Raw genomic sequence first — 57,671 nt, forward strand, 5'->3', positions numbered from 1 at the left:
GGCTTCTCTTTATATCTTACCTTTCGGCTTGATTATCTTGTCTTGTCCCCTCCGGAATCGCTCCGTCGGTAAGCGAGATTCGCATCTCCCTTTTTGTTCAGCCTTCCGGCCCCTTTCCCATCTTCTCACTCTCCAACTTCAAGCTTCCTGCTCTCCGCTTTTTCCCTCTCTCCGTTTTGGGACTGCAAAGGTAAGAACCTTTTTGCTACTTCCAAAAATAATTTTATTTATTTTTCGGAACCCTTTTTAAAGAATTCGCTTCTTCTGATCGGGGCTGCAAAGGTAATAATCTTTCAATTATTGTCAAGGAAAATATTTTTATTTTTTTCACCTGATTTTAGCCTTTGCTTATTTCAAAAAACGCTTCCCTTTTTCGATTTGGGACTGCAAATGTAAAGAGAAAACGCCTATCGCACCAAACAAAAAATAAAGTTTTTTGTATAGATGTTGTAACTCGTTGTTTTATAGGCAGACACAACGAATATCCCGTAAGGAATACCGGCAGGAAAGATCGATCTAAACTGTAGGAATGTCTACCCATGAGCAAGCGAGAGCCACTCATCCGAGAAGAAAATTCCTAAAATCAATACTGGCCGGTAGACAATAACACCAGGGTGCAGGCCTCTAAAGTTTCTATCCCGCGCTCATTTGCCATACGTTCTAATTCCAAATTTTCTGTGCCGGGATTAAAAATGATGCGTTTGGGATGTGTCTTAAAGATATAATCGTATAACGCGGGTTGGTTTTGGGGACCTACATACAGCGTCACGGTATCGATATCGTGGTGTATGGTTTCGGGCTTTTCGATAGGCACGCCGGCAACTTCGCCATTTTTTATCCCTACATTAACTATAGTATGTCCCCTGCCTGCCAGACGGTTTGAGGCAAGGTTGGCATAACGGCTTTCATCGGGCGTAGCGCCCAGCACTAAAGTTTTTTTATTGGCCATTGCTCAGTTTATTAATTAATACAATTTGCCCGGCATGATAGATGTGATGCTCAATCAAACCAACAACCAGTGCCTCATAACTTGCTTCGTAGCCTGAATATATTCTGCGCGGGTCGTTAACAGGTGTGCACCATTTATCTTCCGGGTAGTCGTTGATCAATTGCAATAACGCTACATTGGCCAGTTTAAAGTCGCTCACCAATTGCTGCAGCGCCTGTTCGCCGGGTTGCCCCACATCCGGCCAATCGCCCGGCGCAGGTTCGGCAGCTATGTTGCCCTGCATCCGGCTGGTGACTTCCTGCGTCCACGAAAGCATGTGCATCAAAATTGCTGCAATACTGTGCGAAGCGCCGGGCAATGTTTCGTAGGCTGATTCAAAAGACAGGCCATCTATAATATGATAAACTGGCTCGCCGTACCAGGCATGCCCGTACAAGGCGGTAGTTAATTGATTATATAATCGTTCGGAATTGGTCATGATAATATTTTAAACGCAGCCGAAGCACAGTTAATCCCATCAATCGCAGCAGAAATTATGCCACCTGCATAGCCGGCACCTTCGCCGCATGGAAATAGCCCTGTAATTTGCGGATGTTGCAATGTCTCTTTATCACGCGGTACTTTAACCGGCGATGAAGTGCGCGACTCTACTCCCACCAAAATAGCCTCGTTGGTAAAATAGCCTTTCATTTTTTTACCAAATACCGGTAAAGCTTTGCGCAAGCGTTCGTTGATCCATCCGGGCAATACTTCTTTTAACTCTACACTTTTTGCGCCGGGCAGGTACGAGTTAACCGGCAGATCGGCCGAAAGGCGACCCTCAAAAAAGTCGACCATACGTTGTGCCGGAGCAACGAGCTTACCGCCGCCGGCTTCGAAGGCAACCCGTTCGACCTGGGTTTGAAAGTTCAGCATCCTGAAGGGGTCACCCACTTTGCCCGGAACATCTTCCAGGTTTACCTGTACAACCGTGCCCGAATTGGCGAAAGGGTTATTCCGTTTAGATGGGCTCCAGCCATTCACCACGATCTCGTTATGATCGGTAGCGCAGGGTGCGATGATGCCGCCCGGGCACATGCAAAACGAGAACACTCCACGATCGTCCACCTGTTCAACCAAGCTATAATACGATGGCGGTAAAAACTCACCACGGTTTTCGCAGTGATATTGTGCCTGATCGATGATCTGTTGCGGGTGCTCGATACGTACACCTAACGCAAATGGCTTAGCTTCTATTAATACCCCGCTGCTGTGAAGCATTTCGAAAACATCGCGTGCCGAGTGCCCGGTAGCCAGGATCACCGCTTTAGCTTTAATCTGTTCTCCTGCCTGCGTTTTAACACCTTCTATTTTATCGAAGTTGATGACGAGCCCGGTTACTTTGGTATCGAAGTGTATTTCGCCGCCGGCATTGCGGATGGTATCGGCAATCGCGGTAATAATTTGCGGTAATTTATTGGTACCGATATGCGGCCGGGCATCGATTAATATATCTGCAGAAGCGCCATGGGCAACAAAGGTTTTCAAAACCTCGTTCACATCGCCCCGTTTGGTTGAGCGGGTGTATAATTTTCCGTCGGAATATGTACCTGCACCGCCTTCGCCAAAGCAATAGTTCGACTCCGGGTTAACAACACCTTGTTTATTGATATCGGCCAGATCGCGACGGCGCCGTTTAACATCTTTGCCCCGCTCCAATACTATCGGTTTCAGGCCTGACTGAACGCATTGCAATGCTGCGAACAACCCGGCCGGACCCGCACCTATAATAATTACCGGTTTGGCATTGCCAACGTTTTGATAATTTACCGGGTAAACATCGGGCGAAGGGTGTTCATCAATAAACGCCCTCAGCTGCATGCGGTAAATAACTTTTCGTCCGCGGGCATCGATAGAGCGCTTGAGGACTCTGATTGCCGATAGTTTATTTAAAGGGATTTTCAATGCTGATGACGTTATCCTCTTTAAAGCGGCTTCGTCTTCATGCTCGTGCGGCAGGCAGGTAATTTCGATTTCTTTGATCATGCGGGGCCGGGTTTTTATCCCGGATGACAGCAAAGATAATAATGATTACACTGATTTAAACCCGATAATACCGATTAAGGTTATATTTGACCCGTATATGAAAGATTTAACCTGGAAAACGCTCTCTTCGACATACGAACATACCGGCCCATGGGCCACGTTGCGCCGCGACCGCTGCGAAATGCCCGACGGACGAATCAAAGACCCTTATTATGTGTTGGAATACCCCAACTGGAGTAATGCCGTAGCGATAACCGAAGAGGGCAAAGTTTTATTAGTTCGGCAATACCGCCATGCAGCCCAAATCGTTTCGCTCGAACTGCCCGGGGGCGTGATCGAAAAAGGCGAAGATCCTAAAGATGGTATCAAACGCGAGCTGCTTGAAGAGACAGGTTACCTGTTTGATGATTTTGAGCAGATAGCTATTGTTTATGCCAACCCGGCTACTGGTGATAACCATACCTACTGCTACCTGGCCAAAGGTGGTAAAAAGGTACAGGAACAAAGTTTGGATGAACACGAGGACATTATTGTTGAGCAGTACACCATTGCCGAGGTGAAGCAATTACTGACTGAAAACAAAATTGCACAGGCCCTGCATTGCACTAATTTGTTTTATGCGTTGATGAAGTTAGGTGAGTTGAAATAAACACATTTTCAATTTTAGCGTTTTATAGTTAAATTAGCTTTTGTTTATGAAGCATATAACCGATATACCACGTACAGCCATAGAAGTATTCAATATGCTTCCGGAAGGAACGCGTTGCGAGGTTATTGATAATACACTGTACATGTCGCCATCGCCAACCACTAACCACCAGGATACACTTGGTGACATTTTTTATAAGATCAAGCAACATCTTATTCATAATCAATCAGGGAAAGTTTTTATAGCTCCGCTGGATGTTTACCTGGATAATGAGCTTGACGTGGTTCAGCCGGATTTGATTTTCATTAAAGCCCTGCATCAGAATCTAATACAACAAAAGGGCATTATTGGCTCACCGGACATGATTATTGAGATACTATCTTCAAATATGGCTTATGACATGACGAAAAAATTTGAGTTATATCAACGGAATCTTATTCCAGAGTATATCATTATTAATCCTGACACAAAAGAAGTATTGCATTATTTAATTAGTAGTGGCAAATACGAACAAGTTCCATCTGAAAAGGCGAAGCTGGATTTAAAGATCCTGGATTTGCAAATTACTTTTTAAGACTGGTTCATTAAAACTAAAGGGCCCTTGCCTCGAATGAGACAGGGGCCCTTTAGTTTATAGCGGTAACGTCAATTACGACATTTTTAATTTTTTCTGGATATCGGCAACATAGCCTTTAAATTTCTTATCGGTATCGATCAGGTCTTCTACAGTCTGGCAGGCGTAGATCACGGTGGAGTGATCGCGGCCGCCGAAGAAACTGCCTATCGATTTTAATGAGCTTTTGGTGTGTGCTTTTGCAAGGTACATCGATATCTGTCGGGCCTGTACAATTTCGCGTTTGCGGGTCTGCGATTTTACCATCTCAATAGGAACCTCAAAATATTCGCAAACCAGGCTTTGGATATACTCCATCGAAATCTCCTTAGTAGAGTTTTTGATGAAGTTCTTCAGCATCTGCTTGGCCAGGTTCAGGTCGATTTCTTTACGATTAAGCGTTGATTGAGCCAATAAGGACACCATCGCACCTTCCAGCTCACGAACGTTATTGTCGATATTGTGGGCAACGTATTCAACTACCTCGTTTGGCAGTTCGATACCGTCCTGATAAATCTTGGTTTTGAGGATGGCCATGCGGGTTTCCAGGTCCGGCACCTGCAGATCGGCCGAAAGGCCCCATTTAAAACGTGATAATAAACGCTCTTCCAAACCCGCCAGATCCTTCGGTGCCTTATCTGAGGTAATGATCAGTTGCTTGCCCGATTGATGCAGATGATTGAATATATGGAAAAAGAAATCCTGTGTTTTTTCTTTACCGGCAAAGTTGTGCACGTCGTCCATAATCAGCACGTCGATGGCCTGGTAAAAATTCACAAAGTCGTTAATGTTATTATGCTTTAAAGCGTCGACAAACTGCTGGGTGAATTTTTCGCACGATACATACAATACCAGCTTATCGGGCAGGGTGCGTTTAATTTCGTTGCCGATGGCCTGAGCCAGGTGGGTTTTACCTAAACCTACCCCGCCATAGATCATTAAAGGGTTAAACGATGTGCCCCCGGGTTTAGCTGCCACGGCATAACCGGCCGAACGGGCCAGACGGTTGCAATCGCCCTCGATAAAACTATCGAAGGTATAATTACGGTTGAGTTGCGGGTCAACCTGCAGTTTCTTCAGGCCCGGTATTACAAATGGGTTCTTGATATCCTTGTTGATAGAAATAGGGACAGGCATTGATTGATTTTTACCTTCGGCCCCATTTCCGTTAGATGGCATATTGGTGGTATATGGCTTAGCCGAAGATGATTGCTCAACAACGATATTGTATTCCAGCCTTCCGTCTTCGCCCAACTGCTTTTTGATGGTTTTACGTAATAAACCTACGTAATGCTCTTCGAGCCATTCGAAAAAGAACAAACTTGGCACTTGTATGGTAAGCACGCTTCCTTCAAGACGCAAGGCTTTTATAGGCTCGAACCAGGTTTTAAAACTTTGGGCCGGGATGTTGTCCTTGATGATCTGCAAGCAGCTATTCCAAACATTTGTACAAGTTTTTTCCATTAGTAGTATTATAATTTATTGATTTACAAACTCCAGCACAAGCTTTCACTTAACCGGTTTCAGAACATCGAATATTGAAAAAATAACCTGATAAAAAAATTAAATTTTCACTTTTCGCCGTTCAATTTTTTAACATTCTCGCTGGCACATTGTTAGTTTATTTCTCACTTAAAAATGTAATTATTAATTAATTATAAGCGCAAAACTAAAAAGGGCGTACCTATCAATCCCCAACTATTGTATGCCTATTTTTGCTATCAGGCTATACCCTAATTGAGACAATTTAAATCCCCAAAAAGTTAGTTAATTATTGGCTCCCACTCCACAGTTTATCAACACTTCTCTTTATGATAAACTATCCTTCAAATTGTATTGCTCCCTTAAAAATTAAAGCTAACAAAAATATTACATCGCAGCCAAAGTTTATAAGTTTTTTTCAACTTTTTGCTCTTGACTGTGTGTTAGCAAGATACGTTATCAACAACAACGATTAGGGCTTAATGTTCGCCAAAAACATGGCGCATGGTATCGGCAATTTCGCCGAGTGTAGCATAGTTTTCCACAGCGTTTAAAATATACGGCATCAAATTTTCTTCGCTGCGGGTTGCTTCTTTAAGCTGTTGTAAAGCCAGGTCAACCGCCTGGTTGTCGCGCTCGGCTTTCAATTTTTGTAATTTGGCAGTTTGCTGCAGGCGAATGGAATCATCTACCCTGAAAACCTCGACAGATTGCTCCTGCTCCTGCACAAACTGGTTTACACCTACCAAAACCTGTTCGCCGCTCTCAATCTCCAACTGGTGCCGATAGGCAGATTTGGCAATTTCCTGCTGGATATAATCTTCCTCAATGGCTTTCACTGAGCCGCCCATTGCATCTATCTGATCAATATACAACTGTGCAGCGGCTTCCAGTTCATCCGTTAACGACTCGATAAAGTACGAACCGGCCAGCGGGTCGACCGTAGCGGTAACACCGCTTTCAAAAGCGATAATCTGCTGGGTACGCAAAGCGATCTTTGCAGCGGCCTCGGTAGGCAATGATAAAGCCTCATCATAACCGTTGGTATGGAGCGATTGCGTACCGCCTAATACCGCAGCCATTGCCTGGTTGGCTACGCGTACAATATTGTTCATAGGCTGTTGCGCCGTCAGCGTCGATCCACCGGTTTGGGTATGGAAGCGCAGTTTTTGCGCACCTGCATCGGTAGCGCCCAATTCTTTGGTGATATGCGCCCACATCCGCCGGGCAGCGCGGAACTTACAGATCTCTTCGAAAAAATTATTATGGCAGTTAAAAAAGAACGACAGCCGTTTGGCAAAGACGTTAATATCTAAACCTTTGTCCATTGCCGCTTTCAAATAGGCCTTGCCGTTGGCCAGCGTAAAGGCCAGTTCCTGTACAGCTGTCGACCCTGCTTCGCGGATATGATAGCCTGATATGGATATGGTGTTCCATTTGGGAAGCTCTTTACTGCAATACTCAAACACATCGGTAATCAGCCGCATCGACTGGCGGGGCGGGTAAATATAAGTACCGCGCGCAGCGTATTCCTTTAAAATATCGTTTTGGATGGTTCCGGATATCAGCTTCAGATCAGCTCCCTGCTTTTTAGCCAAGGCAATGTACATGGCCAGCAGTATCGGGGCGGTGGCATTGATGGTCATAGAGGTGGTTACCTTTTCCAGCTCGATGCCATCGAATAAAATTTCTATGTCTTTTAACGAGTCGATGGCTACACCAACCTTCCCTACCTCACCTTCGGCAAGTGCATGATCAGAATCATAACCTATTTGCGTAGGCAGATCGAAGGCTACCGATAAGCCCATAGTGCCCTGGCTCAATAAATAATGGTAGCGTTTGTTCGATTCTTCGGCAGTTGAGAAACCTGCATATTGCCGCATCGTCCAAGGGCGCCCACGATACATGTCCTTCTGTATACCCCGTGTGTACGGAAACTCGCCGGGCAATTCGTTCATTGGCGAAGGTACCGAGGTATAAACCTCTTTAATTTCGATTCCCGATGATGTGGTATACTTTTTTCCTGACATTTTTTGGTTGTTATAATATATCGTCCAGGTCTCTCCTCACCATCACTGCAGCTATATCGTATGGGTTTTCCTCGAGTGTGCTCAGGTGGGTCAGTATCGTCCGGCTCAGGTCGAGGCCGCTTGCATCTTCGGGCAAACCCTTAACCGCATTGGTAACAATGCTGGTGGTATCATCTTTAATACGTTTTACCACGGCCCAGGCTGATGGCGAAACATAAATTTGCTGGGTAACGTTATGCTGATATTCGTTGCGTATTTCGGCAACCACTATACTGTGCAGCTCGCTTGCCGAATATTCGTTGGCATTAAGCCGGATGAGCATATTAGCCGGGTTAACACGTTCGATAAACAAAACAACACGTTCGTATGCCTGCAGTTTTAGCGGCAGGGTTTGGTTAGTAACTGCTTTACGCAGATCCAGCAGCTGGAATTTTTCGGCGCGGTCGAGATGAGGCTTGATCAGATAATAAGTAAGCGCCACAACACACAGCCCGGCAACTGTGTATTTAATTACATCCATCAACAAAGGGTATATCATAGCTATAAATGTTAGGCCGGTGTCATTAAACTTACGGCGAGCAACAAAAATGTACATTTTGCCTTATATTTGTATATCAAATTAAAAATAACATGAGTACTGTTGTTGAAAATGCTACCGCACCCGTTTCCTTTACCGAAGGGGCGGTGAAAGAACTACATAAATTAAAGGACCAGCAGGAATTAAGCGATGATTTTGGCCTGCGTGTTGGCGTGGAAGGCGGCGGTTGTGCCGGAATGAACTATGTTTTAGGTTTCGATCAGAAAAAAGATGGCGACCAGGAATATAGCATCGAAGGCATCCGCGTGTTTATGCATAAAGCACACGGTTTATATTTAGCCGGTATGCAGGTGGATTTTCAAGATGGATTAAATGCCCGCGGTTTTACTTTCAGCAATCCTAATGCGGCAAGCACCTGTGGCTGCGGCAGTTCGTTTTCGGTATAAAGATATTTACTATATTTATAAAGCGTTTTGTTGTCCACAGAGCGCTTTTTTTATGCGTTTAACTTTTAGTAGCCAACGATGTAACAAACACACCTGTCCGATAGTCTAAAATACTAAAACTACCCGGCCCATGTCTGTACAGATGAATTATAAAGAGAATGTTGCGGTTGCCCTGCAATCTATTGGTGGCAACAGGTTACGCACATCGCTCACCGCATTGATCATCGCTATAGGCATTATGGCTTTGGTAGGTATTTTAACTGCTATCGAAGGCATCAAGCAGTACACCAATGATGCTTTTTCGAGCATGGGTGCCAACTCGTTTACTATACGTAACCGGGGTGGCGGCATCCGTATTGGCGGCGGTGGCCGCCGTAAAGTATTTCAATCCATCAGATACGAAGAAGCCGACCACTTTAAACAAGCCTTTAAATTACCTGCGCTTATCTCGGTCAATACGGTCGCATCCTACCAGGGCACGGCAAAGTACGGGGATAAAAAAACCAATCCGAATCTCACCATATTCGGAGGTGATGAAAATTATTTGGCGACAGGTGGTTATAAGCTGGCTTCGGGGCGCAGTTTTTCGCACGCCGAACTGGAATACGGCGCTAACGTGGTAATTATAGGTGATGAAATAAAAAACAAGTTATTTAAAGGCGAAAACCCGCTTGATAAGGAGTTAACCATCGGCGCCAGTAAGTTTAAAGTAATCGGCACTTTAGCCTCAAAAGGCTCGAGCGTGGGCGGCCCCGGCGATAAGATCTGCATTATCCCTGTATTTAAGGCCAAGCAGATATCCACCAATCCCAACCCTTCTTTTACGATCGGTATTATGGTAAGCGAACCGGCTGCGCTCGACGAAACCATTGGCGAAGCTACATCGCTTTTCCGTAATGTACGCCGCCTGCCCATCAACCGCGAAAACAACTTCGAAATAACCCGTAGCGACTCTATACAGCAGGAACTGGCAGGTAATTTGGCCGGTGTAACGGCAGCGGGCATTGTTGTGGGGCTTATCACCCTGATCGGCGCATCTATTGGTTTAATGAATATTATGCTGGTATCGGTTACCGAGCGCACGCGTGAAATCGGTATCCGGAAAGCTATCGGCGCAACCCCGGCAGTGATCCGCAAGCAATTCCTCATCGAATCGATCGTGATCTGTTTTATCGGCGGTGCGGGCGGTATTGTATTGGGTATGGGTATCGGCAACCTGATAGCTGTACAGATCAGCGGTACTTTCGTAGTGCCCTGGGCATGGTTGTTTATGGCCGTTGTGCTGTGTACGATAATTGGCCTGGGATCGGGCTTTTACCCGGCCAGCAAGGCTTCAAAACTCGACCCGGTTGAAGCGCTCAGGTACGAATAAGCTTAAAGCAATGCCTTATTACAAAGGTAGCCGCCGGCTAACAGCCTTTGTACATAAGGCATTTCCAGCGACCGCACAAATGCGTCGGCATGGCGGGTGGCATGCATATCGCTCGAAATAAAATCAACCAGTTGGTTATCAACCAATTCTTCGGCACATAGTTTTGTCTCGCGGCCATAATAACCGGTTAGCGATATGGTGTTCAACTGCAGCATACAGCCCCACTGTTTGAGGTTTTTATATTGGTCGAGCGTATAATAAGGGTACCTTTCGGGATGAGCCAAGATCGGTATATAGCCCATATCTTTTAATTTAATGATGGTCGGGATAAATACCGGCGGCGGGCTAACGAACGAAAACTCGAACAGGATGTAGTTCTTCCCCATGGGCAACAGTTCGTTCTTCTCAACCAGCTCCATAAAAACTTCATCGAAAAAGTACTCGGCCGAAGCTTCTACCGGGATATCGATCTGCTGTTCGGCCAGTTCGGCTTTTAAAACGGCTAAAGCACTTTTAATACTTTCGGGCGTGTTGCGGTAATAATCATTCATCACGTGCGGCGTGGCGATGATTTTTTTGATACCTGCCGACATCATGGTTTTAATCAGCTCGATAGACTCCTGCGGATTTTGCGCGCCATCGTCAATACCCGGCAGCACATGCGAATGCATGTCGACCGCGATAGCTTCAAAATTTAGTTTTGGCTGTTCGTCTCTCCGTTTTTTAAAGAGCCCGAACATATTAGCGGTTGGTGTATTGGCCTTCGTAGTATTGCTGATACTGGCCCGATGTTACGTGATCCAGCCATTCCTGGTTAGCCAGGTACCAGTCGACGGTTTTTTCGAGGCCCTGTTCAAAAGTGATGCTTGGTGTCCACCCTAACTCTTCTTTCAGCTTTGTGGCATCGATCGCATAACGCAAATCGTGCCCTGCCCTGTCGGTAACGAAGGTAATCAGTTTGGCAGATTCGCCTTCGGGGCGACCGAGTTTTTTATCCAGGATACTACACAGCAAACGGATCAGGTCGATATTCTTCCACTCGTTATGGCCGCCAATGTTGTACGTTGTACCCGATTTGGCTTTATGAAAGATCACATCGATAGCGCGGGCATGGTCTTCAACCCACAACCAGTCGCGCACGTTTTCGCCTTTACCGTAAACCGGGATAGGTTTTGATTGCTTGATGTTATGAATAGAAAGCGGTATCAGTTTTTCGGGAAAATGGTATGAGCCATAGTTATTCGAGCAGTTGGAGATGACGGCGTTCAAGCCATAGGTATCCTGGTAAGCGCGCACAAAATGGTCAGAACTTGCTTTTGATGCCGAATAGGGCGAATGCGGGTCGTAAGCGGTTTCTTCGGTAAACATGCCGGTTTCGCCCAGAGTACCGTATACCTCATCGGTTGATACATGGTAAAAACGGGTGTTTTCGTAATTACCTGCCCAGTATTTTTTGGCGGCGTTCAACAGGTTTACCGTGCCGATCACATTGGTCATCACAAACTCCAAAGGGTTGGTGATCGATCTGTCCACATGCGATTCGGCAGCCAAATGAATAACAGCATCGGGTTTTTCGTTTTTGAAGAGCTCATCGATAAAAGCTGCGTCGACAATATCGCCTTTAACAAATTTATAGTTAGAGTTATGTTCAATGTCGCGCAGGTTTTCCAGGTTACCAGCGTAAGTGAGTTTATCGAGGTTAACGATCTGATACCCGGGATAGGTTGTTACAAACCTGCGTACCACGTGCGAGCCAATAAAACCTGCCCCTCCTGTGATGATGATCTTCTTCATAAAAACGTTTTTTAGAAAGGCTTTTCAGCCAGGTATTTTTCCCAGTTCCAGGCCGAAAGCATCATATCGGCAATGCCTAATTCTGCCGTCCAGCCCAGTACTTTGGTCGATTTGGTGACATCGCCCCAAACCTGCTCCACATCGCCGGGGCGACGCGGGCCGATTTTATAGTTTAATTTTTCGCCGGTAGCTTCTTCAAAGGCATGTATTACCTCGAGCACCGAGTTACCGTTACCGGTACCTAAGTTAAACATATCATATCCAATGGCATAACCTTCGGTCGCCATCAGTTTCAAAGCAGCCACGTGTGCTTTGGCCAGATCAACTACGTGGATATAGTCGCGGATACAGCTACCGTCGGGCGTATTGTAATCGTTGCCGAAGACAGTGATCGGGCCACGTTTGCCAATAGCGCTTTGTGTGATGAAAGGCACCAGGTTTTGCGGTACGCCGATGGGCAACTCTCCAATTAAAGCCGAATCGTGGGCCCCAACCGGGTTAAAGTATCGTAAGGAAATAACCTTGCATTTACTACCCGAATGAACGGTGTCCTGCAATATTTCTTCGGCCACCTGTTTGGTATTACCATAAGGCGATTGCGCGGGTTGTACGGGCGCGTCCTCGGTTACCGGCAAATGCTCCGGCTGGCCGTAAACCGTACAACTTGATGAGAAAACAAAGTTTACAGGCTTATCGTAATAAGTCTCCAGCAGGTTTACCAGCGAATAGAAATTGTTATGATAGTATTTTAAGGGATTGGCTACCGATTCGCCAACCGCTTTATAAGCTGCAAAGTGTATTACTCCCGAAATATCGGGTTCGGCTGCAGCCAGCTCTTTAACCGCCAGTTCACTACACAAGTCTACCTGGTAAAATTTGGGTTTATAACCGATGATCTTAGCGATCTGATCCTGTATCTTGATATCCGAGTTCGACAGGTTGTCGACGATAACAGGCTCATAACCGGCGTTAACCAACTCCACTACTGTATGCGAGCCGATGTACCCTAAACCGCCGGTAACCAATATTTTTGCCATGTTTTATTTGTTGTAGTTAGTGAAATCCTTATGGTGAATTTCTTTGTCCGGTAACGATTTGAAGTATTCGTAAGTGATCTTTAACCCCTCGGCACGTGATACCTTGGGCTCCCAGCCTAAAATGGCTTTGGCCTTGGTAATATCCGGGCGGCGTTGTTTCGGATCATCTACCGGCAGGTCTTTACAAACCAGTTCCTGGTCGGTACCGGTCAGTTTAATGATCTCTTCACCAAACTCACGGATGGTGATCTCATCGGGGTTACCGATATTCATTGGCTGTACATAATCACTGAACAGCAAACGATAGATGCCTTCAATCAAATCGTCAACGTAGCAGAACGAACGTGTTTGCGAACCATCGCCAAAAACGGTAAGCGGTTCGCCGCGTAGAGCCTGGCCGATGAATGCAGGCAATACACGGCCATCATTCAGGCGCATGCGCGGTCCATATGTGTTGAATATACGTACAATACGGGTTTCCAAACCATGAAAGGTGTGGTAGGCCATCGTGATGGCTTCCTGGAAACGTTTAGCTTCATCGTACACACCACGTGGCCCAACGGGGTTAACGTTGCCCCAGTATTCTTCGGGTTGCGGGTTGACGTTAGGGTCGCCATATACTTCGGATGTCGAAGCAATCAGCATGCGGGCGCCTTTGGCACGTGCCAAACCTAACAGGTTATGGGTACCGAGCGAACCTACTTTCAAAGTTTGGATAGGTATCTTTAAATAATCGATGGGGCTGGCCGGTGATGCGAAGTGCAGTATGTAATGCAGATCGCCTGCCACGTGCACAAATTTGGAAACATCGTGATTGTAGAACTCAAAATTTTCGAGTTTAAACAGGTGTTCGATGTTACGCAAGTCGCCGGTTATCAGGTTATCCATGCCGATAACTTGGAAATCTTCTTTAATAAACCTGTCGCACAGGTGCGATCCTAAAAAGCCGGCAGCGCCGGTGATAAGTATACGTTTTCTTTCAGCCATTATTTGTTTTCAACTATTTTACGTCCGATACTGTTGTAATAGAACCCGCATTCTGCCATTTTTTGCAGATCGTACAGGTTACGTCCGTCAAAAATAACTTTGTTTTTTAATAAACCAGCAACCTGATCAAAATCCGGCGTGCGGAACAGCGACCATTCGGTAACGATCAGGAGTGCATCGGCACCATGCAGCGCGCTGTAAGCATCGGCAGCGTAGCTGATTTTCGAGCCCAGCAAGTTGCGTACGTTGTTCATCGCTTCGGGGTCGAAAGCGGTAACCGAGGCGCCGGCTTTCAATAATTCGTCGATAATATATAAAGCCGGAGCCTCGCGGATGTCGTCGGTTTCAGGCTTAAATGCCAATCCCCAAAGAGCAAATTTTTTGCCTTTTAAACTACCGCCGAAATATTTTTTAACCTTTTTGAAAAGGACCTTTTTCTGGGTTTCGTTAACATCGATAACCGAGTTTAATATCTTGAAATCGTATTTAGCTTCGTCGGCCGATTTTACCAGGGCCTGTACATCTTTCGGGAAACAGCTGCCGCCATAACCTACACCCGGGAACAGGAAGCGGCGGCCGATACGCTCGTCTGAGCCTATACCGCGGCGCACCATATCGACATCGGCTCCAACCAGTTCGCAAAGATTGGCCACCTCGTTCATAAAGGTGATTTTTGTTGCCAGGAATGAGTTGGCGGCATATTTTGTTAATTCAGACGAACGCTCGTCCATAAAAATGATCGGGTTGCCCTGGCGTACGTACGGGCCGTAAAGTTCGCCCATCAGTTTCTGTGCACGCTCGCTTTTGGTACCAACTACCACACGGTCGGGCTTCATAAAATCTTCAACCGCAACACCTTCGCGTAAAAACTCAGGGTTCGATACTACGTCAAACTCAACCGTTGTTTCGGCGCCTAAGGCGGCTCTTACTTTATCGGCAGTGCCTACCGGTACAGTTGATTTGGTTACGATAACCTTGTAATCTTTGATCAGTTTACCAATGTCTTTAGCTGCGCCCAGTACATAGCTCAAATCGGCAGCGCCATCTCCGCCGGGAGGAGTTGGCAGCGCTAAAAAGATGATCTTGGCTTCTTCAATAGCCTCGGCAAGGCTGGTGGTAAAATGCAACCTGTTTTGCGCAATGTTACGGAGGAACAGGATATCCAATCCTGGCTCGTAGATGGGCATCTTGCCATCCTGCATCATTTTTACTTTTTCGGCGTTAATATCAACGCAAATTACCTGGTTTCCGGTTTCGGCCAAACATGTGCCTGTTACCAAACCTACGTACCCTGTACCAACTACAGCTATTTTCATATTTTGATGTTCGGTTTAATTTAATTTTCATTTACCTTCGGACTGACGAAGATAATAATTCAAATCCTATAATGTTATTAATTTACAATTTATTCCTACGAATTTATTTAATTTTAATATTAATATCTTCATTTTTTAACAAAAAAGCAAAAAAATGGATAAAAGGGCGCAGCGGCGTTAGCCTCATACGCTGCGAATCGTCCTTTTGGTTTCATTTCGCCTCGCTGGGCGAGTTTGAACAGGGCAGGCCGGTGCTCGAAAAAATGCGCCAGCTGCATCCTGATCAAAAAATTGTAATAACATTCTTCTCCCCGTCGGGGTACGAGGTGCGTAAAAATACACCTTTAGCCGATTATATTTACTACCTGCCCTTAGATACGGCAAAAAATGCCCGGCATTTTATCGATAACATCAACCCAACCCTTGCTGTTTTTACCAAATACGAATATTGGTACCATTACTTTAACGAGTTGAATAAAAGGCAGATACCGCTGTATGTTATTTCGGGGATATTCCGGCCGGGGCAGGTGTTTTTTAAATGGTACGGCGGCCTGCACCGACGGATGTTAGGCTTTGTAACGCACTTTTTTGTGCAGGATAAGGAATCTCAAAACTTACTGCAGACGCTTAATATCACCAATATCACCGTTACTGGCGATACCCGGTTTGACCGTGTTTGGGAAAATTCCCAATCGCCGAAACGGATTGAAACCATCGAAAAGTTTAAAGCCGGGAAACCTGTTTTTATTGGCGGCAGCACCTGGCCGCAGGATGAAGAACTGATCACATCGCTTATTCCGAAGTATCCGGATTGGAAGTTCATTTTTGCACCACACGAGATTACCGAAGTTAAGATACAGGCATTATTAAAACTCATCCCGCAGGGTAAAGTCGTCCGTTTTTCAGAAATAAACGAAACAACCACACTCAGCAACTGTCAGGTTCTGATCATAGATAACATTGGGATGTTGTCTTCGCTGTATCAATACGGTGATATTGCCTTTATCGGCGGCGGTTTTGGGGCGGGTATTCATAATACGCTCGAAGCTGCAGCTTTCGGGTTGCCGGTGATCTTCGGGCCCCGTTATCAAAAATTTAAAGAAGCGCGTGATATTGTTGAACAGCAACTGGGTTTTTCGGTTGTGAATGCAGAAGAGCTGCAGGAAATTGCTGATATATTAATATCCGATAAGGCTTATCGCGACGAGGTTGGGATAAAGATTAAAGCTTATGTAAAAGCTAATACCGGGGCAACGGGGAAGTTTTTGGAAGAGATAGATTAGTTATTTTGTGTGATCTTTATTTGAGATATACAAAAAAACTATATTTATGAATTATAATCAGTCGAAATCATGACCCTCAAAGAAGCCGTTTTAAAAAGCTTAGAAGATATTAACGACGTAACAAATCATTTAGCCGTTCTAAACAAAATACTAGAAGAAAAGTACTATGACTTTGGCACAGCAAAAACACCTGCTCAAACTGTGTCGGCTCTCCTCGGCGACTACATAAGAAACGGCGATACACGAGTGAAGCGAATAAAACAACCCGGAGGGACGTACTCTTACTACCTTACAAAAAATGAATCAAACCTGAGTGCTGATGTTCTGAATGGAGTAGCCGAACCTTCTATACGGATAGCTAAAAATTCGGAAAAAACTAAAACATATGACGAAAGAAGCTTACATAAGCTTTTAAGTAGCTATTTAAAAAATGCAGGTACTTATTCAAAAACAATTTTTCATGAGCAATCAACTTTTGGTAAAGACAATAATCAAATTTGGACTCATCCAGATATGGTTGGGGTTCGACTATTAAATTTACAATCCAAAGCAAGTCAAACATTTATCAAGTCAATTAACCGACTTGATGCGTTGAAAATAAGCTCCTATGAAATAAAAAAAGAGATTAATAATGATGGTGATTTAAAAAAAGCATTTTTCCAAGCTGTCTCGAACTCCAGTTGGGCTAATTATGGGTATTTGGTCGCGTTCGAGTTTGGGAGTAGCTTAATGAGCGAGATTGAACGTTTAAACCAATCATTTGGAATAGGTGTAATTCAACTTAGAGCCAATCCTTATAAAAGCACGGTTTTATATCAACCAAGGTATCGAGATTTAGATTTTGCGACCATTGATAAATTGTGTCAAATAAATAAGGATTTTGAAAAATTCATTGAGCAGATTGAGAAACTTCTTACTGCAGAAGAGCGATATTACAAATCGACCGAGAAAGAATTAGACGAGTTTTGTGATAGATATTTCCTAAATGATACCGATTTCGTAGATTATTGTAATCAGCAATACATTCCTATAGATATAGAAACACTCGTTTAGTTATTATAACTTAAATATTTTAACAGCTATGCCCCTACCACCATCCGCTTTAGCGATTTGATAAACGTAGGCGAATCATTCAAACTTTCGACCAGTTGCATGTGCTCGCCGCCACCGGCTTTAAATTCCTCGTGATATTCAACCGTCACTTCGTACACCGTTTCGAGGCAATCGGCAACAAAGGCAGGGCAAAATACCAGGACACGTTTTTTACCTTCGGCAGCCAGTTTAGCTACTACCTCGCTGGTATAAGGCTGCACCCATGGGTCGCTGCCCAGCCGCGACTGAAAGCAAATAGTGTATTTTTCCTTAGGGATACCCAGCTCGGCAGCGATGAGTTTAGCCGTATGGTGCGATTGGGCCGAGTAGCAGTTTTTGTTGACATCCGTTAACGTATCGCAGCAACCGGCCGCTTTAAGGCAATGGCTGTGGGTATGATCGGCTTTGATGAGCTGCCTTTGCGGCAAACCGTGAAAACTGAATAAAATATGGTCGTACGTTTCGGGCTTGTACTTGCGGGCATTATCGGCAAACGTAGCGATCATCAGGTCGTCGTCGTGAAACGAGTTGATGAACGAAATATTGGGTTTTGTTGGCCAGGTACCGATCACCTCCATCACTTTATCGTAAACCGACCCGGTACTTGCCGAAGCATATTGCGGAAACAACGGGATAACCAGGATATCGTCGACAAGCGCTTCTTTAAATTTGTCTAAAACCGACTGAATAGAGGGGCTCTGGTAACGCATCGCCAGCTCTACCTGATAGCCGTCGCCAAGGCTTTCACGCAGCAAATCGCGCTGTAAAATGCTGTAATGCATCAAAGGCGAACCGGTTTTATCGCTCCATATCTCGCGGTACAGCTTCGCCGATTTGGGGCTGCGGAACGGAACAATAAGCCCCTTAACCAGAAAAGTACGCAAAACGGGGTTTACGTCAATCACGCGTGGGTCCATCAAAAACTCGTTGAGATACTTACGCACGTCGGCTGTCGACGGGCTGTCGGGCGTACCCAGGTTGATTAGTAAAACTCCTTTTTTGCTCATGTTTGTTAATTCGGAGTGCAAAGATAATGTTGCAGGCAATGTATTGGTAATTAAAATGTCAGTTGGGTGTTAAATAGATTGACGGTTTGGTATTTTATTGGTTTTGTAATGTGTTAGTGAGAGTGATTGTGGTAATTGACTTTAAAGCGTATATAGTATCAGATGAATGAGTTGGTGAGCTTGGTTTTAATATAATTGTTAATTACAGAAGATTTGGGCGTTCCCTGCGGGCCGGGCTATCCGTTTATACTGCGCAGGCATTAGCCACGGCCCGCCCTAAACCCCGGGCACGGCCGGTATCCACTTCTATCCATTAGGTTTGTTTTAGATTTGAAAGATATCGCAAGCCAGAGGTGAACCATGTTCTATCGTAGGTGTAGAGACCTAATTAGGGATTCGGTCCTCTGACTCTGCTATGCTCAGGGCTTTAATAGAAATTCAGGCATCAGGGCCTATTATCATGGATATAAGCGATAAGCATAACTGCGATACTCTCTAACAACTCAAAATTAAACATTATGAAGCAGTTTTCTTTTTTTACAGGTATCGATGTGTCTAAACTATGGCTGGATATTGCAGTTCTAAGCGCTACCGATGGTATCGTTTATCAGGCCAAGATCAATAATAACGCAAAAGATATCCGAATCTTTCTCAGAGAACTTAAAAAGCTCTTGAAAACCGAAATAACCCAACATCTTTTCTGCATGGAACATACCGGTAAATATGGCAACGCTTTTCTTGCTGTAGCTGCAGTTGCCGGTGCGGAAGTTTGGGTAGAACTACCTCTCCAGATCAAGAGAAGCCAGGGACTGGTCAGAGGTAAGACAGACCAGTGGGACGCAGTTCGCATTGCCAAATATGCACTCCGGTTTGCTGATAAAGCAGTCTTTTGGAAACCTGCCGATCAAACCATTCTGGACATCAAGGAGCTTCAGGTAAAAAGGAACCGGCTGGTCAAAGCACATTCACAACTTGTTCAGGAGAACAAGAACGATCCTTTGTTCAAAAAGCCTTTACTGGCCCTGAAACAAGCCATTGAAGCTATTGAACTAAAGATGGAACAGCAACTTGAACAAAATGAAGATGCCTGCCATCAATACAAATTACTAAAAACAGTACCAGGCATCGGTAAACAAACAGCGCTGGCATTGATCGCCGTTACCAATGGCTTTACCAGGTTAACCGAGAGCAGAAAGCTAAGCTGTTATGCCGGTCTTGCTCCATTTCCTTATAGTTCGGGAAGCTCTGTTAAAGGCAGAACCAAAGTCTCTAAAATGGGAGATATGAAGCTCAAGGTATTGCTAAACCTTTCAGCATGGAACGCTATTCGTTCCATCAGTGCTTTTAAAGATTATTTCAAAAGAAAGGTCGGCGAGGGTAAACATAAAATGTCCGTTATCAATGCTATTCGAAACAAACTGCTTGCACTGGCTTTAGCTGTCATTAAAAGAAACAGTCCTTTTGAAAAAAACTACACTTTTTCTTGATTATGCCATAGAAATCCCTAACGCCTCCTTCACACTCGTCCAAACTTTCGGACTTCCTGACTTTTCCGGCTTCCGGGACTACTCTCCTTTTATTTTCCACAACAGCCACCAGGGCGTACCGGGTGAATCGTGGTGTTCGTAGTGATAGCCGAAAAAATAACAACTTAAAAAGGCTGCCAGGTGGTTTTTGTGCTGACTACCCGATTGGTGTTGATTGCTATGCTCGCCCTTATGCGGTAAATAAGTGCCGAAATAAAACAGCTGTACCGTGCTTAACAGTGACGGTACCACCCAAAACAGGATAAGGTTTAGCTGTGGTATCCATATCTTCAAAACATTGAACAGGATCGCCATCAAAACTACCTGCCAGATTGCTAAATAATTGCGGATAAAGCTGATATACCAGGTTACGAAACCGCCCTGATGATAGTCGGGATCATCACCGGTATGCACATGTTTATGGTGCCGGTGGTGTTTTTTATAAAGCTTCGGGTACCAAAATGCTGCGTAAAGAAAGGTAACACTATAGCCAATACCGTTGTTGATCGTTCTATTGGAGGATATAGTGCCGTGCATAGCATCGTGAGCCGTGATGAACAAACCCGTATACAAGTGCATCTGCAACAGCACAAAAAAGTACAGCAATGGATTTGTAAAATTTACCTGCCAGTGCATTAACAGGATTGTTGAGGTTAACCAGCCCACGAGAATAATCAAAGCGATAACTATACCGGTGTTTGAGGCTGGTCTGTGCATGGTAGTAAAACGCTTTTGAAGACTTAATAGTTTTCCAGTGCGGCCTTTACCTCTTCCATCAGCCACATTGGGGTTGAGGTGGCGCCGGCAATGCCTACGGTATCACCTTCGGCAAACAAGCTGTAGTCGATCTCATCGACCGATGAAATGAAATAGGTGTTGGGATTGTATTTGCGGCAAACCTCGAACAGCACCTTTCCGTTCGATGATTTTTTGCCCGATACAAACACTATCTTATTAAACTTTACGGCAAACTCAGGCAGGTCGCGGTCGCGGTTGGATACCTGGCGGCAAATGGTATCGTTGGCCTTGATATCATAGCCCCGGTTTTGCAGTTCTTCCTTGATCTGGTAAAACTTGGCGGTACTTTTGGTAGTTTGGCTGTACAAGGTAAACCGCTGTGGCAACTCCATGGTATCCAGTTCGCTGATGTCCTGGAATACTAAAGCCCGGCCATCCGTCTGCCCTTGCAGGCCTATCACTTCGGCATGCCCGTGCTTACCGAAGATGACGATATCCTCATCCTGATCAAAAGATGTTTTAATACGGTTTTGCAGCTTTAACACTACCGGGCACGAGGCATCAATAAGCGTAATATTATTTTCGAGGGCTATTTTGTAAGTTTCGGGAGCTTCGCCATGCGCCCTGATGAGCACCTTTTCGTTATGCAGGTTAACCAGGTCGGTATGCGCTATAATGCGCAGGCCCTTTGCCTTTAAACGGTCGACCTCTTCGTCGTTATGTACAATATCGCCCAGGCAATACAGATAACCGTCTTCGTTTAAAATATCTTCGGCCATGTCTATCGCATAAACAACCCCGAAGCAAAACCCCGAATCCTGATCGATTGTTACCTTCAACTGATGCGCTCCCATACTGCAAATTTAAAGTAAAAAGCCCGAATAATATTATATCCAGTAAAGCAATAAAAAAAACAAGAATTGCGCCAGCAGCAATGCCCCGCCAACGGCATTTTGTTTTTTAAACCCGAATGCCTCAAAAACGCCCAGCATAACCGCGCCGACACCAAACCATGCTAAATAATTACCCAATGGGGCTGTCAGATATTCGCCGGGCGGTACCCAGTGCCAGTAATCATAACGGGTGGCATTGGGTTCGATAAAAACATCGAGCGTCATCATCACAAACGCGCCGATAATGATACGCGCCGATGCGCTCCGCACATTGAGGTTTTGCATTACCGTACCGGTGGCATAAGTAAGCATTAACCAGTTAACGGCAATAATTACCGGCACATTTTGCCATTTATAGCCCAGCGTTTGCCCGTAAGCGTAATGCCCGAAGAACAGGTGTTTATTTACGCCGAGCCACTCGATGGTAAAGGCCAGCAGCGATATCACGACGATAAACAACACAAACTTCGGGTCGATATCCTGGTGGCTTAAAAACACCATCGCCAGCATGAGCAGCAAATGAAAAGGCACAAATTGCAGGAAGAATGGCTGCAAGGTTTCGACCGCGAAACCCGCCAAACCAACGGCGTGGAACAGGATGATGATAAAGATCAGGATGGTTTGCTTATCGGCCCTCATACCCTGCGTCCTTTCCATACATTGGTTTTGGTAAGATATTTTTGTATCGACAGAAAGGCGATGACCGTTAAGGCGCACATTTGCAGTGGATGCAAAACTGCATTGGTTAAAACCCTTTGGCCCGACAGGAGCGAGATCATTACCCGGTTAAGCACAATCAGCCCGCACATAAACAGCACCAGGTTAAAGTTTAAAGTGGAAATAATGATCAGCGGCCCGCCGATGATGAGTAGTAAAAACACCAGCAACCCTACAACGCTATAGTTAAAAGCAGCTAAAAAATTCTTGCTGAAGCCGGCTATGCTCTCGCCAAAGCCGGTATACATGCGGCAGCTGATCATTCCGTTAGCCAGCAGCGCTTCGCCGTTAAGGCCCCGGCTCTTTACCTGCTTCATAATTTCCACATCCTCAACCACGGCTTCTTTTACCTGCCGGTGCCAGTTGTGGTGATGATAATCGGCGGCGTTAAACAACATAAACTGCCCGCTTGCTGCCGCAACCGATTTGTTTTTCGACAAAAAAACCAACTTTAAAGGCAGCAGGTTAAGCAATATAAAATGCATCAGGGGTATTACTATATTTTCGCCCAAGGTAAGCATGGTTTGGTTAGTAAACAAACTAAGCAGGCTCAAATTATTCATCTGCATGCGGTAAACAGCGCTATTGATCAAACCGTTGCTTATCTTTTCGTCGGCATCTAAAAACAACAGGTACCCGCCCCTGGCCTGCCGGGCCAGCTGGTGGCAGGCGTAGTTTTTCCCGAGCCAGTCAGGCGGCAGTTCGGCCCCTTTCATTACTTTAAAACGCGGGTCGCGCGAAGCAAAATCGCTGCATACCATAAAGGTTTCATCGGTTGAGGCATCGTCCAGGATGATCACTTCGTAATCCTGGTAATCCTGGCTGGTAATTGATCGCAGCAAGGGTAAAATATTATGCTCCTCGTTGCGTACGGGTATCAATATGGATACCAGGGCCCCGGCATGTTTGCTTACCCGGCGCAGCTTCGGATCGGATATGAAATTGAACAGCGTTACACAGAAGCGCACAATCATAAAAAAAAGCACAAAACTGATGATGTAGCTCATTGATACGGCTTATGCGGTAATACGGGTTTGTTTCTCTCTGGCCAAGCGGTAATGCTCCCGGTACGCTCCGGGTAAACCGGCAACAGCAATTTCGGTATTTTGCAGCACTTTTAAGCCGACGTTTACTGCAGGTTTTTTATGCTGAAAGTTTTCGGTAAAAGCAGCGCTAAACAGGTACTGAAAGTGGGTTGTTGCCAGCTCTGCTATTTTGGCAGCCCCTTTTTCAAATACAACATCGTTAACAAAGTTAGAGTATAGTTTGCCCTGCGGAAAAATAACCACCAGGTTATCCGGATCGGTAAGCAGCTCCGCGGCGTAGACTAACGACCCGGTTACCTGCTTTGAGCTTTTATGGATGGAGAACGCGCCCAGGTACTTAAAGAACCGCACTTCGCGCATGGTTTCTTCCAGAACCATAATCCTGAACTGTTTTTTAAAATGTATTTTGTTGAGATGGTACAACACAAAGCCGTCCCACCAGCTGTAATGGTTGGCAATAAGCAAAACAGCCTTGCCGGATTGCAGGTCTATCGGATTGAAATTTACCGAACGGAAATGACGTTTGACGATCCGGCTGATGTACCAGCTGAAGAATGGTGTAATGAGCCAGTGGCGTTGTGGTTTGATCATAAGTTAATGCTCCACATTGATCTGATCTTTTAACGCCTGCGCGTGATAATTGTTGATGTTGCTGACCAACTCCTCAAACGGCACTTCGCCCGCTGCGCCGCAATCGAACAAATGGATAAAGGCCGAAGGTTTGAGGCTCTCAAAATAGTCGATCAGCGTAGCGCAGTATACGATCTGGCATGGGCCCTTAATGTGTTTGATCAAACGCTCTATTCCCTTTTCGACACTGATATGCGTGGTATGATTGGAGACGAGTTGGCCTTGCGGGAAAACCACAACCAGGTTCTCCGGGTTGTTGAGCAGGTCGGCCGCATACCAGAGCGATTTGATCATCCCGCGGCTGCCGCGTTCGATAGAGAAACCTCCGAACAGGTTAAACAGCATACGCTTTTCGAGGTGATCGTGCTGCATCATAATGTACAGGTAACGCTTCATGGTCCAGTACGCCAGGTAATTGCCGAAAAAGCCGTCCCACCAGCTGAAATGATTGCAGAGCAATAATACCGAGTGCCCGGGTTTGGGTGTAAAAGGCGTGATCACGATACGGTTGAAAGCCTTGTTCATGCGGTAGCGCATGTATCTGGCGAACATATTGCTCAGTATCTTATTGCGGCGGGCGGGTATCATCAGGACAAATTTATCAAATAAGTATCTAAAGCGTGCGTTACCAGCCAGTGCCCCATTGGTACTTCGTGCACCTGGGCGTTCTTTATTTGGTCGAGGATGGGGACTACCGTCTTCATCGGGAACAGCATATCATCTTTACCAAAAATAAATGTGCTTTTGATGTGGTACCGGTTTATGAGCTCAACAACTTTGGGGATATCGGGTTTGAGGTGTTTAATTAAATTGATGCTGTAATATACATCGTGCCGCTTTTTCGGGGTATCGATCTCGTTATAGGCAATGGTGTACAGGCTATCGTCGATAAAATTAAAGCGCCTTACCATTTTTAACAGCATCGGCGCCAGCCATTTGCTTTTGGTAGCCGTGCGAAACAGCAGCTTGCCCATCAGTTCGTGCTGTAAAAACTTAAACACTTTATAGCCCTCCAAACCGTCGGGCGCCATTAGGATCAACTCGTCGATGAGCTCGGGGTACTCTTCAACCAGTATCAACGCCAGGTTAGCGCCGATGGAATAGGCCATGAGCGATATACGCTGACGACCGTGAATCTTAAACCATTCTTCAGCGTATTGTTTCACCAGTTCACGCGGCATGCCCGATAATATCTGCTTTTCCGACCAGCCTTCCAACTCGCTCCAGCCGTGAAAAAAATGATCGAAGCCGTAAACATGGTACAGGCTTAAAACCGACTGCTCCAATACATGGAACTGCCTGCCCGTCATCCCGTAACCGTGAAAGGCCAGCATGGGTTTATCGCCCGATCCGTATTCGTGGTAATGTACTTTGCCCAGGCCGGGTATTTGCAGGTAGCCCATAGGCGGCAATATTAAGGAATTTGCCGGAAATGACGTTAGTTAATCGTTGGTGACAACACCAACGATGGCGGGATAAGGAATTTGTATCAAACCACCGTGTCATTGCAGGGGACGAAGCAATCTCTCAGGACAATCAATCTTGCTTTGCATAATGGACCTGCCTCAGTGCGATTGCTTCGTCCCTCGCAATGACAGGATAAAGGCAATTATTGCACCCATTCACTCACAATCTTAGCCGAAAGCAGCGACAACGGTATCCCACCACCCGGGTGCACGCTGCCGCCGCAGAAGTACAGGTTCTTAATTTTTGATGAACGGTTGGCGTGCCGCAAAAATGCCGCGAGCTGCCCGTTTGAGCTGGTGCCGTACAGCGATCCCTGATAGGATGAGGTTTTGCTTTCGATGGAGCGCGGGTCGAGGATGGCTTCGGTTTCGATCAATTGCTCGATGCAGACGCCCAGCTTACGCGATAAACCGGCTAAGATGCTTTTTTTAGCTGCCGCGATAAGCGTATCCCAGTCCTGCCCGGTGTTTGCAGGCACGTTGATCATCACGAACCAGTTTTCGCAACCGGCAGGCGCATCACCGGGTTTAAGTTTTGAGCTGATGTTAAGGTACACCGTCGGGTCGGCGCTCATGGTCTGCTGCTTCCAGATGGCGCCGAACTCGGCCTCGTAATCGGCACTGAAAAAGATATTATGTAAGCCGAGCTGCTCAAACTGCTTTTTGACGCCCCAGTAAAATATCAATGCCGAGCTGCTGCGCTCCTGTTGCAAAATGCGTTTGGGGTACAGTTCGGGATGTTGTTTGAGCAGCTTATGATACGTAAACCACACATCCATGTTGCTGATTACAATATCAGCTTCAACAAATTTATCTTTTAGCTTGATGCCTTTCGCTTTCAGCTTATCCAAAACTATTTCCTCAACCGGGTAATTGTAATTGAACTTTACGCCCAAACTTTCGGCGAGTTTAACCAAACTGGTTGTGATACTGTACATCCCATCATCGGGAAAATAGGCGCCGAAATGTTGTTCGAGGTGCGGGATGACATTGAGCGTAGCGGGCGCCTGGTATGGGTTTGAACCGTTATACGTGGCATACCTGTCGGCGTACTGCACTATGCGTTTATCCGCAAAAAAACTTTGGTTTGCCTGGTGCATGGAGCGAAAAGCATCTATCTGTGATAAACGGAGTATTGATCTTACCGTATCCCAACGCAAATAAGTTTTCAGGCGGTGCAGCGAGCGTTGCAAAAATACATGATCGGTAATGTGATAAATCCTGGCGCTGTTGGCAAAGTAGTGTTTTACACTTGCCTTAGTGGTGTTTGTGCTTTGCGCGATGCTATCAGCCAGTTTATCTTCATCCGCATAAGCGGTAAAAACCGTCCCATCGGGATAAAAATAATTGCAGATGGCGTCGAGCTTTTGATAATTGAACTCGCTACGCGGGTTGCGCCCGGCCAGATCAAACAGTTCGTCGACATATTGCGGCATGGTGAACAGGCTTGGCCCGGCATCAAAACGGTAGCCTTGCTGATTAATCTCGCTTAGTTTACCGCCGGGGTAACTGTTAGCTTCAAAAACCTGCACCTCGTAGCCTTTTACCGCCAGGCGAATTGCGCTGGCTATACCGGCTATGCCAGCGCCGATGATGATGGCAACAGCCCCCTCTAAATCTCCCCCGGAAGGGGAGACTTTTGATTTGCTATCTAAGGAATGCGCTTTAAAAGCCCTCCCTTCCGGGGAGGGTTGGGAGGGGCTCATTTCCCCTCCTTCAATACCACGGCGCCCAGCGGTGGTACGGTTATTAATATCGAATCATTTTTACCGTGCCATTTTTCGGTACCGCTTTTCATGCCCTTGGGGTTGGTCAGGCCTGAGCCGTTGAACTTTTTATCGTCAGAGTTGAAGATCTCTTTCCAGGTTCCTTTTTTAGGCACGCCGATGCGGTAGCCGTGGCGGGGCACAGGTGTCATGTTCAGTACGATCACCAGGTCGTCTTTGGCATCGTTGCCTATGCGGCGGTATACCAAAACCGAGTCGTCGGCATTGCCCCCGTCTATCCATTCAAAGCCATTCCAGGTAAAGGTTTTTTCGTAAAGGGCGGGTTCGGTTTTGTAGAGCTTATTGAGTGCCTTTACCGTTTCGGATATGCCCCGGTGCGGTGCGTACTCGAGCAGGTGCCAGTCGAGCGATTTTTTGAAATCCCATTCTTCGCTCTGGCCGAATTCGCCGCCCATAAACAGCAGTTTGGTACCACTGTGGGTGTACATATAGCTGTACAGCAAACGCAGGTTAGCAAATTGCTGCCAATCGTCGCCGGGCATTTTGCGTAGCAGCGAGCGTTTGCCGTACACTACCTCATCATGCGAAAGCGGCAGCATAAAATTCTCGGTAAAGCCGTACACCGTGCTGAAGGTGATCTGGTTATGATGGTATTTGCGGTTTATCGGGTCTTCTTTAAAGTATTTCAGGGTATCGTTCATCCAGCCCATCATCCATTTCATACCAAAGCCCAGGCCGCCGGTAAAAGTCGGGCGGCTTACACCGGTGAACGAAGTCGATTCCTCGGCGATGGTTTGCACGTCGGGGTAATAGCTGTAAACGGTTTCGTTAAACTCTTTCAGTAAGGATATCGCCTCAAGGTTATGGTTACCGCCGAAAACATTAGGTTCCCACTCGCCGTGCTTGCGTGAGTAGTCGAGATATAGCATCGATGCCACGGCATCCACACGTAAGCCATCGGCATGGTAACGGTCCAGCCAGAACAAAGCGTTACTGATCAGGAAAGCTCTTACCTCGTTGCGGCCGTAGTTAAAAATGTACGATTTCCAGTCGGGGTGAAAGCCTTTACGCTCGTCGGCATGCTCGTACAGGTGCGTACCGTCAAAGTTATACAGGCCATGTGCATCGCCCGGGAAGTGCGAGGGTACCCAATCCAAAATAACGCCTATGCCGGCTTTGTGCAGTTCTTCGATCAGATACATCAAATCCTGCGGACTGCCATATCGCGTCGAAGCCGCAAAGAAACCCACGATCTGATACCCCCAGCTTGGATAGAACGGGTGCTCCATGATCGGCATAAACTCTACGTGCGTAAAGCCCATCTCTACCACGTAAGGCACCAGCTTTTTGGCGATATCGCGATAGCCCAAAAACAGGTCGGGGTCTTCGGGGCTGCGGGCCCAGCTGCCCAGGTGTATTTCGTAGACGGACCATGGCTGGTTCAGCCCATTGATTTTAAAACGCTTCTTCATCCAATCCTGGTCGGCCCATTCGTAAAAAGTATGGGTAACGATGGATGCAGTGCGTGGCGGCTCTTCCCAGCGCAGGGCAAAGGGGTCGCTCTTTTCGAGGTCGGCGCCCGACGAGGAATTAATAAAATATTTATAACGCTCGCCATCGCCGATGTTCGGGATAAAACCTTCCCAAATGCCCGAGCCGTCCCAGCGCACAAGCAGCTTATGCGAGCCTTTGTTCCAGCCGTTAAAATTACCTATGACTGATACGTACTGCGCATTCGGCGCCCATACGGCAAAATAAGTGCCCACCACACCCTTATGCTCCACCACGTGCGAACCGAACTTTTCGTAAAGCTTATAATGCTTGCCGCTTTTAAACAGGGCCACGTCGAAATCGGTAAACAAACTGTACGATTCGACGGGGTTCATCGGCTCGGTGGCCATAGTATCGATTTTAGCTTTTGAAGCAGCTTTTTTTGTGGTGGGTTTAATAGCTTTTTCGGTCGGTTTAGCCGTTTTTTTTAATTTGGTGGCTTTTACTTCTTCGTTAGGAGCAGGTTTGGGGGCAGCTTTTTTGGCCATGGCAGTAAGGTTGTATATCTATTGTACAGCGATGGCAACAAATTGTTCTCAACGCCGGGATTGTTGGCACAAGTTAGTAAATGATGATTGATTTCGGATTTTTTATTTTTAAGTAAAGCGATGGATTTTGTTGGAAGGTTGGATTGTTCAGTCTTGAGTCTTGATTCCTGACTCTTGATTCTATTTCAGGGCGTTTCCCTGCGGGCCGCGCTGTGCGCTCATACTACGCAGGCATTAGCCACAAGGCCGGTATCCCTGTCTGCCGACAGGCAGGCGCTGCCATCGCTAACGCAAAAAGCCCGGCATACTTTTAATTCCGGGCTTGATAAAAATGCTGTGCTTATCGCTTACATAAGATTTCTCCTATTGTCGAAATGACAAGGCGAGGAAAAAATCCGGTGTAATCATACAAAATCAGTGTAATCCAAACACTATTTAAATATCTGTATCATCCTGAAATTTTTGTTCGCTTTAAAGCGGTAGCGTTCCAGTTCGTCGAGGGTCACTTTAATTACGCTCTTGTTATCTACCAGCACCTTTGATGGTTTAAATGGCAGGCCGATGATCTTCATCTCGTAGTTTTCGTAACGCGGGGTGTACAAACCTTCAACCGATTGGGTGATGGTCATGCTGTTATCGTCGCCCGTGGTCACGAATTTCTTTTCGAGGTAGATGTCCTGCTCGTAGGCAAAGGTTTCGCCGTAATCTTCAAAAAAGAAGGAATTAACCTCATACGGCGCATAGTATACCTGGAACAACAATTCGTCGATCTGTTTTTCGCCAACGTACTGCATTACCGGCGATTCGGGTATTACCGATCCTGCTTTCACAAATATCGGCATCGAATCGAGCGGGGTTTCCACCACCAGTTCGGCTCCGCCCTTCAATTTTTCGTGCGTCCAGTAATGGTACCAATCGCCTTTGGGCAAATAAACCTTGCGACTTTTAATACCGGGATCCATTACCGGGCAAACCAGTATTTTATCGCCAAAGGTAAACTCATCTTGGCGGAAGTGGTTGATCTCTACATCCTGCTCCTGCATCACCAGCGGGCGCAGTATCGGGAAACCGTAGCGGTTATGCTCCCAGAACGCCGAATAGAAATACGGCATCAGGCGGTAGCGCAGCTCAATAAACTTGCGGTTGATGTTGGTATAAGGTTCGCCAAAGCTCCATGGCTCGCGCTCGCGGGTATCGCCGGCAGAGTGGGCGCGCATAAAGGGCGAAAATACGCCCAGTTGTATCCACCGGGTAAACAGCTCGCCGTCGGGCTCGCCGCTAAAGCCGCCTATGTCGGTACCTACGAAAGATACGCCCGATATCGATAAACGCTGGCACTGGATGTTGGCCAGCTTCAGGTGTTCCCACGAGGCCACGTTGTCGCCCGTCCACACGCAGGCATAGCGTTGCAGGCCCGAATAGCCTGCACGGGTTATGGTGAACGGACGTTTATTCTTCATCAGTTTGCGCAAACCCTCGTAGGTTGCGCGCACCATTTGCATACCGTAAACATTGTGCGCCTTGCGATGCGAGCCACGATGGCCATCATACTGGTGGCGCACATCATCGGGGAAAGTACCGGCACCAAAAACGGCAGGTTCGTTCATATCGTTCCAAACACCGGCTACACCCAGCTCAACCAGTTCGTCGAACAAGCCGCCCCACCATTCGCGTACCTCGGGGTTAGTAAAATCGGGGAACTGGCAGCGGCCCGGCCATACGTGGCCCTCCATAAAGTAATCATCGCAGCGGCGGCAGAAGTATTTCTTTTCCTTGCCTTCTTTAAAGACACCGTAATTATCGTCGACACGGATACCCGGATCGATGATCACTACCGTTTTAAACCCCTGGTCGGAAAGGTCGCGGATCATCTTTTTCGGATCGGGGAAATATTTGCGGTTCCAGGTAAAACAGCGGTAACCATCCATATAGTCGATGTCGAGGTAAATGGCATCGCAGGGTATTTGATTTTTGCGGAAATTGGCAGCAACCTCCCTCACTTTCGACTCGGGGTAATAGCTCCAGCGGCACTGCTGGTAGCCCAGCGCCCAAAGCGGCGGCATAGGGTGCATGCCGGTAAGCTGGTGGTAGCGTTTTACCACGTCCATCATGTGCGGGCCGTGGATGTAGTAGTACTGCAGTTCGCCGCCATCGGCCCAGAAACTTGTTTTATTTTTATCCTCGGCACCGAAATCAAAGTGTGCCTTAAAAGTATTATCGAAAAAAATACCGTGCGCTATCCCATCGTGCAAACTGATATAAAAAGGGATGCTGCGGTATAAGGGGTCCTGGTCCTTAGCGAACGAGTAGGCATCGGTGTTCCAGTTTACGAGGCGCTTGCCCACCAGGTTAAGCTCGGTAGCTTTATCGCCAAGGCCAAAAAAGCTTTCGCCGGGGTGGCAAACCTTGGTACCGTAAACGTAGTAGCCGCCAAACTGCACGTTCTCTTCCCAGTGCATGGGTTTGGCATCAACGCTGGTGATATGGTTCTCGTTATCTGAAAATGAAATGTGGAAATCCTTTTTGCGGATGTGACAGTTAACGCGATTGGTTGATACCTGGTACTCGTCCTCCGTCTCGTTCAACGAAAATACCGATACGCGGTGTGATGTTTTACTGATCGCATAGCTAAACTCTTCGAGGAAAACACCATGAGGCGCCAAACGCACACGGATGATATCGTCGGTAACGACAATGATCTCGACCTTGGCATCTGCATCCGAAAAATAAAACCTGTTGCTGTCCTGGGTTACTTTGAGCACCTGGCCCAGGTATTTTTTAACAATAGGCTTCAGGCCTACAACAGGGTTGTTTAAATGCTGGATCACCTCTTCTTCGATCACCACCTTGGCAGGTATTTCCGGGTCTTCGATCTTTTCCATAATAGTTTATACAGGGTTTGCGCTAATACAGTTCCAAAAAAAGTAAAATAATTACTAATAGGAAGCCAAAAATTAAAATTAAGCTTAATTTTCAACAGATAAACTTAAAATTTTGTATATTTTTAAAAAAGCGCTGAAATATTTTTCAAAAACTCAATAAAAAACCGCCGGTTGCGGGTATAGCGATGTGCAGGCCCTGGGTAAAAATATCAGCAGTGTAGCTTTCATTACTCAACAGATCGGTAAAAGTGGTGATGGGGTCCATCCGCAATTCGCCTTCTATATCGCGGGGGAGTTTAACTGTCAATTGCCGTTCTTCGCGGTGGAAGTTAACTAAAACCAATATCCTTTCGTTTTCGGTATAGCGCAGGTAGGCGTATATCCGCTCGTCGAAACCGCTGCCTTCGCTGAGGTTGATCAGCATCAGCTCGTAAAATTTGCCCGAAGTGATGGCCGCGCTGGTACCGGATGCGTTGAGCAGTTTGCTGTAGAATTCGCGCAGGTACTTTTGCGATTCGGACAGTTGCCCGCCATCGAATTTGCCGTTATTGAGCCATTTTTGATGTTCGGGCACGCCCCAATAGTCGAATATGGTGGTACGGCCGTTACCTTCGTTAAAACCAGGAACGCCCGCGGCGGGTTCGCCCACCTCCTGGCCCGAATAGATCATTACCGGGCCGGTCGACAGGGTTGCCGAAACGATCATACCCGGTACTGCCAGCCAGGCGTCGCCGGCAAAATGCGGCGAAGCAATACGTTCCTCGTCGTGATTTTCCAGGAAGCGCAGCATGTGCTCCGGAAAATCCTGGCTTTCGTGAAAAACACAACGGTTGATATCCCAGATGGTAGCATAAGTTTCGTTACGGATAAGGCGTTTCACCGAATCGTACAAACCAACCTTATCGTACAGGTAATCAAAATGCCCGTTAAAAATATAGTTGCGGTACTGGCCGTTGTTGTAAGCTTCACCCATAAAGATCATCCCGGGGTATTGCTTTTTCACTTCGGGGATCACCCAGCTCCAAAACTCTACGGGCACCATCTCCACCATATCGCAGCGGAAGCCATTTACGCCTTTTGCCGCCCAGAAACACAGGATGTGGTACATCTTTTTCCAGAGCACGTGCAGCGGGTCGAAGTGGGTTTGATGACCGGCGAGGTAATCCACACCGTAATTCAGCTTGATGGTTTCGAACCAGTCGGTAATGGAGGGTGTGGCGCTGAAAACATCGTTACCGGTAGCTTTGGCGGGATTCTCATCAAAATGCCCGTCTTTTAACGGACTGCTGAACCCATCGCCGCCGGGATTATACCATGCCGGGACTTTGAATGGCTGCCCGGGAAAATAATAAAAATCGTTTTTCGGATCGAAATGCTTCGAGGTATCATCATCTTCGCCGAAATCGCGCACGCCTTCGGGTTTAGCGTCGGATCTGTAGGTACGTGCCACGTGGTTCGGCACCAGGTCAATAATAACTTTCAGGCCGTTGGCATGTGTGCGTCTCACCAGGGCCTCAAATTCGGCCATGCGGTTTGGCACGTCTACCGCCAGGTCGGGCGCTATGTCGTAATAATCGTTGATGGCGTACGGCGAGCCTGCCCTGCCTTTCACCACATCCGGATCGTCGGGACGGATGCCGTATTGCGAATGATCCGTCATGGTGGCGTGTTCGATGACACCGGTGTACCAAACATGGGTAATGCCCATGGCTTTCAATTCGCGCAAAGCAATATCGGTAATATCATTAAGCTTGCCCACACCATTCTCTTCGACCGAGCCGTATGTTTTGTTGGTAGTATTGGTATTGCCGAATAAGCGGGGTAAGAGCTGGTAGATGATATGTTTGTGCATGGGATTGGTTGTAATGTCGAAAGGTTTGAATGTTTTAAAGTTGGTCGTCGGTTGTTTGACAGCTAATGCTGTTTTTCGTTTGAGGTTTGAATGCTATTGAATATCTTGATTCTTACTTCTTGGCTCCTGGTTTGCATTTCGGGCGTTCCCTGCGGGCCGCGCTTTCCGCTCATACTGCACAGGCATTAGCCACGAGGCCGGTATCCGCTGCAATCGCTAACGCGGGTATTCCGTTATTACAACGTCATTGCGAGACACGAAGCAATCTCTACACATACAGGTCCGATTTAATGCATCGATTGTCCTCCGTAGAGATTGCTTCGCTACCGCTCGCAATGACGGGTGGAGAATTTACAACTCTTCCAACCTCTCCAAAGTCATCTTATCCAAACCACTAACCACCAGGTCGGCCTCTCCCAAAACATCCGGCGAACCAATACCCACGCACTTCATGCCGCCGGCAATGGCTGCTTCAACGCCGGCGATGGCGTCTTCAAAAACCACGCATCCGGCCGGGGTTACGCCTACGGCTTCGGCGCCTTTTAAAAATACTTCGGGGTCGGGTTTGGCCTTGGATACTTTGTTGCCATCGATCACGGCGTCGAACAAATGCTCAATGCCCACCTTTTGCAGGATGATACCGGCGTTCTTACTGGCCGAACCTAAAGCCGTTTTAATACCCGCGGCACGGCAGGCTTCTAAAAACTCTTTAGCTCCGGGTAGTATCTCATCGGGCTGCATTTTCGTAATCATATCCACATACCAGGTGTTTTTGAGTGTGGCCAGTTGTTCCTGCTCCGCTTCGGTTTTGGTAATGCCGCCTATGCCTAAGATGATCTGTAACGACCGTAAACGGCTTACGCCTTTTAACAGTTCGTTGTCGTGCTCGGTAAAATCAAATCCCAGCTGGGCGGCCAGGCGTTTCCAGGCTTTATAATGGTAAACGGCGGTATCGACAATAACGCCGTCGAGATCAAATATGCATGCTTTTATTGTACTCATGTTTAGTTGCAATAAGGCAATAAATATAGGGCTTTTATGGGATTTGAGCCGGATTTTTGGTAAATTTACGTTTGGAGCGGGAAGCGCGATGCCGGAAGCCGGAAGCTTGAAAAGCGGAAAAATTTCTTACAATTTCCCCCCTGTTCTTTTACGCGTCATTGCGAGGCACGAAGACAACCGAGCGATAGCGGGCTCATGGATACCAATAAAAAACAAATTATCAATCCATAATCTCTGCATACGCAGGTCCGATTGGGTGCATCGATTGTCCTAAGTAGGGATTGCTTCGCTACCGCTCGCAACGACGAATGGAAGAAACGTCTTTCACAAATCTAAAAATACCCATAAATACCCATGTGTTTTTAACTAACTTAGGCGTATAAACCATCACCCCGATGAAATTAACCAAAGCCATCATTTCTACCCTGGTAACCCTATTGCTGATATGGGCGCTGCAAACCAAACATGGCGACTTGCCTCCGCTGGGCAAGCTGCTTAACCCGGCCACGGGCTTTTGGCAAAACGCCGAAAGCAAAAACATCACTGCCAACAGCAGTGTTAAATTGAAAGGCCTTTACGGCAAAATTGTCATCAAATACGACGAGAACCGGATACCGCATGTTTTTGCAGAGAACGACCACGACCTGTACTTTGCCCAGGGTTATGTAACCGCTGCCGACAGGCTTTGGCAGATGGATATCCAGACCCGGTCGGCATCGGGCCGCCTATCCGAAATTGTAGGCCCCAAGGCTTTGGAACTCGATCGTTACCACCGCCGCATGGGCATGGTTTACGGCGCCGAAAATACCCTGGCCGAGTGTATGAAGGATCCGCAGGTAAAAGAAGCGCTCGAAGCGTATACCGCCGGAGTTAACGCCTATATTCACAACCTGCCTGCTAAGCATTACCCTCTCGAATTTAAATTACTGGATTACGCCCCCGAGGACTTTAAACCGATCAATTGTGCGCTTGTGCTCAAACTGATGTCGGAAACGCTGGCCGGCGGATCGGACGATTTTGCCATGACCAATACGCTGAAGCTTTTCGGACCGAAGATTACCAATGAGCTTTTCCCCGATCGTGCTTTTAAAGAAGAACCTGTGATCCCCAAAGGCACCAAATGGAATTTTAAAGCATTGCCGCTCCCTCCTGCTTCGAAAGGTTTTATTGCCGACATGACCGATACCATCAAAACCAAACCACCGGTTGAGGGCATAGGCAGCAACAACTGGGTAGTAGCCGGCAGCAGGTCGGCCAATGGTTACCCCATCCTGGCCAACGACCCGCACCTGGATCTGAGCTACCCCTCCATCTGGTACCAGATACAGCTCACAGCCCCCGGAGTGAATGTGTATGGCGTCTCTATTCCGGGCACGCCGACCGTGATCATCGGTTATAATCAAAAGATTGGCTGGGGCGTTACCAATGTTGATGCCGATGTGCTCGACTGGTACCAGGTTAATTTTAAAGACCTGAGCAAGAACGAATATTGGTACGACGGCCGGTGGGTGCCCGTAAAAAAGCGCATCGAGGCAATCAAAATAAGAGGACAGGCCACCGTTTACGACACGGTATTATATACCCGGCAGGGCCCCGTGGTTTACCAGAACGCCAGTTTAAAACCCTCAAAATTAGGCGCGGCACGCATTGTGCCCGTGGGCGATGCTTTGCGCTGGATAGCGCACGACCCATCGCTGGAGTTTAAAACCTTTTACCTGCTTAACCGTGGTAAAAATTACGACGATTACCGTGAAGCTCTGAAATACTTTAGCGCGCCTGCGCAGAACTTTATCTTCGCCAGTGTTGATAAAGATATCGCGATAACCCCGAATGGCAAATTCCCGCTCAAGTACCGCGACCAGGGCAAGTTTATTTTAGATGGCAGCGACCCGGCCGACGAATGGCAAGGCTGGATACCTCCGGAGCAAAACCCTACGGTGAAGAACCCGGCACAGGGTTATTTAAGCTCGGCCAATCAGCCATCAACAGATGAAACCTATCCTTATTATATCAACTGGCGCTTTGCCTCGTACCAGCGTGCCAAGCGTATAGACGATAGGCTTGGCGCCATGCACAAAGCGACAGCAGACAGTTTGCGTGCTTTGCAGAACGACAACTACAGCATTTTTGCGCAGGATATTTTACCAACCATGATAGATGGTGTTGATGAAACCAAGCTCGACGAAAAACAAAAATCCGTTTACCGTCAAATAAAAAACTGGAACAGGGAGTATACTGCTTACAATGCCGGGCCAACCATTTTTGAAAACTGGTGGGCCAACCTGTACAAAGCCATCTGGGCGGATGATTTTGCTGTAAAAGGCGCCCTTGATGTACAGTTGAAATGGCCGAGCAACTACCGCACGGTACAACTGCTGGTTACCCAACAACAATCCAGATGGTATGACGATACCCGCACTATGGGCGTAGAAACACGCGATTACCTCATCCAGAAAACTTTTGAAGCTACCGTAGATAGTTTATATAAGCATTATGGCTCGCCGGGAAAAAGCTGGCAATGGGGCGTGGTAAAGGGTTCGCACATCTCGCACCTGGGTAAGGTTGAAGGGCTGGGATCGGGAGAGTTTGATGCGGATGGCTCGGGCGGGGTGGTAAACGCTTTGAGCGAAACACATGGCCCGTCGTGGCGGATGATCGTACAATTCGGACCAACGGTACAGGGCTACGGCGTTTTCCCCGGCGGCGAATCGGGCAACCCGGGCAGCTTTTTTTACGACAATATGTTTCGCACCTGGAAAAACGGCGAGTTGAACCCGCTCCTGTTTTTACAAAACCCCGCCGATCAGCAAAAACATATCACATCAACCTTAACCATCAACAATAAATAATATGTTATTTTTTATCATACTGATCGCCGGCCTTATCGCAAGTTTTGTATTGCCCTGGTGGGTAGTGGCCATCATTTCGTTCCTGGCGGCATTGCTTATCGCAAAAAGTTCGGCGCATGCATTCTGGTCGGCTTTCGCGGCCATTTTTATCGTTTGGGTAGCCATGGCTTTATTTAAAAGCGTACCGAATAACCATATATTGGCTACGCGCATGGCGCATGTATTCCCATTGGGCGGGCATTGGCTCATATTGTTACTGATCACAGGTATCATCGGCGGACTGGTTGCGGGTATGGCGGCCATGTCGGCACATCTGATCAGGCGGGCAGCGGGTAAGCAATAGGTATATGGAACAAGGCGAAAGAAAGGACGTCTACAAAGTCTATAATAAAATAGCCGGATGGTTCTATGAAAACCGTTACCGTGATTTAATGGAGCAGGACTATCTTGACGATCTGATCGCCCGTATCCCGGTCGGAGGTTCGGTATTAGATTTAGGTTGCGGTACAGGGAAACCGATCATGGAATATCTGCTTAGCAAAGGACTACAGGTGACAGGCGTTGACGCAAGCAGCGAAATGCTGAAGATAGCTAAGGCTAATTTTCCGGATGTCGAACTCATTTTGCAGGATATGCGGAAGCTCGATCTTAACAAAAAATTCGACGCTATTATTGCCTGGCATAGTTTTTTTCATTTGCCTGAAGACGACCAGCCGCTGATGTTCGGCATTTTTGAAAAGCATATCAATCCCAACGGCGTCCTGCTTTTTACTTCGGGGCCAAAACGCGGCGAAGCCTGGGGAATAAACGGCGGCGAAAACCTGTTCCATGCGTCGTTAGCGCCCGATGAGTATGAAAGTTTGCTGAATAAGCATCACTTCAAAGTATTGAAACATAAGGAAGAAGACCCGGATTGCGGTGGCGCAACGGTATGGATGGCGCGATACAATGATTTAACAAATATCTGACGGCCAAACAATCCGGATAGGCTATCTTTGTGCCGATGAATATCCCCGGTAAACAACAGGTATTTGGTATTGAAAGTGAAGCGCAATTCGACACGGTTGCTTTGCAGGTATTTGGCCACCAGGCAAAGCACAATGCTGTTTATGCGCAGTTTTTAGAAGGATTGGGAACGGACATCGAAGCCATCACCGGCATCGCACAGATACCTTTTTTACCGATCGAGTTCTTTAAAAGCCATGAGGTGCTAAGTTCGGATAAACCGGCCGAAGTGATATTTACCAGCAGCGGAACAACGGGGATGATCACGAGCAGGCATTTGGTTGCCGATATTGGGTGGTATACCGAGAGCTTTCGTAAGGCGTTCGGCTTATTTTACGGCAATATCGAAGGTTATACCATTTTAGCCTTGCTCCCGTCCTATTTGGAGCGCGAAGGTTCGTCGCTCATTTATATGGCTGACGACCTGATCAAACAATCGCAAAACCCGGACAGCGGCTTTTACCTGTACAACCACGAAGAGCTGTATCAGCAAATTCTCCGTCAGCAACAGCTTAAAAAACCCACTTTACTGATCGGCGTTACTTTTGCTTTGCTCGATTTTACAGAGAAATACCAGATCGATTTCCCCGAGCTGATCGTGATGGAAACCGGCGGGATGAAAGGGCGCCGTAAGGAAATGATCCGCGAAGAACTGCACGACACGCTTTGCAAAGGCTTCGGCGTAAAGCATATCCACTCGGAATATGGCATGACCGAGTTGCTCTCGCAGGCGTACTCCAAGGGCGACGGGATTTTTGAATGCCCGCCCTGGATGAAGATCGTTACCCGCGACACCAACGATCCGCTGGATAAGCTGGGCTTTGGCCGCACGGGCGGCATCAATATTATCGACCTGGCCAATATCAACTCCTGCTCATTCATCGCCACGCAGGACCTGGGCAAGGTACAGCCCAACGGCAGGTTTGAGGTGCTGGGCCGGTTCGACCACTCGGACATACGCGGCTGCAACCTGTTAATTGGTTAATTTAGAAGCGGTAAGTAACATAATATTATTATTTTTGCGATACTGATACAAATTTTAAAACAACAATGATCGAGAAATTTTTGAACGACCAGCAAGACCCTAAAGCGATAGAGAAAGTTTATTCGCGCCTGGTCGACCTGTTAACCGCAGGCGAAGAAATATTATATATAGCTGTACAAAAAAAGCCGATTGTTAACGTGCTGCCCGATTGCGTGGCGCTTACCAACAAGCGCTTACTGTTCTTTACCCCGGCAAACCTGGGCCTGTCGATGAAGTTTGTCGATTTTGTTTGGAAAGATATTGTGGATGTACAGATCAAGGAAGAGATTTTAGGCGCAGTATTCAGCTGCAAAACCACCAACGGCGCCGAAATGGGCGTGGATTATCTGCCAAAGGTTCAGGCCCGTAAACTGTACCAGATAGCCCAGGCCCGTAAGGAGGAAGAGCGCGAAGCCCGCCGCCTGCGCGAGCTGGAAGAAAAACGCGCCGAATCGGGAGCTGTGCAATTTGAAAACCCGGCTGCTTTTGCACATACAGCAGCGCCGACACCACCTCCTGTTGCCGTAACTCCGCCGCCGGTACATATCCCCGAACCTGAACCAGAGCCTGTTAAACCGCCCGTAGTTGAGGCACCGAAACCGGACGAACTGACCGAGAAGCTGCAAAAGCTAAAAAAACTGTTCGATCATGGGTTGATATCGCAGGAGGAGTACAACCGCAAGAAGATGGACTTGCTGGAGGATTTTTAAGCAGGTCTGCCCGGTAATACAAATTCATTTCGATTGAGCGAAAGAGAAATCTTCAGTAAGCGACTTGCAAAACGATGAGCCGATAGCAGAAGATTTCTCCCGCTGGTCGAAAGGACAATTTTATTTCGTTGCGTGTCTTGATTCCTGATTCTTGGCTCTTGATTCTATCACTACTTCTTCTCCGGCAACTCGATCGGGTTATTGATTACTATTTTAGATTCGGGTGCAGCCACAATATTAATGGATTTGATATCGGCCGGCGAGATACTGTTCAGCGGTGAGTCTGTACTGCGCTTTTGCCTGGCTCCGCTGCCCCGCATGGCCCTGGCAAAACCTCGCGGGTCGGCCAGCTGAGCCTGATGGAGCCGCTCCAGTTCGTCGACGCCGGCTTTGATATCTGTCGGGTCGATACTCACCATATCTGCCGACTGGCTGCGGTCCTCAAATCCCGCAAAGGAAAACACGACCTCTTTTCGGGCATCATAAGCTTCGACGATCAAGCCGGGCAAACCGTTCAGTTTCCATGGACCGTTACGGAATGGCAACTCAGGGCTAAACCAGGCAATGTAATCGCGCCCTTTGAAATGCGCCGTAGCCTTTTGGCAACGCTGGCCGGCAAAACTCATGGTATCGCCGGTAATTTTCCAGTTGATTGCCGGCATCGGTTCTTCGGTAACGTAGTAGTTGATGATCTTTTTTTCGGTGTAGAGTTTTTTATCGGCCAGATATTGGTAGTATTCGTCGGTAGTGGTTGCTGGCGTGCCGTGCAACGTAAGATCGACAGCATGCGGGTTAGCTGATGCCTTTACCTGGCTTGCGACCTCGTTAGCCACGGCCTGTTCATTCAGTTGCTTATCGAGACTGCGGTAAACACTGGCGTTTTTGCCTAACAGTAACACAAATTTTTCGGTGTAAAGCTTCGCTCCATTTGTAGTGTCGGCTTTGTGGGTAAAATTGTAATGCACCAGCCAGATACCTTTATCGGGTGTTTGGGCATTTACAAAAGCGCTGATTATAAGCGCAACAGATAGCAGCAGTGATTTTTTCAGCCTCATTATTCACAATTGGGTTTAAAAAGCAACGCTCAAAACTAAACATTTAGTTTTGAGCGTTCGCAATATTTATTGTAATTTATTTGAGACTGACTTCAGGTTACTCCGCGATGATCAGGAAGTAGTTCCTCCTGCCCTTTTGGGCTATCAGGAATTTGCCGTTGATCAGTTGGTTATCATTGAATGTATCGTCAGGAGAGTTAATCTTAGCTCTGTTGACAGACACGCCACCGCCCTGGATCATCTTTTTAGCCTCTCCTTTCGACGGGAACACAGCGGCTTTCGCAGCAAGCAGATCAACAATGTTCAGGCCTTCTTTCAATTCAGCTAAGCTGATATTATAATTAGGTACGCCTTCGAACAGCCCGATCACTTCCTTATCGCTTAGTTCGCTCAAAAATTCGATGCCGGTATTTCCGAATAAAAACTCGGTCGATTTGATCGCCTTTTCATAAGCAGCTTCACCATGCACACGGATGGTGATATCTTTAGCCAAAGCTTTTTGCAATACACGCAGATGTGGCGCGGTGAAATGTTCAGCTTCCAGTTGCGCTATTACTTCTTTATCGAACAGGGTAAATATGCGGATATAGCTTTTGGCGTCCTCATCGCTGGCATTGAGCCAGAACTGGTAAAACTGGTATGGCGATGTTTTTTCGGCATCCAGCCAGATATTGCCACCTTCGGTTTTGCCAAATTTGCTGCCATCTGCCTTTTTGATCAGCTGGGTGGTCAAAGCGTAAGCTTCACCAGCATCCTTACGGCGGATGAGCTCGGTGCCGGTAACGATATTACCCCATTGGTCGGAGCCGCCCATTTGCAGGGCGCAGTTATGGTGTTTCCACAGGTAGTAAAAATCGTAACCCTGCACCAATTGGTAGCTGAATTCGGTAAAGCTCATACCGGTATCGCCGCTGATGCGGTTCTTTACCGAATCTTTGGCCATCATATAGTTCACAGTAATGTGCTTGCCTACGTCGCGGATAAAATCGAGGAACGAGAAATCCTTAAACCAATCGTAATTGTTCACCATCTGCGCACTGTTGCCGCCGCAGTCAAAATCCAGGAATTTTTCCAACTGGCTTTTTATCCCGTTAAGATTATGCTGTAAAACATCTTCGGACAGTAAATTACGCTCGGCCGATTTACCTGATGGGTCGCCTACCATACCGGTAGCGCCGCCAACCAGGGCAAAAGGTTTATGGCCCGCGCGCTGAAAGTGGATCAGTGTCATGATCTGCGCCAGGCTGCCTACGTGCAGCGAATCGGCTGTAGGGTCGAAACCGATATAGCCAGACACCATGCCTTTGTTCAGCAGGTCCTCGGTTCCGGGCATAATATCGTGCAGCATACCCCGCCAGCGTAGTTCTTCAACAAAATTCATATCTTAAAAATATCAGGCTGCAAATATAGAAGAATCAAACAAAAACCCGGTCGCGAACATTTCTTCGTTATGCATGTGGTAAAAATGCTGCTCCCCCGGGGCCTCCTTCAGAGCGATTTCCTGTTTCTTCATCAGTAATTCATAAAATCTCCGTATCTTACCCCTAACTCAAAAGTACTGAGGAACACTGCCTATGAATTTTTTATCGCATTTTTATTTCGACAGGCACAATACCGATTCGTACCATGTTACCGGCACCGTACTGCCCGATCTGCTCAAAAATGCCGACAAAACCGCCAATATTCATCCCGAAAAAATAGAGCGGCACGAGCATCCGTACGTTAACTCGTTATTGGATGGCTGGAAGCGGCATTTAGAGGTCGACAGGCATTTCCACTCATCGGATTTTTTTATCCATCATTCGCATCAGTTAAAAGATACCTTAAAACCTGCTACCGAAGGCTCACCTGTAAAGCCTTTCTTTTTGGGGCATATCGCGTTGGAGCTGATACTGGATAACCTGCTCATCACAACACAAAAAATAAATGTCGACGCTTTTTATGCCCACCTCGAAAACACCAAGCAGGAGCACCTGCACAGTTTTTGGGCGGTGAGCAAATTGCATAACCCTGATGTTTTTTTCAAATTCTGGGCCGATTTTAAACGCCACCGTTATTTAAATACTTACGCCGAAGCAGCCCAGGTGGCCTATGCTCTGAAGCGGATTTGCATGCGGGTATGGAAGGACCCGTTTACCCCCGAACAGGAAGCTATGCTGACTGAAGCTGTTTTAGATTATCGCGCCATGCTCCTGCCTTATTTTATGGGAATATTTGATGAAATTGAGAGTTATCTGCTCTGATTTTGCTGATGGTTTTGTCTTGCATGTTTACCTGGCAGCGCTTTCTGCGGCTTGGTTTTGCTGTTTTTTTAACAAAACCGCTTAAAAATCAACAAATAACATTTAAAAATATTTTTAAGTACCAAAAATATATCCGTACCTTTGCAGTCCCAATTGGATTGGGAAAAGGAGACAAATTATTTAATGGCAAAAAAACAAGAAGCAGAAAAAGAACTAAAGGCTAAAGAGGCCGAATTGGGCGCGATAACCGCGATCCCTAAAGAAAAAGAAAGCATTGAATCAGAAGCTGATTCATTGTCGATCGAAGACATCAAAAAATCAACCGTTACCTCGGCAGTTACCCCTGGCGATTTCGATTGGGATGCTGATGACAAAAAATTTGGTAACTACAGTGACTCTGACCGTGAACAGTTAGAAAAAATGTACGATGGTACGTTCAGTTCTATCAACAAAGGCGAGATCATCAGCGGTGTTGTAGTTAACATCAACAACAAAGACGTGGTATTGAACATCGGCTTTAAATCTGATGGTCTGGTATCGCTTTCTGAGTTCCGCGACACGCCTGACCTGAAGGTTGGCGACAGCGTTGACGTGTTTGTTGAATCGCAGGAAGATGCTAACGGCCAGTTGGTACTTTCGCGCAAACGCGCTAAAACCCAAAAATCATGGGAGCGTATTAACAGTGCTTTAGATAACGATGAGATCATCACCGGTTTTGTAAAGAGCCGTACAAAAGGTGGTTTAATTGTAGATATAATGGGCGTAGAAGCCTTTTTACCTGGTTCGCAGATCGATATCAAACCTATCCGCGATTACGATGTGTACGTAGGTAAAACAATGGAGTTTAAAGTTGTTAAGATCAACCACGAGTTTAAAAACGTAGTGGTATCGCACAAAGTGCTGATCGAAGACGATCTGGAAAACCAAAAAACCGAAATCGTTGCCAAACTTGAAAAAGGCCAGGTGTTGGAAGGTACCGTTAAAAACATTACCGACTTTGGTGTATTCATCGATTTGGGTGGCGTTGACGGCTTACTGCACATTACCGACATTAGCTGGGGCCGCATAGAGCATCCGAAAGAAGTATTGGCGCTGGATCAGAAGATCAACGTTGTTGTTCTGGATTTCGACGACGAGAAAAAACGTATCGCCCTGGGCTTAAAACAATTAACACCTCATCCTTGGCAGTCGCTTGACGAAAACATCCAGGTTGGTTCGAAAGTAAAAGGCCGTATCGTAACTGTTGCTGATTACGGTGCTTTCTTAGAGATCATCCCGGGTGTTGAAGGCCTGATCCACGTATCAGAAATGTCGTGGTCGCAAAACCTGCGCAGCCCTCAGGAGTTCCTGAAAGTTGGCGACGAAGTTGAAGCACAGGTATTGACACTTGACCGCGACGACCGCAAGATGAGCTTAGGTATTAAACAATTAACGCCTGACCCATGGCAACATGCCGCCGAGAAATATGCAATCGGTACTAAACACGTTGCTACAGTTAAAAACATGACCAACTTTGGCGTGTTTGTTGAACTGGAAGACGGCATCGATGGTTTGATCCACATCAGCGACCTGTCATGGAGCAAAAAAGTAAATCACCCTAACGAATTCACTAAAGTTGGTGAGAAATTAGACGTGGTTGTTTTAGAACTCGACGTTGATAATCGCAAATTAAGCTTAGGCCACAAACAACTGGAAGAAAACCCCTGGGATACTTTCGAAACTATCTTCACTATCGACTCGATACACGAAGGTACCGTATTGAAAGTTACTGATAAAGGCGCCATTGTTGCTTTACCTTACGGTGTTGAAGGCTTTGTGCCAACCAAACACATGGTTAAAGAAGACGGCAAGAGCTTAAAAGCTGATGATACCGGCGAATTCAAGATCATTGAATTTAACAAGGAAAACAAACGTATTGTGATCTCTCACGCCCGCATCTGGGAAGAAGCCCGTGCCGAAGCAAGGGTACAAGAGTTTGAAAGCCGCAAAAAAGAAGCAAAAGTTGCCTCTAACGCTGTGAAAAAAGTGAAAGATTCGGTTGAGAAATCAACTTTGGGCGATCTGAGCGTTTTAGCACAATTGAAAGAGCAAATGGAAGGCGCAGAGAGCAAAGCTCGTAAAGCACCGGCCGCTCCGAAAAAAGCTGAGGAAGCAGAAGAAGCAGAATAAGCTTTAAATAATTTAAATCTCCCTAAAGCCCCGTCGGTAACGATGGGGCTTTTTTGTGGGTCAAGAAGCTGTACGGGATTAATGTCGGTGGGAACACCGACATAGGGAGACGTAAGTGAAGGTGTTGTAGTATGGAATCTCAAAACTCATATCCATCGTCGGTGTCCCCACCGACGATTTCAAGATAATACCCAACGATATTTACTATCTTGAACACTATGGAATTAGGCGTTATATATTTCTACACAGCAACGATACTGCACTGGCAAAAACTATTAGAAACTGAAAAATATAAACAGATCATCATTGAAAGTATAATTTATCTTATTCGTCATAGCAAAATAAAGGTTTACGGGTTCGTCATCATGCCTAATCATATTCATTTGCTATTCGAGAATACAGATATGAATGGTAAAGAAATGCCTTATGTAAGTTTGATGAAATATACTGCTCATCAATTTCTTCAACAATTAAGAAAAAATGATCCGGAACTTCTAAATAATTTCAAGGTTGACCGCAATACCCGAGTACATCAATTTTGGCAAAGAAATGCCTTGCCGGTAGCAATGTACGATAGAAAGATCTTCGAACAAAAACTGGATTACATCCATCTAAATCCATTACAAGAACATTGGCAATTGGCGACCGATCCAAACGATTATCGTTATTCATCCTGCTCATTTTACGAAAAAGAAGATATACACTTTAATTGGCTAAGTCATTACAGGGATACTCTTTGATAATGACTTTGATGATGGTTCAAATATCAGCGTTTCATATTAATGTCGGTTAGGACACCGACATTGGCGACAATTTCAATTTCCCTAAAGCCCCGTTGTTTCCGACGGGCTTTTTTGTGGCTAAACATTTGCAAAACCTGCAAATTTTGCGTATTTTGTAAGTTACTAAAGCGCGAGGCTCAGGTGTTAATGATTACCAATTTGGCCACACATGGCATACCCATGAATACCCATGTGATACCGATGTGTTTATGGGTACGAAATTAGCCAAAAGCGCCTTCGGAGTAAATTCAGGAGGTTTTTATGAAAAACTTGTCAAAAATACCGAAGAATACCTATGTGTTCCGTTTGCTCAAAGCCGAAAGCATAAAGCCAAGAGAAGCATTATCGATCAATTATCAGTCCTTAAAACTTTTCAACCTTAAAACTTTCCAACCTTCAACTAAATTATCTACTTTTGCCCAAACCTACCCAAACGATGCTTAATCCAACATTGCTCGACGGTCAGAAATTCCAGATCACCATCCAACGCTTGTGTCGGCAATTGATAGAAAACCATAACGATTTTTCAAATTCGGTCATCATCGGTATACAACCGCGGGGAATTTTCCTGGCTAAACGCATAGCCGAAGAATTGCGCAAGATTCTTCCGGGTAAAACAATTTTACAGGGCGACCTGGATATTACCTTTTACCGTGACGATTTCCGCCGGCGCGAATCACCATTGGTGCCTAATTCAACTCATATCGACTTTATCATTGAAGGTAAAAAGGTGATCCTGATGGACGATGTATTGTGGACAGGTCGTACCATCCGTTCGGCCATGGATGCCATGCTGGCGTTCGGCCGGCCCGAAAAGGTTGAGCTGCTGGTGTTGGTCGACAGGCGTTACTCTCGCCATCTGCCCGTAGCGGCTGATTATATCGGCATAGCAGTGGATTCCATAGCATCGCAAAAGGTAGTGGTTAGCTGGAAAGAAACGGATGGGGAGGATAAGGTGGTTTTGCTATCTGACGGGAAGTAAATAATATAACCAAGCGTCATTGCGAGCGGTAGCGAAGCAATCTCTATTTAGGACGATCGATATAGCAAATCGGACCTGTATAGCATAGAGATTGCTTCGTACCCCGCAATGACGCGCTGAGATAAGTTTCGAAATATAAATTATGGATACGTTAAGTACACGCCATCTCTTAGGAATAAAAGATCTGAACAAAAAAGATATCGAGCTGATATTTGAAACGGCCGATACTTTTAAGGATGTGCTGAACCGCCCGATCAAAAAAGTGCCTTCGCTGCGGGATGTGACCATAGCCAATATCTTTTTCGAAAACTCGACGCGCACGCGCCTCTCGTTCGAGCTGGCAGAGAAGCGCCTTTCGGCAGATATCGTCAACTTCGCAGCCTCATCATCATCGGTAAGCAAAGGCGAAACGCTGATCGACACCGTGAACAATATCCTGGCCATGAAAGTGGATATGGTGGTGATGCGTCATCCTTATGCGGGCGCAGGCGTGTTTTTGTCAAAGCATGTCAAAGCACAGATCGTCAACGCCGGCGATGGCGCACACGAGCACCCTACCCAGGCCCTGCTCGATGCTTTTTCCATCCGCGAAAAATATGGTGAGGTAGCCGGTAAGAAGATCGTTATCGTGGGCGATATCCTGCACTCGCGGGTAGCGCTATCCAACATCCTTTGCCTGAAACAATTAGGAGCCGAAGTAATGGTTTGCGGGCCGACGACGCTTATTCCCAAATATATCGGTTCGTTAGGCGTTAAGGTTGAGCATAACCTCATCAAAGCCCTTAACTGGTGCGATGTAGCCAATATGCTGCGCATACAACTGGAGCGCCAGGATATCAAATACTTCCCTTCGCTGCGCGAGTATACGATGCTTTATGGCCTCAATAAACAAATATTGGATTCGCTCGACAAGGAGATCACCGTAATGCACCCCGGCCCTATCAACCGCGGCGTGGAGATCACCAGCGATGTGGCCGACAGTAAGCAATCCATCATCCTCGACCAGGTGGAAAACGGCGTGGCCGTGCGCATGGCAGTGCTTTACCTGCTGGCCGGGCAAACGCAGTAAGCGTAGCTATCTTTCCTGCCCGGCAGCCAGCTTGTTTATTTCAGATATCGTGTTTATATTGAGGTATCTTATCATTCTCTAAATGAACAAATTTGTACTATACTTTAAACACAGGCCCGCGCGTTTATTGGGTCTGGTGATATTGCTGTTTATCAGCTCAAATTTTGCCAGTTTAGATCTATTTGCACTCGCTGTATTTATTTTTTACACTGTAGCAGAGTACCAGCAGCACAAATCTTACCGGAACTTTTTAGACAAGCAAGGGCTAACCGCCCAAGAATATACTGATAAGAAATTTATTGAAAACTGGACCGATACCAGGCAAGCTGGTTTAACCAGGTATTGCTTTTTTGATGGAGGCATTATCATCGGCTCCATTTTATCCATCTTTATTGGGGCGGCATTTTTTAAATCGGGTTTGTTGGGTGATATAACCAAAGACCTTAGCGGCATGATGGAACTGATCTGGAAAAGTTTCGTGCTGGGTTTTATGATTGCGGCTATATACTACTGGTTAAGATGGCCCTATAGAGAAAGACGTTTTACCAAATTAACCGGTAACTACCCGTCTATATAAGTTATGAAACTCCGAACTTTACTTGTCGTATCAATACTGTTTGTGCTGGCTTCATGCAAACGCAACGAATACCAACAAAAGATATTGGGTGATTGGAAGCTGGTTTCGTTGAACATAAAAGATAGCGGCCGTGTGAGAGTTCTTCAAGACTCGAACATCAGACCTTACCTGTACAATTCAGGCGGGTATGCCTTTCTTCAGGATAATGTATGTGAAAACAGGTCTGGCTATGTAAATTTTCAAAAAGAGAAGCAGTACCTGGGAACAAGAACCAAATACAAACTCGACGGCGACAGTGTTTCAATATTCAATCCGGCGAATAACAGCTGGCAAGGTTTCAGGATCCTCAATATCGATCATGATACAATGTATATTAAAAAAGCCCCGTGGCCAAACGATACGGAATATATATCATCTAAATATGTAAAACGGCACTCAAAACCCGATCATCAATTCGAATTTGACGAGGTAATTATTTCGGATAATGGCGGATGGAGCCCGGGGCGCAACATACTGATACGCAAGGATGGAACTGTAATTTATCATAAGTACTCAAGCAAATCTATGGGGATCTATAAATCAAAAATAAGCATAGATCAATTCAGCGAAATTCAAAGGGCGTTTTCAATGGCTGATGTTTTAAATCTAAAAAATGAGTACCACGACAACAGTGCCGATACGCCTAACTCAAGTATCACCTTTATCAAGGATGGTAAGATCATAAAAACAATAAATGACCACGATGGCTCGGCACCGTTTGATCTGATTTGGGCCTATAAGCCTTTAGAGTATCTATACCAGGATATTAAGTTGGATCTTATTGAAAAAAACGCTGAAAAACCGATTTTTGCAAGTTTCGGTTTTCAGCATGGCAACCAATACGGAAATATGGGAATGGCGAATGAATTCTATCTGTTAAGCTTAATTTGGAACGCTAAACAAACTAAACAATCATTTGTCAAAAGATTTGACATAAGATCAGTACCTTATTACGCATACCGGGCATCAAAAATGGAAACCGATGGACGATTTTATAAAGTATTTTGGAAACAAGGCGGTTCAACCACTTATGATATAGGGTTTAACTTTATCGATGTCAATAAAAAGTTCATAGAGTTTGAGACCTGGAATCCGAAATCCTATCAATAAATTACTGCATCGCCGATAACGGCAATTTATTGATGATCCCGTCCACAACTTCGGGCAGGTCCCTTAACGATTGCTTCTGGCTATCCATTTCGCCTACGGCATAACCACGCCAAACCACGTGGCGGGTGTTACGGTCAATCAGGTCAATCATCACGGTGCCTTGTTTGTAGGGCACGCGTTCAATCTCGCTGCCTACGTATACCGGGTAGGGGCCGGCGTAGCGATAATAAATGTTACCCCAGCGCGAGACACGCGGATAAAAACCGCCGCCTACATACGTATACTGCGGATCATCGTAATAACGCACACGATCTTTAAACATAATGGCATAGCGCACCAGCAGATCAGGCCGGCGCGAATTGAGCACCAAACCTTTCTTTTGTAGCTGGGCCGTTGCCTCATCGCGGATGCTTTGGTCGGCCAGGTCGTTATAACCGGCATTGGTTGTGGTATCTACCGGCGGTAACCAGGCAAAAAAGTGATATTTACTCAAATTAGCATTCTTGCCTCCAATCGAATAATAAGTATAGTTTGAACAGGCCTGCCAGAGCAACATCCCAACAACAGCCAGGCCCAGGATTATAATCTTTTTCATGGCTTAACTCTCTTAATAGTTTATAATTTATCTAACAGTTAAAATACAATCTGGTTTTTTAAAACTATGGTCAAATCCGGTTTCCGATTTGTTGGAATTTTAATTTAAACCTTCTATCCGAAACATTAGTCAATAGATAAAATAATAAACTCAAATAAAATTTCGTTTAACTATCAGTTTATTTAATCATACATCTATTATGAATATCTATTCGAAAACGAAACGCTCTGGCTTAGTGAAACTGCTGATGCTTTTTGTCGTAGCGGCTATAGGGTTTACATCGTGCACCAAATACCACGACGGGTATTATTACGACCCGGGTCCGGTAGCCCAATTGAACGTGGTGAATGCATCTCCTACTTCTGCCAGTTACAACTTTGCTTTAGGCAATAACTTTGTAAACGGCAGCCCGCTATTGTTTGGGCAGCGCAGCGGTTATATCAACGCCTATTCGGGCAAACGGTTGTTCTCGTTAACATCAGGGGGTACTACTAATGTGATAACTACCGATACGCTTAACCTGGCTGTAAACGGGTACTATTCGTTATTTATTACGGGCGCTACCGGCACGCCTACCTTTTTCTTTACGCAGGACGATCTTTCGGCACCGCTTTTGGGCAAGGCTAAAGTCAGGTTTATCCAGTTAAGCCCTGATGGCGGCCCGTTTGATCTTTCTATACAAAACGGCGCTACCTTATTTACAAACCAGGCTTATCAAACAGCCTCTGCGTTTACTAATATCGACCCGGGGACCTATACTTTCCAGCTAAAAGCCGATCAGACAGGGGCGATAACCACACTCCCAGCCGAAACCATCAGCGCGGGCCGCATTTATACCGTTTGGGTTAAAGGACTAGTTGACGGGTCGGGCGATTACGCAATAAGTGGAAAAGTGAATGTGAATAATTGATATTGTGATTGACTGACCCGATGGCAGGGCGACTCGTTATTTGATGTTGTCCTGCCTTTTTTTGGTCTTCTCCAATTCGTCGGTCAACTCCGGATCAATATCCTTTTCGTCCTTCATGTTGCGCCATATCAAAAAAAAGATGATGGCCACAGCAATAATAATGACGATAATCGTTTCGGGCGTATTCAGGCTCATTGGTTTGCGGATCTGTCGTTGAGATCAAATCCAACAAAACAACCATCGAGGGCAATAATAGTTTTACCCTTATCTAAACTTAAACCACGTTTAACTTTTGCTTAACTTTTCTTGTTGAAACAGGTGTGCATAAACAACAACTGGTACTTAATGGAATTTGACCAGTAAGGCCAGTTGTGCGCCCCGGGCCTGATGATGAAATCGTGGGGTATTTTTTGAGCCAGCAACTTATCGTGAAACTCACAGTTCACCTTGTAAAAAAAGTCGTCGCTGCCGCAATCGATGATCAGGGCCAGTTTACCGGGCGTAAGCAGGCCGATCATGTTGGTAACCGTATTTTTATCCCATACTTCTTTATTATCCTCGTAAGCGCCTAATTTTTCGGCTATCTTCCAGTTCTTCGGGAACGGTCTGAAATCTACACCGCCGCTGGTACTGCCTGCTGCGCCAAATACATCCTGGTGCTTAAATGCCAGGTACAAAGCGCCATGGCCGCCCATGCTCAAACCGGTTATCCCGCGGCCCGAACGGTCTTTAATAGTTTTATAATGCGAATCGATCCAGTTTACCAATTCGGTAGCCACATAGGTTTCGTAACGCCAGTTCTTGTCCACCGGGCTGTCGAAATACCAACTGGTTACGTTGCCATCGGCGCATACGATCATCATCTGGTACTGGTCGGCCAGATCCTTGATCTCGGGCACGTTATTTACCCAGTTATTGTAACTGCCACCGGCGCCGTGCAGCAAGTAAACTACGGGCATACTTTTCAGCTTGTTGTAGGCATCGGGGCGGATCACTACCGCTTTGATCTGCTTGTTCATGGCAGCGCTGTAGGTAGATACCGTGTCAACAGTAGCAGCAAAAGTTACATCGCGTACAAACGCGACCAGAAAAAACAGTACGATAGTTCTCAGATGTTTCATTTACGGTTTTTATGCGTCCCCATGTACAGGAGCGTATTGATGATCAGTTTGTCCTCGTATTCGTTCTCAAGCGTGTGCGAAAGATCTTTATTGGTATGATGCTCGTAATCGATATCATTATGCCCCATGTTCATATACAGCATCTTGTAATTTGTATTCGTCCAGGCAACGGGGTAATACCCGCTGTGCCATATCTCGCTTTGTTTTGGCCCTGTACCTAAAGGGAAACTTGCAGGATCGATTGAGAGCAGTATTTTGATGTTAGGATTATTACGCAGGTCTTTTTCCCACCGGTACCATTCATTGGGCGCCGATTTGAATGTTTCAGGCAAGCCTTTTACATAAGGTACTGAGGCATTCTCAACTTTCAATATAGCCGGGGTCGGCCGCCAGGTATTGCTCCCGTACTGGCCCGAACCTAAGAACTCGTTGTGGTACCAGTCCCAGTTCTGCTCGTAGCCCGACGGTGTTAATGCAAAAGCCGAAAAGTGGAAGCCTATCCATCCGCCGCCGTTCTCCATATATTTTTTAAAAGCTTCGCGTTGCTCGGGTGCCTCGGGGCGGGTATCTAAAAACAACACGACCTGGTAATGCGACAGGTATTCGGCGTTCAGATTGCTCCACACGTTGGTCGAATCGTAGGTAAAATTGTACTTCTTCGCCATCTCGGGGAACCATTTATTGGCCTCGTGCACAAAGCTGATGTGCGCCTGGTCGCTTTTAGCTGTATAGAACGCGATCACACGAAATTTAGGTTTGCCTTGTGCTCTTACTCCGCCACCTAAAAATAGCAGGGCAAGCATGGCAAACGCGGTTGCGGTTAGTTTTTTTATCATCGGTTATTGGGTTGGCAGGGTGTATAAAACTAAATATTCTTTTCCGATTTCAAAATTGAACCGCACAACAAAACCTATTCTGTTTAATTCAGCTACATTTGTTTAACAAACAATAATTATGATGAGCAATCCCGATATCAAAATACGCGCCATCGTTACCGGCAGCACAGGTATGGTTGGCGAAGGGGTTTTACAGGAATGCCTGCAACACCCACAGGTTGAAGCCGTTTTAGTGATCAACCGCAAGCCCTGCGGCGTAAGTCATCCAAAGCTTAAGGAAATTATCCATGCCGATTTTTTCGACATCTCTCCTGTCGCTTCACAATTAATCGGTTACAACGCCTGCTTTTTTTGCCTCGGTGTTTCGTCCATCGGGATGAAAGAGCCCGAATATTATAAGCTTACCTATACACTTACCATGCATATCGCACAAACATTAAGCAGTCTCAACCCGGGCATGACGTTTTGTTATGTATCCGGCGGCAGTACCGACAGTACCGAAAAAGGTAAGATGATGTGGGCAAGGGTAAAAGGTAAAACCGAGAACGACCTGGCAAAGCTCCCTTTTAAACAGGAGTACAATTTTCGCCCGGGTATGATGAAACCCGCCAAAGGAGCCAAAAATGTATTAAGGTATTATAAATACTTTAGCTGGCTGTACCCGTTGTTCAGGGCTTTAGGAATGGCCAGCACGATTGCCGAATTAGGCCGGGCCATGATCAATTCGGTATTATATGGTTATAAAACCCGGATACTGGAGATCAAAGATATTATCACTTTGGCTGGTGAAAACTAATCAGCACCCGCAGGAAGAATTAGGTACCATTGTTTTCTGCCCCGTTGTGCCGTCGATATAATAGCAATTGCCATTGCTGTCTTTAAACAACTGCTCGGTTACGTTTTGGTATTGATACGTGCCACAGGGCTGGTCTTTATTAACTTTAGTACAGGCGGTTACGGCTAAAAGCGCGATTGCGGGTATAAAAAAGAGTAATTTTGTCATCATATGAGGAATAATCCTGGTTAAAACATAGCTACGAAGATTAACAAATTTTATTGTGCATAGGCTATAAATTATTAGCTTTATTTATCATGAACCGAATCGACCGTATTACCGCCATATTGATACAACTTCAGTCAAAACGGGTTGTAAAAGCGCAGGATATCGCTTCGCGGTTCGACATCAGCTTACGTACCGTTTACCGCGATGTTAAAACGCTCGAGGAAGCCGGCATACCAATCATGGGCGAAGCCGGTATAGGCTATTCTATTATGGATGGTTACCGCTTGCCGCCGGTAATGTTTACGAAGGAAGAAGCTACAGCATTTTTAACAGCCGAAAAATTTATGGATAAGCTTACCGATACCCTTACCGGTGAAAGCTATAAATCGGCCATGTATAAAATCAGGGCGGTTTTAAAAGCAGCCGAAAAAGACTTTTTAGAGCAACTGGATACCAGCATCGAGGTATTGAAGAGTAAAAAGGTACTTAGCCGCAATATAGATATCAGCCCTATCCAAAACATCCTGATCAAAGGCATTTCGGAGCGTAAGGTTTTATCGATACAATACTTCGCCAATCATAGCCAGGAAAGGACCAAACGCTCCGTCGAACCTATCGGTATTTTTTACCTCGATAACTTTTGGCACCTGATCGCCTGGTGCCGGCTGCGGAACGACTATCGCGATTTTCGGCTCGACCGGATATCCGATCTGGCTGTTACCGATATCGTTTTTAAGCAGGAACACCCGACCTTAAAAGAATATCTGAATAAGGTCACTGTGGAGAAGAGCCTGCAAACGGTGATTATCCGCGTCGATAAAAAGGCGTTGCCTTTTGTAAGCGAGCAGAAATACTACAGTGGCTTTATTTCAGAACGTGTGGTTGACGATAAGATGGAGATGACGTTTTTAACGGCCTCGATAGAAGGTTTTGCGCGATGGTATATGATGTTTGCCGATTATGCCGAAATTGTGAGTAACGATCACCTCATCTATAAGATCGAAACCATCCTCACCAAGGTAAATATGCAGTTTGAGAAGAATGCGGCAATGAATTAACTTTATTTCACTGGCTATGCTTTTTCTTTTGATAATGTTCAGTCGGTGTTTCGGTATTATTGTATTTATCTCGTTTAGTCAAATACTTTAGTCGTAAAACAACTAAAGCCAGTATTACGAAAATTGTCAAACCAAAATATGGCGACATATTTTCATACGTCCTCGTAGGCCTTCCATAGTATCCTTTTGACGGATTAAGATCAATATTTTCCTGGGGCATAATAAACTAAAAATACACTTTTTAGTTCGCAACTTTACCTTTTTCCAATCTCAAAACCGAATTCATACCATCCGGTGCTGCAAAACGTAACTCTATCAATATGGTATTGACCGGGCTGCAGCAAGAATGATGCTATGAACTAAGGTTTAAACCACGTCCGGTAACGGGTGCCCGAAGCACGGTTTCTTGCTAACCACCTTAAACGGAAAATAATCATTGCAAAAACAAGCACAATACCCACACCTACATAAGGAGAGACGTGCTCGTATGTAGGTATCGGAGATGGCTGATAATAACCAGCATATTGATCCATATCACTAAGTTAATACTATTCCACACGTTTTCCTTTATCTAACCTTAAAATTAAATTTACACTATCCGGTATCTCATGCTGGTAATGCGTAACATAAATCAGCGTGGTGTTACCTAAAATGCAAATCGCATCGACAACATGTTTAAAATGCAACTGCTGATGCGCATCCAATCCCTGGCAGGGTTCGTCAAATATCAGCAGCGGCGGGTTTTTAACCAGTGCGCGCGCCAGCAGTACCAGGCGTTGTTTGCTTGCAGATATGCTTTTTAACGGTTTACGTGCATCGGCTTCCAGTTCGAGCAGCTTCATCCAGCGCAAGGCAATCTCCGCTTTCGCGGATTGGCTCGGCCTGAACAGGCCCAAAGTGTCGTAAAAACCCGATTCGATTACCTGCAGGCAGCTGTTTTCGGTGGGGAAATACTGGTGCAGCTCGGGAGAAACGAAGCCTATTTTGTTTTTGATGTCCCATATACTTTCGCCGCTGCCGCGCTTACGGTCGAACAGCACGATATCATTGGCATAGGCCTGCGGGTTATCGCCGTTGATCAAACTTAGCAGTGTTGATTTACCGGCGCCGTTCGGTCCGAGCAAGGCCCAGTGCTCGCCTTGTTTGATGGTCCAGTCAACCTTATCCAGCACCTGGTTTTCGCCATACCTGATGCTCACCTGCTCCATCTTCACGATATGATCGAAGCTTTGGGCAGGCGTTGCCGAAAGCAGGTGCTGAAGTTCATCTGTATTAATTTTTGCCGTTTCGGCGATGTTTACCATTTCGGGCTTAAAATCGGCCTTAGGTAAACGATCAATAATTTTTCCCTGGTGCAGAATGGCTACGTTCGTAATGGTTCGTGGTATTTCGGCCG

Annotated in this window: 55 protein-coding genes (1 of these 55 running past the window's edge); 23 read left to right on the forward strand and 32 right to left on the reverse strand. The window is 46.2% G+C overall.

Going from position 1 to position 57,671, the window contains the following annotated elements; genetic code table 11:
• Positions 1-583 precede the first annotated feature (583 nt).
• Genes BEL04_RS14720 through BEL04_RS14730 form a run of 3 tightly spaced genes read right to left on the reverse strand, consistent with a single transcriptional unit; the run spans position 584 to position 2,974 of the window.
• Positions 584-949, reverse strand: a complete 366-nt coding sequence (locus tag BEL04_RS14720) for a CoA-binding protein (RefSeq protein ID WP_066005324.1) — start codon at positions 947-949, stop codon at positions 584-586.
• Complete coding sequence (locus tag BEL04_RS14725) at positions 939-1,427, reverse strand: DinB family protein (protein WP_066005327.1); 489 nt, start codon at positions 1,425-1,427, stop codon at positions 939-941. Before BEL04_RS14725 ends, BEL04_RS14720 begins: the two co-directional genes overlap by 11 nt.
• Positions 1,424-2,974 (reverse strand): NAD(P)/FAD-dependent oxidoreductase, encoded by a 1,551-nt coding sequence (locus tag BEL04_RS14730; RefSeq protein ID WP_066005329.1) that lies wholly within the window; start codon positions 2,972-2,974, stop codon positions 1,424-1,426. Before BEL04_RS14730 ends, BEL04_RS14725 begins: the two co-directional genes overlap by 4 nt.
• 97 nt (positions 2,975-3,071) lie before the next feature.
• Between BEL04_RS14730 and BEL04_RS14735 the strand changes: the two genes are divergently transcribed.
• Both BEL04_RS14735 and BEL04_RS14740 read left to right on the forward strand, forming a co-directional pair.
• Complete coding sequence (locus BEL04_RS14735; protein WP_066006228.1) at positions 3,072-3,623, forward strand: NUDIX hydrolase; 552 nt, start codon at positions 3,072-3,074, stop codon at positions 3,621-3,623.
• A 46-nt stretch (positions 3,624-3,669) separates the two neighbouring features.
• A complete protein-coding gene (locus BEL04_RS14740) occupies positions 3,670-4,197 on the forward strand; it encodes a Uma2 family endonuclease (protein ID WP_083227950.1) in 528 nt (175 codons plus the stop codon).
• A gap of 75 nt (positions 4,198-4,272) precedes the next feature.
• Here BEL04_RS14740 and dnaA read toward each other — a convergent pair whose 3' ends face one another.
• The 3 genes from dnaA to BEL04_RS14755 all read right to left on the reverse strand — a co-directional run bounded on the left by dnaA (position 4,273) and on the right by BEL04_RS14755 (position 8,286).
• A complete protein-coding gene (gene dnaA / locus BEL04_RS14745; protein WP_066005331.1) occupies positions 4,273-5,700 on the reverse strand; it encodes a chromosomal replication initiator protein DnaA in 1,428 nt (475 codons plus the stop codon).
• 497 nt (positions 5,701-6,197) lie between these two features.
• Positions 6,198-7,748, reverse strand: a complete 1,551-nt coding sequence (locus BEL04_RS14750; RefSeq protein ID WP_066005334.1) for a methylmalonyl-CoA mutase — start codon at positions 7,746-7,748, stop codon at positions 6,198-6,200.
• Positions 7,749-7,758: 10 nt separating this feature from the next.
• Complete coding sequence (locus BEL04_RS14755) at positions 7,759-8,286, reverse strand: hypothetical protein (RefSeq protein ID WP_066006230.1); 528 nt, start codon at positions 8,284-8,286, stop codon at positions 7,759-7,761.
• Between the two features lie 92 nt (positions 8,287-8,378).
• Between BEL04_RS14755 and BEL04_RS14760 the strand changes: the two genes are divergently transcribed.
• The gene (locus BEL04_RS14760) at positions 8,379-8,732 is read left to right on the forward strand and encodes an iron-sulfur cluster assembly accessory protein (RefSeq protein WP_066005336.1); all 354 of its coding nucleotides are present in this window, start codon (positions 8,379-8,381) and stop codon (positions 8,730-8,732) included.
• A gap of 130 nt (positions 8,733-8,862) precedes the next feature.
• Positions 8,863-10,104 (forward strand): ABC transporter permease, encoded by a 1,242-nt coding sequence (locus tag BEL04_RS14765; protein WP_066005339.1) that lies wholly within the window; start codon positions 8,863-8,865, stop codon positions 10,102-10,104.
• 2 nt (positions 10,105-10,106) lie between these two features.
• Here the strand turns inward: BEL04_RS14765 and BEL04_RS14770 are convergent, their stop codons facing one another.
• Genes BEL04_RS14770 through BEL04_RS14790 form a run of 5 tightly spaced genes read right to left on the reverse strand, consistent with a single transcriptional unit; the run spans position 10,107 to position 15,238 of the window.
• Positions 10,107-10,844 carry a tyrosine-protein phosphatase gene (locus BEL04_RS14770; protein ID WP_066005342.1) on the reverse strand — a complete coding sequence of 246 codons (738 nt, stop codon included), beginning with the start codon at positions 10,842-10,844 and terminating at the stop codon, positions 10,107-10,109.
• A gap of 1 nt (position 10,845) precedes the next feature.
• Positions 10,846-11,898: a dTDP-glucose 4,6-dehydratase gene (gene rfbB, locus BEL04_RS14775; RefSeq protein ID WP_066005346.1), complete on the reverse strand. Its 1,053-nt coding sequence runs from the start codon at positions 11,896-11,898 to the stop codon at positions 10,846-10,848.
• 11 nt (positions 11,899-11,909) lie between these two features.
• Positions 11,910-12,935: a UDP-glucose 4-epimerase GalE gene (gene galE / locus BEL04_RS14780; protein ID WP_066005349.1), complete on the reverse strand. Its 1,026-nt coding sequence runs from the start codon at positions 12,933-12,935 to the stop codon at positions 11,910-11,912.
• Positions 12,936-12,938: 3 nt separating this feature from the next.
• Complete coding sequence (locus BEL04_RS14785) at positions 12,939-13,922, reverse strand: UDP-glucuronic acid decarboxylase family protein (protein ID WP_066005352.1); 984 nt, start codon at positions 13,920-13,922, stop codon at positions 12,939-12,941.
• Positions 13,922-15,238, reverse strand: coding sequence for a UDP-glucose/GDP-mannose dehydrogenase family protein (locus BEL04_RS14790; RefSeq protein WP_066005356.1), 1,317 nt, complete (start codon positions 15,236-15,238; stop codon positions 13,922-13,924). The genes BEL04_RS14785 and BEL04_RS14790 overlap by 1 nt, the downstream gene beginning before the upstream one ends.
• Before the next feature lie 71 nt (positions 15,239-15,309).
• On the opposite strand from BEL04_RS14790, the gene BEL04_RS14795 reads away from it, so the two are divergent.
• Positions 15,310-16,521 carry a 3-deoxy-D-manno-octulosonic acid transferase gene (locus tag BEL04_RS14795; RefSeq protein WP_066005357.1) on the forward strand — a complete coding sequence of 404 codons (1,212 nt, stop codon included), beginning with the start codon at positions 15,310-15,312 and terminating at the stop codon, positions 16,519-16,521.
• A 69-nt stretch (positions 16,522-16,590) separates the two neighbouring features.
• Positions 16,591-17,574: a hypothetical protein gene (locus BEL04_RS14800; protein ID WP_066005359.1), complete on the forward strand. Its 984-nt coding sequence runs from the start codon at positions 16,591-16,593 to the stop codon at positions 17,572-17,574.
• Between the two features lie 26 nt (positions 17,575-17,600).
• Here the strand turns inward: BEL04_RS14800 and hemH are convergent, their stop codons facing one another.
• Entirely contained in the window at positions 17,601-18,620 is a 1,020-nt protein-coding gene (gene hemH, locus BEL04_RS14805; RefSeq protein WP_066005361.1) for a ferrochelatase, read from the reverse strand.
• A 518-nt stretch (positions 18,621-19,138) separates the two neighbouring features.
• Between hemH and BEL04_RS14810 the strand changes: the two genes are divergently transcribed.
• Positions 19,139-20,107 carry a transposase gene (locus BEL04_RS14810; protein WP_066005364.1) on the forward strand — a complete coding sequence of 323 codons (969 nt, stop codon included), beginning with the start codon at positions 19,139-19,141 and terminating at the stop codon, positions 20,105-20,107.
• A 78-nt stretch (positions 20,108-20,185) separates the two neighbouring features.
• Here BEL04_RS14810 and BEL04_RS14815 read toward each other — a convergent pair whose 3' ends face one another.
• From BEL04_RS14815 to pgmB, 12 genes are all read right to left on the reverse strand, one after another.
• Positions 20,186-20,863, reverse strand: a complete 678-nt coding sequence (locus tag BEL04_RS14815; protein WP_066005366.1) for a fatty acid desaturase — start codon at positions 20,861-20,863, stop codon at positions 20,186-20,188.
• A gap of 23 nt (positions 20,864-20,886) precedes the next feature.
• The gene (locus tag BEL04_RS14820; RefSeq protein WP_066005369.1) at positions 20,887-21,738 is read right to left on the reverse strand and encodes a 4-hydroxy-3-methylbut-2-enyl diphosphate reductase; all 852 of its coding nucleotides are present in this window, start codon (positions 21,736-21,738) and stop codon (positions 20,887-20,889) included.
• 33 nt (positions 21,739-21,771) lie between these two features.
• Positions 21,772-22,434 carry a carotenoid biosynthesis protein gene (locus tag BEL04_RS14825; protein ID WP_083227951.1) on the reverse strand — a complete coding sequence of 221 codons (663 nt, stop codon included), beginning with the start codon at positions 22,432-22,434 and terminating at the stop codon, positions 21,772-21,774.
• Positions 22,413-23,501, reverse strand: a complete 1,089-nt coding sequence (locus BEL04_RS14830; protein ID WP_066005374.1) for a glycosyltransferase family 2 protein — start codon at positions 23,499-23,501, stop codon at positions 22,413-22,415. Before BEL04_RS14830 ends, BEL04_RS14825 begins: the two co-directional genes overlap by 22 nt.
• Before the next feature lie 9 nt (positions 23,502-23,510).
• Entirely contained in the window at positions 23,511-24,131 is a 621-nt protein-coding gene (locus BEL04_RS14835) for a lysophospholipid acyltransferase family protein (RefSeq protein WP_066005376.1), read from the reverse strand.
• 3 nt (positions 24,132-24,134) lie between these two features.
• The gene (locus BEL04_RS14840; protein ID WP_066005378.1) at positions 24,135-24,758 is read right to left on the reverse strand and encodes a lysophospholipid acyltransferase family protein; all 624 of its coding nucleotides are present in this window, start codon (positions 24,756-24,758) and stop codon (positions 24,135-24,137) included.
• Positions 24,758-25,573, reverse strand: coding sequence for an alpha/beta fold hydrolase (locus BEL04_RS14845; RefSeq protein ID WP_066005379.1), 816 nt, complete (start codon positions 25,571-25,573; stop codon positions 24,758-24,760). The genes BEL04_RS14840 and BEL04_RS14845 overlap by 1 nt, the downstream gene beginning before the upstream one ends.
• Before the next feature lie 206 nt (positions 25,574-25,779).
• The gene (gene crtD, locus BEL04_RS14850) at positions 25,780-27,342 is read right to left on the reverse strand and encodes a 1-hydroxycarotenoid 3,4-desaturase CrtD (protein WP_083227952.1); all 1,563 of its coding nucleotides are present in this window, start codon (positions 27,340-27,342) and stop codon (positions 25,780-25,782) included.
• The gene (glgB, locus tag BEL04_RS14855) at positions 27,339-29,264 is read right to left on the reverse strand and encodes a 1,4-alpha-glucan branching protein GlgB (protein ID WP_371327590.1); all 1,926 of its coding nucleotides are present in this window, start codon (positions 29,262-29,264) and stop codon (positions 27,339-27,341) included. Before glgB ends, crtD begins: the two co-directional genes overlap by 4 nt.
• 569 nt (positions 29,265-29,833) lie before the next feature.
• Positions 29,834-32,284 (reverse strand): glycoside hydrolase family 31 protein, encoded by a 2,451-nt coding sequence (locus BEL04_RS14860; protein WP_066005385.1) that lies wholly within the window; start codon positions 32,282-32,284, stop codon positions 29,834-29,836.
• Positions 32,285-32,429: 145 nt separating this feature from the next.
• Positions 32,430-34,136, reverse strand: coding sequence for an alpha-amylase family glycosyl hydrolase (locus tag BEL04_RS14865; RefSeq protein WP_066005386.1), 1,707 nt, complete (start codon positions 34,134-34,136; stop codon positions 32,430-32,432).
• A gap of 351 nt (positions 34,137-34,487) precedes the next feature.
• On the reverse strand, positions 34,488-35,138 hold the full coding sequence (gene pgmB, locus BEL04_RS14870; protein ID WP_066005388.1) for a beta-phosphoglucomutase: 651 nt from the start codon (positions 35,136-35,138) through the stop codon (positions 34,488-34,490).
• Positions 35,139-35,533: 395 nt separating this feature from the next.
• On the opposite strand from pgmB, the gene BEL04_RS14880 reads away from it, so the two are divergent.
• From BEL04_RS14880 to BEL04_RS14900, 5 genes are all read left to right on the forward strand, one after another.
• Positions 35,534-37,987 (forward strand): penicillin acylase family protein, encoded by a 2,454-nt coding sequence (locus BEL04_RS14880; RefSeq protein WP_066005392.1) that lies wholly within the window; start codon positions 35,534-35,536, stop codon positions 37,985-37,987.
• 1 nt (position 37,988) lies between these two features.
• A complete protein-coding gene (locus BEL04_RS14885; protein WP_066005397.1) occupies positions 37,989-38,330 on the forward strand; it encodes a hypothetical protein in 342 nt (113 codons plus the stop codon).
• Between the two features lie 4 nt (positions 38,331-38,334).
• Positions 38,335-38,955: a class I SAM-dependent methyltransferase gene (locus BEL04_RS14890; protein ID WP_066005399.1), complete on the forward strand. Its 621-nt coding sequence runs from the start codon at positions 38,335-38,337 to the stop codon at positions 38,953-38,955.
• 35 nt (positions 38,956-38,990) lie between these two features.
• A complete protein-coding gene (locus BEL04_RS14895; RefSeq protein ID WP_066005405.1) occupies positions 38,991-39,977 on the forward strand; it encodes an acyl transferase in 987 nt (328 codons plus the stop codon).
• A gap of 65 nt (positions 39,978-40,042) precedes the next feature.
• Positions 40,043-40,726 (forward strand): PH domain-containing protein, encoded by a 684-nt coding sequence (locus BEL04_RS14900; RefSeq protein WP_066005407.1) that lies wholly within the window; start codon positions 40,043-40,045, stop codon positions 40,724-40,726.
• Between the two features lie 170 nt (positions 40,727-40,896).
• Here BEL04_RS14900 and BEL04_RS14905 read toward each other — a convergent pair whose 3' ends face one another.
• Positions 40,897-41,781 (reverse strand): GLPGLI family protein, encoded by an 885-nt coding sequence (locus tag BEL04_RS14905; RefSeq protein WP_066005409.1) that lies wholly within the window; start codon positions 41,779-41,781, stop codon positions 40,897-40,899.
• 97 nt (positions 41,782-41,878) lie between these two features.
• Complete coding sequence (gene tyrS / locus BEL04_RS14910; RefSeq protein ID WP_066005411.1) at positions 41,879-43,162, reverse strand: tyrosine--tRNA ligase; 1,284 nt, start codon at positions 43,160-43,162, stop codon at positions 41,879-41,881.
• Between the two features lie 193 nt (positions 43,163-43,355).
• On the opposite strand from tyrS, the gene BEL04_RS14915 reads away from it, so the two are divergent.
• The 8 genes from BEL04_RS14915 to BEL04_RS14955 all read left to right on the forward strand — a co-directional run bounded on the left by BEL04_RS14915 (position 43,356) and on the right by BEL04_RS14955 (position 50,752).
• Positions 43,356-44,024 (forward strand): hypothetical protein, encoded by a 669-nt coding sequence (locus BEL04_RS14915; RefSeq protein ID WP_066005414.1) that lies wholly within the window; start codon positions 43,356-43,358, stop codon positions 44,022-44,024.
• 183 nt (positions 44,025-44,207) lie between these two features.
• Positions 44,208-46,193: a 30S ribosomal protein S1 gene (rpsA, locus tag BEL04_RS14925; protein ID WP_066005416.1), complete on the forward strand. Its 1,986-nt coding sequence runs from the start codon at positions 44,208-44,210 to the stop codon at positions 46,191-46,193.
• 218 nt (positions 46,194-46,411) lie between these two features.
• Entirely contained in the window at positions 46,412-46,933 is a 522-nt protein-coding gene (locus tag BEL04_RS14930) for a transposase (protein ID WP_066005418.1), read from the forward strand.
• A 303-nt stretch (positions 46,934-47,236) separates the two neighbouring features.
• Entirely contained in the window at positions 47,237-47,419 is a 183-nt protein-coding gene (locus BEL04_RS24385; protein WP_066005427.1) for a hypothetical protein, read from the forward strand.
• Positions 47,412-47,957 (forward strand): bifunctional pyr operon transcriptional regulator/uracil phosphoribosyltransferase PyrR, encoded by a 546-nt coding sequence (gene pyrR, locus BEL04_RS14940; protein WP_066005430.1) that lies wholly within the window; start codon positions 47,412-47,414, stop codon positions 47,955-47,957. The genes BEL04_RS24385 and pyrR overlap by 8 nt, the downstream gene beginning before the upstream one ends.
• 142 nt (positions 47,958-48,099) lie before the next feature.
• Positions 48,100-49,026 (forward strand): aspartate carbamoyltransferase catalytic subunit, encoded by a 927-nt coding sequence (locus tag BEL04_RS14945; RefSeq protein WP_066005432.1) that lies wholly within the window; start codon positions 48,100-48,102, stop codon positions 49,024-49,026.
• A gap of 82 nt (positions 49,027-49,108) precedes the next feature.
• Positions 49,109-49,603 carry a hypothetical protein gene (locus BEL04_RS14950; RefSeq protein WP_066005435.1) on the forward strand — a complete coding sequence of 165 codons (495 nt, stop codon included), beginning with the start codon at positions 49,109-49,111 and terminating at the stop codon, positions 49,601-49,603.
• Between the two features lie 366 nt (positions 49,604-49,969).
• Positions 49,970-50,752: a DUF6438 domain-containing protein gene (locus BEL04_RS14955; RefSeq protein WP_139113062.1), complete on the forward strand. Its 783-nt coding sequence runs from the start codon at positions 49,970-49,972 to the stop codon at positions 50,750-50,752.
• A gap of 1 nt (position 50,753) precedes the next feature.
• On the opposite strand, the gene BEL04_RS14960 is transcribed toward BEL04_RS14955, so the two are convergent.
• Entirely contained in the window at positions 50,754-51,347 is a 594-nt protein-coding gene (locus BEL04_RS14960) for a DUF4136 domain-containing protein (RefSeq protein WP_066005438.1), read from the reverse strand.
• Between the two features lie 199 nt (positions 51,348-51,546).
• On the opposite strand from BEL04_RS14960, the gene BEL04_RS14965 reads away from it, so the two are divergent.
• Positions 51,547-52,257: a DUF4397 domain-containing protein gene (locus BEL04_RS14965; RefSeq protein ID WP_066005442.1), complete on the forward strand. Its 711-nt coding sequence runs from the start codon at positions 51,547-51,549 to the stop codon at positions 52,255-52,257.
• Positions 52,258-52,293: 36 nt separating this feature from the next.
• Here the strand turns inward: BEL04_RS14965 and BEL04_RS24390 are convergent, their stop codons facing one another.
• The 3 genes from BEL04_RS24390 to BEL04_RS14975 all read right to left on the reverse strand — a co-directional run bounded on the left by BEL04_RS24390 (position 52,294) and on the right by BEL04_RS14975 (position 54,214).
• Complete coding sequence (locus BEL04_RS24390; RefSeq protein ID WP_175404089.1) at positions 52,294-52,452, reverse strand: hypothetical protein; 159 nt, start codon at positions 52,450-52,452, stop codon at positions 52,294-52,296.
• Between the two features lie 101 nt (positions 52,453-52,553).
• Positions 52,554-53,378 (reverse strand): alpha/beta hydrolase family protein, encoded by an 825-nt coding sequence (locus BEL04_RS14970; RefSeq protein ID WP_066005444.1) that lies wholly within the window; start codon positions 53,376-53,378, stop codon positions 52,554-52,556.
• Entirely contained in the window at positions 53,375-54,214 is an 840-nt protein-coding gene (locus tag BEL04_RS14975; RefSeq protein ID WP_139113063.1) for a ThuA domain-containing protein, read from the reverse strand. The genes BEL04_RS14970 and BEL04_RS14975 overlap by 4 nt, the downstream gene beginning before the upstream one ends.
• Before the next feature lie 118 nt (positions 54,215-54,332).
• On the opposite strand from BEL04_RS14975, the gene BEL04_RS14980 reads away from it, so the two are divergent.
• Entirely contained in the window at positions 54,333-55,010 is a 678-nt protein-coding gene (locus BEL04_RS14980; RefSeq protein WP_254659589.1) for an epimerase, read from the forward strand.
• Here BEL04_RS14980 and BEL04_RS14985 read toward each other — a convergent pair whose 3' ends face one another.
• Complete coding sequence (locus BEL04_RS14985; protein WP_139113064.1) at positions 55,011-55,220, reverse strand: hypothetical protein; 210 nt, start codon at positions 55,218-55,220, stop codon at positions 55,011-55,013.
• An 86-nt stretch (positions 55,221-55,306) separates the two neighbouring features.
• Between BEL04_RS14985 and BEL04_RS14990 the strand changes: the two genes are divergently transcribed.
• Positions 55,307-56,275 (forward strand): YafY family protein, encoded by a 969-nt coding sequence (locus BEL04_RS14990; RefSeq protein ID WP_066005452.1) that lies wholly within the window; start codon positions 55,307-55,309, stop codon positions 56,273-56,275.
• A 548-nt stretch (positions 56,276-56,823) separates the two neighbouring features.
• Here BEL04_RS14990 and BEL04_RS14995 read toward each other — a convergent pair.
• Positions 56,824-57,671, reverse strand: the 3' portion of a protein-coding gene (locus BEL04_RS14995) for an ATP-binding cassette domain-containing protein (RefSeq protein WP_066005460.1). 652 nt of this gene lie beyond the right edge of the window; 848 of the gene's 1,500 nt are visible here — the last part of the coding sequence; its start codon lies off the right edge, out of view — the gene reads right to left on this strand; its stop codon occupies positions 56,824-56,826.

It is taken from the genome of Mucilaginibacter sp. PPCGB 2223 (assembly GCF_001705515.1).
Lineage (GTDB): Bacteria > Bacteroidota > Bacteroidia > Sphingobacteriales > Sphingobacteriaceae > Mucilaginibacter.

Excerpts from the sequence above, each read along its gene's own strand:
- BEL04_RS14755 (WP_066006230.1), bottom strand. The coding sequence starts at position 8,286 with ATGATATACCCTTTGTTGATGGATGTAATTAAATACACAGTTGCCGGG.
- galE (WP_066005349.1), bottom strand. The coding sequence starts at position 12,935 with ATGGCAAAAATATTGGTTACCGGCGGTTTAGGGTACATCGGCTCGCAT.
- BEL04_RS14765 (WP_066005339.1), top strand. The coding sequence starts at position 8,863 with ATGTCTGTACAGATGAATTATAAAGAGAATGTTGCGGTTGCCCTGCAA.
- BEL04_RS14955 (WP_139113062.1), top strand. The coding sequence starts at position 49,970 with ATGTATATTAAAAAAGCCCCGTGGCCAAACGATACGGAATATATATCA.
- BEL04_RS14830 (WP_066005374.1), bottom strand. The coding sequence starts at position 23,501 with ATGAGCTACATCATCAGTTTTGTGCTTTTTTTTATGATTGTGCGCTTC.
- BEL04_RS14790 (WP_066005356.1), bottom strand. The coding sequence starts at position 15,238 with ATGAAAATAGCTGTAGTTGGTACAGGGTACGTAGGTTTGGTAACAGGC.
- BEL04_RS14880 (WP_066005392.1), top strand. The coding sequence starts at position 35,534 with ATGAAATTAACCAAAGCCATCATTTCTACCCTGGTAACCCTATTGCTG.
- BEL04_RS14750 (WP_066005334.1), bottom strand. The coding sequence starts at position 7,748 with ATGTCAGGAAAAAAGTATACCACATCATCGGGAATCGAAATTAAAGAG.
- BEL04_RS14975 (WP_139113063.1), bottom strand. The coding sequence starts at position 54,214 with ATGATAAAAAAACTAACCGCAACCGCGTTTGCCATGCTTGCCCTGCTA.
- BEL04_RS14885 (WP_066005397.1), top strand. The coding sequence starts at position 37,989 with ATGTTATTTTTTATCATACTGATCGCCGGCCTTATCGCAAGTTTTGTA.
- BEL04_RS14915 (WP_066005414.1), top strand. The coding sequence starts at position 43,356 with ATGAATTTTTTATCGCATTTTTATTTCGACAGGCACAATACCGATTCG.
- BEL04_RS14945 (WP_066005432.1), top strand. The coding sequence starts at position 48,100 with ATGGATACGTTAAGTACACGCCATCTCTTAGGAATAAAAGATCTGAAC.
- crtD (WP_083227952.1), bottom strand. The coding sequence starts at position 27,342 with ATGAGCCCCTCCCAACCCTCCCCGGAAGGGAGGGCTTTTAAAGCGCAT.
- tyrS (WP_066005411.1), bottom strand. The coding sequence starts at position 43,162 with ATGAATTTTGTTGAAGAACTACGCTGGCGGGGTATGCTGCACGATATT.
- BEL04_RS14905 (WP_066005409.1), bottom strand. The coding sequence starts at position 41,781 with ATGAGGCTGAAAAAATCACTGCTGCTATCTGTTGCGCTTATAATCAGC.
- BEL04_RS14735 (WP_066006228.1), top strand. The coding sequence starts at position 3,072 with ATGAAAGATTTAACCTGGAAAACGCTCTCTTCGACATACGAACATACC.
- BEL04_RS14820 (WP_066005369.1), bottom strand. The coding sequence starts at position 21,738 with ATGGGAGCGCATCAGTTGAAGGTAACAATCGATCAGGATTCGGGGTTT.
- BEL04_RS14720 (WP_066005324.1), bottom strand. The coding sequence starts at position 949 with ATGGCCAATAAAAAAACTTTAGTGCTGGGCGCTACGCCCGATGAAAGC.
- BEL04_RS14950 (WP_066005435.1), top strand. The coding sequence starts at position 49,109 with ATGAACAAATTTGTACTATACTTTAAACACAGGCCCGCGCGTTTATTG.
- hemH (WP_066005361.1), bottom strand. The coding sequence starts at position 18,620 with ATGAGCAAAAAAGGAGTTTTACTAATCAACCTGGGTACGCCCGACAGC.
- BEL04_RS14895 (WP_066005405.1), top strand. The coding sequence starts at position 38,991 with ATGAATATCCCCGGTAAACAACAGGTATTTGGTATTGAAAGTGAAGCG.
- BEL04_RS14730 (WP_066005329.1), bottom strand. The coding sequence starts at position 2,974 with ATGATCAAAGAAATCGAAATTACCTGCCTGCCGCACGAGCATGAAGAC.
- BEL04_RS24385 (WP_066005427.1), top strand. The coding sequence starts at position 47,237 with ATGAAAAACTTGTCAAAAATACCGAAGAATACCTATGTGTTCCGTTTG.
- pgmB (WP_066005388.1), bottom strand. The coding sequence starts at position 35,138 with ATGAGTACAATAAAAGCATGCATATTTGATCTCGACGGCGTTATTGTC.
- BEL04_RS14815 (WP_066005366.1), bottom strand. The coding sequence starts at position 20,863 with ATGCACAGACCAGCCTCAAACACCGGTATAGTTATCGCTTTGATTATT.
- rpsA (WP_066005416.1), top strand. The coding sequence starts at position 44,208 with ATGGCAAAAAAACAAGAAGCAGAAAAAGAACTAAAGGCTAAAGAGGCC.
- BEL04_RS14900 (WP_066005407.1), top strand. The coding sequence starts at position 40,043 with ATGATCGAGAAATTTTTGAACGACCAGCAAGACCCTAAAGCGATAGAG.
- BEL04_RS14865 (WP_066005386.1), bottom strand. The coding sequence starts at position 34,136 with ATGCACAAACATATCATCTACCAGCTCTTACCCCGCTTATTCGGCAAT.
- BEL04_RS24390 (WP_175404089.1), bottom strand. The coding sequence starts at position 52,452 with ATGAGCCTGAATACGCCCGAAACGATTATCGTCATTATTATTGCTGTG.
- BEL04_RS14970 (WP_066005444.1), bottom strand. The coding sequence starts at position 53,378 with ATGAAACATCTGAGAACTATCGTACTGTTTTTTCTGGTCGCGTTTGTA.
- BEL04_RS14800 (WP_066005359.1), top strand. The coding sequence starts at position 16,591 with ATGACCCTCAAAGAAGCCGTTTTAAAAAGCTTAGAAGATATTAACGAC.
- BEL04_RS14810 (WP_066005364.1), top strand. The coding sequence starts at position 19,139 with ATGAAGCAGTTTTCTTTTTTTACAGGTATCGATGTGTCTAAACTATGG.
- dnaA (WP_066005331.1), bottom strand. The coding sequence starts at position 5,700 with ATGGAAAAAACTTGTACAAATGTTTGGAATAGCTGCTTGCAGATCATC.
- BEL04_RS14840 (WP_066005378.1), bottom strand. The coding sequence starts at position 24,758 with ATGATACCCGCCCGCCGCAATAAGATACTGAGCAATATGTTCGCCAGA.
- BEL04_RS14770 (WP_066005342.1), bottom strand. The coding sequence starts at position 10,844 with ATGTTCGGGCTCTTTAAAAAACGGAGAGACGAACAGCCAAAACTAAAT.
- BEL04_RS14760 (WP_066005336.1), top strand. The coding sequence starts at position 8,379 with ATGAGTACTGTTGTTGAAAATGCTACCGCACCCGTTTCCTTTACCGAA.
- BEL04_RS14890 (WP_066005399.1), top strand. The coding sequence starts at position 38,335 with ATGGAACAAGGCGAAAGAAAGGACGTCTACAAAGTCTATAATAAAATA.
- BEL04_RS14795 (WP_066005357.1), top strand. The coding sequence starts at position 15,310 with ATGTTATTAATTTACAATTTATTCCTACGAATTTATTTAATTTTAATA.
- BEL04_RS14990 (WP_066005452.1), top strand. The coding sequence starts at position 55,307 with ATGAACCGAATCGACCGTATTACCGCCATATTGATACAACTTCAGTCA.
- BEL04_RS14860 (WP_066005385.1), bottom strand. The coding sequence starts at position 32,284 with ATGGAAAAGATCGAAGACCCGGAAATACCTGCCAAGGTGGTGATCGAA.
- rfbB (WP_066005346.1), bottom strand. The coding sequence starts at position 11,898 with ATGAAGAAGATCATCATCACAGGAGGGGCAGGTTTTATTGGCTCGCAC.
- BEL04_RS14960 (WP_066005438.1), bottom strand. The coding sequence starts at position 51,347 with ATGAAAAAGATTATAATCCTGGGCCTGGCTGTTGTTGGGATGTTGCTC.
- glgB (WP_371327590.1), bottom strand. The coding sequence starts at position 29,264 with ATGGCCACCGAGCCGATGAACCCCGTCGAATCGTACAGTTTGTTTACC.
- BEL04_RS14930 (WP_066005418.1), top strand. The coding sequence starts at position 46,412 with ATGGAATTAGGCGTTATATATTTCTACACAGCAACGATACTGCACTGG.
- BEL04_RS14835 (WP_066005376.1), bottom strand. The coding sequence starts at position 24,131 with ATGATCAAACCACAACGCCACTGGCTCATTACACCATTCTTCAGCTGG.
- BEL04_RS14985 (WP_139113064.1), bottom strand. The coding sequence starts at position 55,220 with ATGATGACAAAATTACTCTTTTTTATACCCGCAATCGCGCTTTTAGCC.
- BEL04_RS14965 (WP_066005442.1), top strand. The coding sequence starts at position 51,547 with ATGAATATCTATTCGAAAACGAAACGCTCTGGCTTAGTGAAACTGCTG.
- BEL04_RS14980 (WP_254659589.1), top strand. The coding sequence starts at position 54,333 with ATGATGAGCAATCCCGATATCAAAATACGCGCCATCGTTACCGGCAGC.
- BEL04_RS14825 (WP_083227951.1), bottom strand. The coding sequence starts at position 22,434 with ATGGAAAGGACGCAGGGTATGAGGGCCGATAAGCAAACCATCCTGATC.
- BEL04_RS14785 (WP_066005352.1), bottom strand. The coding sequence starts at position 13,922 with ATGGCTGAAAGAAAACGTATACTTATCACCGGCGCTGCCGGCTTTTTA.
- BEL04_RS14740 (WP_083227950.1), top strand. The coding sequence starts at position 3,670 with ATGAAGCATATAACCGATATACCACGTACAGCCATAGAAGTATTCAAT.
- pyrR (WP_066005430.1), top strand. The coding sequence starts at position 47,412 with ATGCTTAATCCAACATTGCTCGACGGTCAGAAATTCCAGATCACCATC.
- BEL04_RS14725 (WP_066005327.1), bottom strand. The coding sequence starts at position 1,427 with ATGACCAATTCCGAACGATTATATAATCAATTAACTACCGCCTTGTAC.
- BEL04_RS14845 (WP_066005379.1), bottom strand. The coding sequence starts at position 25,573 with ATGGGCTACCTGCAAATACCCGGCCTGGGCAAAGTACATTACCACGAA.